A 44,870-nucleotide genomic window follows, 5' to 3' on the forward strand; every position below is an offset into this window, starting at 1 on the left:
GGCTCGGAGATGTGTATAAGAGACAGCCCCCCAGCCACAAACAACCCGAAGCCACGCCTCCGGCCGGGAGGAACGGCCCCGGATACACACGCCCCGCACCCCCCACCCGCGGGAACAGCCCCAACCACCCCCACCTCGCACTCACGCCCACAGACCGCAGGGGAACCCCCGACCAAGGAAGCTCACCCCCGGCATCCCTCGACCACAGACACAACCCGAGACACAGACGCCCGGCACCCACGCCGCCACACCGCAGACCCAACCCCAGCCACCCACAACCCGCAGACGCACCCCGGGACCTCCGGCGTGACCCCAGACACCCACAACCCGCAGACGCACCCCCCAACCGAGGAGATTGCCCCTGCCACACCCAACCCGCAGACGCACCCCGGGGCCTCCGGTGCGGCCCCAGCCACCCACAACCCGCAGCCACACCCCCCAACCGAGGGGACAGCCCCAGCCACAGACAACCCGCAGACGCACCCCGGGGCCGCCGGTGCGACCCCAGCCACACACAACCCCCAGCCGGGCCCCGGGGCCTCCGGTGCGGCCCCAGACACCCACAACCCGCAGCCGCGCCCCCGGGCCGAGGGGACGTGGGGGTATCTGCGAGCGGAGCACAGTGGAACCAACTGGCCGAGCCCAACAACCGACGGGCGCCGGCGCCAAGATGGCGAGCACGCAGATACCCCCGCGGCCCCGCCCCCACGACGCACGGAAGCGCCCCCCACCAACCCGTCACCACGCCCACGACGCCCACGCCCACAAGCACGCCCACGCCCAAGCCGCCCCCGGCGAGCCCCGCACACCGAAGCCACCCCCCTGACAGCCCACCACCTCACCCTCACCTACAACGGCTTCACCGCCCTCGACGACGTCACCCTCACCGTGCCCCCCGGCCACATCACCGCGGTCATCGGCCCCAACGGCGCCGGCAAAAGCACCCTCTTCCACTGCCTCGCCGGCACCCTCCGCCCCGACTCGGGACGGATCACCCTGGGCGCCCGCGACATCACGGCGCTCCCCGCCCACGCCCGCACCCGCACCGGCGTGGCCCGCACCTTCCAGCAACTGGCGGTCTTCCCGTCGCTGACGATCGCGGAGAACGTCCAGGTCGGCGCGGACCGGGCACCGGCCCCCACCCCCCGTGCGGCCGACCAGGCCCTCCGCCTCCTGGACCTGACGGCACTGCGCGCCCACCCCGCCGGGGGCCTCCCCACCGGCGCCCTGCGCCGCACGGAACTGGCGAGGGCCCTCGCGAGCGCCCCCCACACCCTCCTCCTGGACGAACCCGCCGCCGGCCTGGACACGGCCGAAGTGACCGCCCTGGCCACCCTGCTGTACGCCCTCGCGGCCGACGGCATGGCGCTCCTCGTGGTCGAACACGACCTCGACCTGGTCGCGGGCCTCGCCGACACCGTGCACTCCATGAAGGCCGGCCGCATCATCGCCTCGGGCCCGGCCGACCAGATACTGCACAAGGGCACCGGAAGACGACACATGGGCATCGGAAGATGAAAGGCATCGAACTGCGCGACGCCCGCGCCCGCTACGGCCCTCTCGAAGCCCTGCACGGCATCACCCTCGCCGCCCCCGCCGCCACCCTCACCGTCCTCCTCGGCCGCAACGGCTCCGGCCGCACCACGGTCCTGCGCGCCCTCGCAGGGACGATCCCCCTCTCCGAAGGAGCCGTGCTCCGCGACGGGCGGGACATCACCCGGCACGCGGCCCACGAACGAGCGGCCCAAGGCCTGTGCTTCGTACCGGACCGCCAGGCGGTGTTCTCCTCCCTCACCGTCGCCGAGAACCTGGAACTCTGCGACGTCAAGGGCGACTTCGGCCACGCCCTGGCCGTCTACCCCGAGCTGCGCCCGCTGCTGCCCCGCCGCGCGGGCACCCTGTCGGGCGGCGAACAACGCATGCTCGCCCTCTCCCGGGCCCTGCTCTCCCAGGCCCTGCTCACCCGCGCCCCGCTCACCCCGGCCCCGCACTCCCCCACCCCGCACTCCCCCACGGCGGTGATCCTCGTGGACGAGCCGACACAGGGCATGTCCCCCACCGTCGCGGCCCGCACCTACACGCACCTGACCGACCTGGCCACGGACCAGGGCGCCTGCGTCGTCGTCGCCGACCAACAACTGCCGCCCGCCTTGCGCGAACGCGCGAGCCGGACGGCAGTGGTGGTGCACGAACTGCGGCGGGGCACCGTGGCCTTCAGCGGAGAGGCCGCGGAGTTCAGCCCCGCCCCCACGCCCCCGAGCCGCCGCGTCCCGGAATGAGGAGCCTCACCCCGACGGCGAGCCGGTCGGGGCTGCTCCCGACGACAGCGCGGTTGGCCTGATAGAGGGCCTGCCAGCCCCCGGCGACCTGGTACCGCCGAGCGATCGAACTCAGCGTCTCCCCGGGCTTGACCACATGCACGCGCCGGTCGAATCGATCAGGGCGTTCGAACCGTTCGATCCGCACCTTCTTGGAGCAGGCGGGCCAGGCCTTCCAGCCCTGGGTCTTCAGCACCTTCTCGGCGACCTTGATCTGCTCCGCCTTGGTGGCGAGGTCGGCGCGCGGCGCGTACGCGAGCCCGCCGTGCTCCTCCCAGGTCGGCTGCCAGAACTGGAGGCCTCCGTAGAAGCCGTTGCCGGTGTTCGTGTCCCAGCGCCCGTTGCTCTCGCACTGGGCGAGGCAGTGCCAGGGCCCCTTGTCGAGAGGACAGTCGTACTCCTCGGAGGGGGCGCCGAGCCGCGGCGGCGCGGACGCGGACGCGGCGGCCGGTGGCAGCGCCACCGCGGCCAGAACCGCGCCCACGACCACCGCCAAGGCCCTCGTCGATCGCCTGGGCGGACGGGTGAGCGGATACCTCGACTGCGTGGGATGCCTCGGATGCGTGAGCGGATGCCTCGACTGCGTCAGCTGCATCGGGTCACGCTAGGCAGCCGCGCCCCGGGCCCGGCGCGTGCCGCGCCCGCCGCGGCCGCGACCCCACCCGGACGGAGGCTCAGACGTTCAGCCGCTGCCCCGGCACGATCACGTGCGGATCGCCGCCGATGACCGCCCGGTTGGCCGCGTACACCCGCTGCCAGCTGCTGCCGTGCCGGGCCGCGATGCCGCTGAGGGTGTCACCCGACTGGACGGTGTAGTTCCCAAAAGCGCCCCGGGAGGTCCCCCGGTCGGCACGCTCCGTCCCACCGCCCGGCCGTCGCTGGCCGGCCTCGGGCGCGGGCTTCGCCGCCTTCGGCGCGGACTTGGGCGCGGGCTTCGCTGGTTTGGGCGTCGGCGCCGCGGCGGACGGCGTGCTGCCGTACGCCCCCGCCCGGGCCGCGCAGGTGGGCCACGCGCCCCATCCCTGGGCGCGCTGGACCTTGGTGGCGACAGCGATCTGCTGCGCCTTCGACGCCTTGTCGGCGGTGGCCGCGTAGGCCCCTCCGCCGTACGCGCGCCAGGTACTCGCGGAGAACTGCAACCCGCCGTAGTAGCCGTTGCCCGTGTTGATCCGCCAGTTGCCGCCGCTCTCGCACCGTGCGATGCGGTCCCACACCCCGCCGTCGGCCGCGCCGGCCTGGCCGGTCGCGGCGAGCAGCCCCAGGGGCGCGCAGAGCGCGGCCCCCGCGATCACTGCCGTCGTGCGAATGCGCTGGGGACGTGCGGTCATGAATTTCCCTCTCGAAGGACCCGGGCTCCCCCTGGCCGTACGGCCCCCTCACGCATCCGGCGCCCGGGGCCCGTCCGGCCCGCCCGCCGGGGTCGGTGCCGTGCTTGATCGAAGCCGTACTTGGTCGGAGCTGGCTGTGCGACCGGCGGACGTGCCCGAGCGGTGCTCGCTGCACACGGCGGTGGAATCTAGGAGCCCGCTCGCCCCGGTATCAACCGACTCCTTGTCATTCCAGGCCAGTTGCGCGTTACCGAGGGTAGCGGCTAAATCCGGCCACCCACTTCATTCGCTGATATCAGCATTTGTCGACCGCCCGGACCGGTGATCTGTGACTCACCTCACCGGCCCAACTTCCCTTCACAGCCCACCTGTTGGCGCTCAGTGACGGATTCCGGGGCCCGACTCACCCTCCGCGTCGGATGGTTCGATTCCGTTCGTCTTCATCCGTGACTTGCGCCACTGATCCACCGTTGTCTTCTTATGAGCCGGGCACCGACCGGCTCGCCACACCCTCCCCAAGCACCCCACGTGACGATCCCGAGGAGCCACCCGTGCCGCGCATGCTCGACGTCAGCGACGACGTACGCGCCGAGATCGGCGACGAAGAAGCCGACCGGCTGCTCGCCGGAGAGAACACCCCGGGCAGCTACGACTGCACGTCCTGCCGGACCCCGGGCGACTCCGAGCAGGAGCGCACCAGCACGGTCCTGTTCGTCGGCGACGAGACCGCCGTGCTCGCCTTCGCGCACGCCACCTGCCTGCCCTCCCAGATCGTGACGGTCTCCGAGGAGCAGTTGCAGGGTGCCGTGCGGTCCATCACCGGCGAGGAGGCCGAGGGCGACGCCGCGCCCAGTCAGGCCGTCCTCGGCGTGACCAGCGGCCTGGTCCTGATCGAGGGCGAGCTGCGCCCCGCACTCGTCGTCGAGCCCACCGGACCCATCGCCCGCCCGGGCGCGGCTCCCGGCGGCGGCGACGAGTTCCTGCCGCTCCTGATCGAGCAGGGCTTCCTGCCGACGACCTCCCTCGACGGCGTGCCGCCCGTGCTGCACGGCTGGTCGGTGCTGCTCGCCATGGGCCAGCTGCACGCCGTCCTCCAGCCCGGCACGGGCGGCGGCTCCCCCGTCGCCTGGTGGCAGGCCCACCAGCCGCTCCAGGTCACCGACGCCTGGCGGGCCGCGGCGAACAAGACGCAGAGCGTGCTGCTCTTCGCCGCGCCCGCGGGCTCCATCGGCCGCCAGCCGCGCGAGGACCTGCTGCGGGACGCCCTGGACAGGACGGCGGCCCGCGGAAACCTGGTCGCGTGCACGATGCCGCTGGCCGGTACCTGACCGACCGGGTGCCCCGGGGCCGCGTCCCGACCGCGAACGCGCCGGTCACGCTCCTGCCGGAGCCGGAAAGCCGCGCGGCCCCCGCATCCGTCGGGCGGCGGTTTCGTTGGCACAGACGTGCACACATACGACCCCTCCCGCCCCCGGCCGACGTACCAGAACCCGATCCCGTCCATGCGCACGGCGCAGGACACCACGGGCGAGCGCTCGGCCACACCGATCTACGACACGCTGTACTCGGAGTACCGCAGGGCCTTCCGGTCCCTGCCGGGCGACCGCACCGGCGAGGAGAATCTCGGGTTCACCGCCTTCGGCACCGGGCCGTACGGCACGCAGCACCGCGGCGACGGACGCTACGACTCGCGTCACGACCCGCGGCAGAACTCCTTCGGCCAGTTCCACGTGGGCCGCTACGGCCAGTACGACCAGCACTACGCGGGAGCGGGCCAGCACCTCACCGGACACCACTACTTCCCCGCGGCCCTGCCACCGGCTCCCCGCCGCGAGCACTGAGCACGGCCCACGCCGAGCAGTGAAAAAAATGCCCGGCCCCCGAGAGCGGGGGCCGGGCATTCACGTACGTACGTACCGTCTGGCGTACGTCTCGCCGGGGACTACTTCTTGCGGCCGCGCTTCTCGCGCACCCGCACCGAGATATGGATCGGCGTCCCCTCGAAGCCGAACTCCTCGCGCAGGCGGCGCTCCAGGAAGCGGCGGTAGCCCGCCTCGATGAAGCCCGACGCGAAGAAGACGAAGCGCGGCGGCTTCGTGCCCGCCTGGGTGCCGAAGAGGATGCGGGGCTGCTTGCCGCCGCGGACCGGGTGCGGGTGGGAGGCGACGATCTCGCCGAGGAACGCGTTCAGACGGCCGGTCGGCACGCGCGTCTCCCAGCCCGCGAGGGCCGTCTCGATCGCCGGGACGAGCTTCTCCATGTGCCGGCCGGTGGCCGCCGAGACGTTGACCCGCGGCGCCCACGCGACCTGGGCCAGCTCGGTCTCGATCTCCCGCTCCAGGTAGTAGCGGCGCTCCTCGTCGAGGGTGTCCCACTTGTTGTACGCCACGACGATCGCGCGGCCCGCCTCGACGGCCATCGTCACGATGCGCTGGTCCTGGATCGAGATGTTTTCGGAGGCGTCGATGAGGATCACCGCGACCTCCGCCTTCTCGACGGCGGCGGCGGTGCGCAGCGAGGCGTAGTAGTCGGCGCCCTGCTGGAGGTGGACGCGCTTGCGGATGCCCGCCGTGTCGACGAACTTCCAGGTGACGCCGCCCAGCTCGATCAGCTCGTCGACCGGGTCGCGGGTGGTGCCCGCCAGTTCGTTGACGACCACGCGGTCCTCGTTCGCCACCTTGTTGAGCAGCGAGGACTTGCCGACGTTCGGGCGGCCGATGAGCGCGATGCGGCGGGGGCCGCCGATGGCCGTGCCGAAGGTCTGCTCGGGCGCCTCGGGCAGCGCCTCCAGGACGGCGTCCAGCATGTCGCCGGTACCGCGGCCGTGCAGCGCGGAGACGGGGTGCGGCTCGCCGAGGCCGAGGGCCCACAGGGCGGTGGCGTCGGCCTCGCCGGAAGGGCCGTCGACCTTGTTGGCGCACAGGACGACGGGCTTGCCGGCCTTGCGCAGGAGGCGCACGACGGCCTCGTCGGTGTCGGTGGCGCCGACCGTGGCGTCGACGACGAAGACCACGGCGTCCGCGGCCTCGATGGCGTACTCCGCCTGGGCGGCGACGGACGCGTCGATGCCGAGCACGTCCTGCTCCCAGCCGCCGGTGTCGACGAGCTTGAAGCGGCGGCCGGCCCACTCGGCCTCGTACGTGACGCGGTCGCGGGTCACGCCGGGGCGGTCCTCCACGACGGCCTCGCGGCGGCCGATGATGCGGTTCACCAAGGTCGACTTACCGACGTTCGGGCGGCCGATGACGGCGAGGACGGGCAGCGGGCCGTGGCCCACCTCCTCGATGGCACCCTCGACATCCTCGATGTCGAAGCCCTCTTCGGCGGCGAGCTCCATGAACTGCGCGTACTCGGCGTCGCCGAGCGCCCCGTGGTCGTGCTCGGCGAAGCCGTCGCCCTCGGGCTGGATCTGGTCGCTCATGAAGTCCGTACCTCGTCGTTCATCGTGGTGATCGGTGCGCCGGCCTTTCGACGGCCGGGGCACTACTTGATAAGTCTCGCTCAGCGCCCGGTCAGGCGCCTGGCGTTTTCCAGGTGGGCGGCGAGCCGCCCCTGGATGCGCACGGTCGCCTCGTCCAGCGCCTTGCGCGTACGCCGGCCGGTTCCGTCGCCCGCTTCGAACGGGTCTCCGAAGACGACGTCGACCCGGCTGCGCAGCGGGGGCAGCTGCTTTATCAACCGTCCGCGCTCCTCGGTGCTTCCCAGCACCGCGACCGGGACGATCGGGGCGCCCGAGCGCACCGCGAAGTACGCGAGCCCGGCGCGCAGCGACGCGAAGTCGCCCTCGCCCCGGGTGCCCTCCGGGAAGATCCCGAGGACGCCGCCCTGGTCCAGGACGCCGAGGGCCCGGGTGATGGCCGTCCGGTCGGCGACCGAGCGGTCCACCTTGACCTGGCCGATGGCGCTCAGGAAGGGGCCGAGCGGGCCGATGAACGCTTCCTTCTTGATCAGGAAGTGCGTCGGCCGGGGCGCGACGCCCATGACCATCGGGCCGTCCACGTTGTGCGAGTGGTTGACGGCCAGGATGGCGGGGCCGCTCGCGGGCACCCGCCAGGAGCCGAGGACCCGCGGCTTGAACAGGCCGTACATGAGGCCGACGCCGATGCGCCGGCCCACCTCGGCACCGCGCTCGGAGGCGCCCCGCTCAGCAGCACCTTGGGTCACTTGGCGGCCCGCTTCTCCCCGACGAGGGTGACGACGCACTCGATGACCTGCTGGAGCGTGAGCTGGGTGGTGTCGACCTCGACGGCGTCGTCGGCCTTGGCCAGCGGGGACGTCTTGCGGCTCGAGTCGGCCGCGTCCCGCTTGATCAGGGCTTCCTGGGTCGCCTTGACGTCGGCACCCTTCAGCTCGCCCGAGCGGCGGGCGGCGCGCGCCTCGGGAGAGGCGGTGAGGAAGATCTTCAGGTCGGCGTCGGGCAGCACGGTCGTGCCGATGTCACGGCCCTCGACGACGATGCCCTTCTCGGCCGACCGGGCGATGGCGCGCTGTAGCTCGGTGATGCGGGTGCGCACCTCGGGGACGGCGCTGACCGCGCTGACCTTGGAGGTGACGTCGGTGGTGCGGATCGGGCCCGCCACGTCCGTGCCGTCGACCGTGATGGTCGGGGCGGCCGGGTCGGTGCCGGAGACGATCTCGGGCTTGCCCGCGACGGCGGCGATCGCGCTCGGGTCGGTGAGGTCGATGCCGTTGTGCACCATCCACCAGGTGATCGCCCGGTACTGGGCGCCGGTGTCCAGGTAGCTGAGGCCGAGCTGGGCGGCGACGGCCTTGGAGGTGCTCGACTTGCCCGTGCCGGAGGGCCCGTCGATGGCGACGATCACTGCTGCCGGGGCGGCGGTTGCTGCGGTTTCCACGGGGGGCGGGCACCTTTCGCGGTACGCGGGGCGGGGAGGCGGGGCGCGAACACGCCCCGCACAAGGTTACTGGCTCGCGCACGCTGCCCCGACAGCCCCTTCGGCGGCCCCTCGCCGCGGGCCTTCCGGTCCCTGCCGCCGGATCGACTGCGGTCAAATCGACTGCGGTCAAATCGACTACTGCCGGATCGACCAGCCCCGCTCCCGCAGCGCCGCGCTCAGCGCGGACGCGGCCCTCGGCTCGACCATGAGCTGCACCAGACCCGCCTGCTGGCCGGTCGCGTGCTCGATGCGCACGTCCTCGACGTTGACGCCCGCGCGGTCCGCGTCGGCGAAGATGCGGGCCAGCTGGCCCGGCTGGTCGTCGATGAGGACCGCGACGATCTCGTACGCGGCCGGGGCCGTGCCGTGCTTGCCGGGCACCCGGGTCTGGCCGGCGTTCCCGCGCCGCAGCATGCTCTCGACGCCCGCCGCGCCCTCGGCCCGCTTCTCCTCGTCGGCGGACTGGAGGGCCCGCAGCGCCGTCACGGTCTCGTCGAGGTCACCGGCGACCTGGGCCAGCAGGTCGGCGACCGGGCCGGGGTTGGCGGAGAGGATGTCGATCCACATCCGGGGGTCGGACGCGGCGATCCGCGTGACATCGCGGATGCCCTGGCCGCACAGGCGTACCGCGGTCTCCTCGGCGTTCTCCAGGCGGGCCGCGACCATGCTGGAGACCAGGTGCGGCATGTGGGAGACGAGGGCGACCGCGCGGTCGTGGGCGTCGGCGTCCATGACCACGGGAACGGCGCGGCAGAGCGCGACCAGCTCCAGGGCGAGGTTGAGCACCTCGGTGTCGGTGTCGCGGGTCGGGGTGAGCACCCAGGGCCGCCCCTCGAAGAGGTCGGCGGTGGCGGCGAGCGGGCCGCTGCGCTCGCGTCCGGACATGGGGTGCGTGCCGATGTACGGGGTGAGGTCGAGGCCCAGCGCCTCCAGCTCGCGGCGCGGGCCGCCCTTGACGCTCGCCACGTCGAGGTAGGCGCGGGCGGTGCCGCGCCGCATGACGTCGGCCAGCGTGGCGGCGACGTGCGCTGGCGGTACGGCGACGACGCACAGGTCGACAAGTCCCTCAGGGGACTCGTCGCTGCCGGCGCCGAGCGCGGCGGCGGTGCGGGCCTGCGCCGGGTCGTGGTCGGCGAGGTGGACGGTCACGCCGCGGGAGGCGAGGGCCAGGGCGGCGGAGGTGCCGATCAGGCCGGTGCCGATGACGAGGGCGGTTCTCACTGGGCGATGTCCTTGCGGAGTGCGGCGGCGGTACCGAGGTAGACGTGCGCGATCTCGGAGCGGGGGCGGTCGGTCTCGATGTGCGCGAGGACGCGGACGACACGGGGCATGGCGCCCGCGATGTCCAGTTCCTGCGCGCAGAGCAGCGGTACGTCGGCGAGGCCGATGCCGAGCCCGCGCGCGGCGGCCGCGGGGAAGTCGGAGTGCAGATCGGGGGTGGCCGTGAACCAGATGCTGATCAGGTCCTCGCCGGTCAGTCCGTTCCGCTCCAGGACGGCGGTGAGCAGCGCGCTGACCTGCTCGCCCATGTGCGCGGCGTCGTCCCTCTCCAGCTGGACGGCGCCCCGGACCGCTCGTACCGCCACAGTGCTGCTCCTCGCTCGCGTACGTATGACTGTTGTACGGCAAGGGTAGTCAGCGCCCGTCGCGGGAGCGCGCGGCGCCCGTCTGCCGAGACGGGCCGGGCCAGGCCGGGCCCGGATATTCGAACGCGCGGGGGCCGGCCTGCCCCGTACGCTCCCGGCATGCCCGCCGACGACCTCGTACGCGATCACACGATCTACGCCTGCGTGATGGGCTCGCGCGCCTTCGGTCTGGCCACGGAGGGCAGCGACACCGACCGCAGGGGCGTCTTCGTGGCCCCCACCCCACTGTTCTGGCGCTTCGAGAAGCCGCCGACGCACGTGGACGGGCCGGCCGATGAGCAGTTCTCCTGGGAGCTGGAGCGCTTCTGCGCGCTCGCGCTGCGCGCCAATCCGAACATCCTGGAGTGCCTGCACTCCCCGCACGTCGAGCACGTCACGGAGACCGGCCGGGAACTGCTCGCGCTGCGCGAGGCGTTCCTCTCCCGCCGGGTCCACGAGACCTTCACCGGCTACGCGCTCGGCCAGCGCAAGAAGCTGGAGGCGGACCTGCGCGTCCATGGCGCGCCCCGCTGGAAGCACGCCATGCACCTGCTGCGCCTGCTCATGTCCTGCCGTGACCTGCTGCGCACCGGCAAGCTGACGATCGATGTCGGCGGCCAGCGGGAGCCGCTCCTCGCGGTCAAGCGCGGTGAGGTGCCGTGGCCGGAGGTGGCGGCGTGGATGGACCGTCTCACGGCCGAGGCGCGGGAGGCGGCCCCCGACAGTCCCCTGCCCGCCGAACCGGACCGGGAGCGGATCACGGACTTCCTCTTCCGGGTACGGCGGGCCTCGGCCCTGGCCGCCTGAGCCGGTCGCTTCAGGCGTCCCAGAGCGCCCCGAACCCCAGCAGCTCGTCCCGGTGCTCGATCCGCTCGACCCAGTCGCCCGGCCACGCGTCGGCGCCGAGGTGCGCGCCCGCGAAGGCGCCCGCCAGGCAGGCGATCGAGTCCGAGTCGCCCGAGGTGCAGGCGGCCCGGCGCAGCGCCGTGACGGGCTCGTCGACGAACATCAGAAAGCAGAGGAGGCCGGTCGCGAGGGCCTCCTCGGCGATCCAGCCCGCGCCCGTGGCCAGGCAGGGGTCGGTCTCCGGGTTGGCCTTCCTCAGCTCGGCCTCCAGGCGCTCCAGGGCGGCCAGGCACTCGTCCCAGCCGTGGGAGATGAACCGCTCCGGTGACGAGGCCCGGGAGCGGGACCACAGGTCGCCGAGCCACGCCTGACGGTAGCGGGTGCGGTTCTCCAGCGCGTACGAGCGCAGGAGGCCCACCAGGCCCATCGGTTCCGCGCCCCGGGCCAGCAACCGCACCGCGTGTGCCGTGAGGTCGCTCGCGGCGAGCGCGGTGGGGTGGCCGTGGGTGAGCGCGGACTGCGTCTGGGCGGCGCCCGCCCGCACCTCGTCATCGATGCCGGGCACGAGACCGAGCGGCGCAACCCTCATATTGGCCCCGCACCCCTTGGAGTGCAGCTGGCTGGCGTCCCGCCAGGCGCGTTCCTCGTCGGCGAGCAGTTCGCAGGCCTGGATGCAGGTGTTGCCCGGGGCGCGGTCGTTGTCCGGCGACACGTTCCAGGTGACGAACTCGCGGCGGGCGAGCAGCGCGAAGCGCTCCGGATCGCACAGGCCGCGCGCGGTGGCGGCCTGGAGGGCGCGGCTGAGCGCGAGGGTCATCTGCGTGTCGTCGGTAATGAGGGCGGGGTCCGGCAGCCCCATGCCCCGCCAGGGGCCGGACTTCGCGAGGATCGACGGCACGTCGTCGAACTCGGTGGGGAAGCCGAGCGCGTCGCCGAGGGCGAGCCCGAGCAGGGATCCGGAGGCGGCGCGCTTCATGAGGTCGGTCCTTCCGAGGTGGGGCGCAGCAGGGGCGGGTGCAGGGCACGGGCGGTGCCGGCCCGGAAGAGCGCCGCGGGTTTGCCGCGCCCGCCGGTCAGCCGCGCGGCGCCGGGGATCGCCTCGACGAGTCCCGCGGTGCCGACGACCTTGCGCCGGAAGTTCGCGGGGTCCAGCTCGGCGCCCCACACCGCCTCGTAGACCTGCCGCAGCTCGCCGAGCGTGAACTCGGGCGCGCAGAAGGCGGTGGCGAGCCCCGTGTACTCCAGCTTGGCGCCGATCCGGTCGTGGGCGTCGGCGAGGATCCGGTCGTGGTCGAAGGCGAGCGGCCGGTACGCCGCGGGGCCGTAGGGCAGCCAGGCCGCGCGGGCCGCGTCGCCTCCCCCGCGCGCTTCCGGCGGGTCGGCGACGAGTGCCGCGAACGCGATGGAGACGACCCGCATGCGCGGATCACGGTCCGGTTCGCTGTAGGTGCGCACCTGCTCCAGGTGGAGCCCGCTGACGTCGGCGAGCCCGGTCTCCTCGGCCAGCTCGCGCCGCGCCGCGCTCTCGGCGGACTCGTCGGGCAGCACGAATCCGCCGGGCAGCGCCCAGCGCCCCTCGTACGGCTCCTGGCCGCGCTCGACGAGCAGCACGTGCAGCGCGCCCCCGCGGATGGTGAACACCGCCAGATCGACGGTGACGGCGAACGGCTCGAAGGCGTGCTTGTCGTAGCCCCGCATGCACGACCACCCCCCTCTCTTTAGAGTCTCATTGACTATAAAGAGAGGGGGGTGGCCCTGACAAGCGATTCCGCGGGGGTGCCTACAGTTCGACTTCCTTCATGAGCATGCCGACCTCCGTGTTCGAGAGGCGCCGCAGCCACCCGGACTTCTGGTCGCCCAGGGTGATCGGCCCGAAGGCCACCCGCACCAGCTTGTCGACGGGGAAGCCGGCCTCGGCGAGCATGCGCCGCACGATGTGCTTGCGGCCCTCGTGGAGGGTGACCTCGACGAGGTAGTTCTTGCCGGTCTGCTCGACGACGCGGAAGTGGTCCGCGCGGGCGTACCCGTCCTCCAGCTGGATGCCGTCCTTGAGCTGCTTGCCCAGGTCACGCGGGATCGGGCCCACGATGTGCGCGAGGTAGACCTTCTTCACGCCGTACTTGGGGTGGGTCAGGCGGTGCGCCAGCTCGCCGTGGTTGGTGAGCAGGATGACGCCCTCGGTCTCGGTGTCGAGCCGCCCCACGTGGAAGAGCCGCGTCTCGCGGTTGGTCACGTAGTCGCCGAGGCACTGGCGGCCCTCGGTGTCCTCCATGGTGGAGACGACACCGGCGGGCTTGTTGAGCGCGAAGAACTGGTACGACTGCGTGGCCACCGTCAGGCCGTCGACCTTGATCTCGTCCTTCTCGGGGTCGACCCGCAGCCCCTGCTCCAGGACGATCTCGCCGTTGACCTCGACGCGCGCCTCGTCGACCAGCTCCTCACAGGCACGGCGCGAGCCGTAGCCCGCGCGGGCGAGGATCTTCTGAAGGCGCTCACCCTCCTGCTCGGCGCCCGGGAAGGTCTTGGGGAGGTTCACCTTGGGCTTGCCGGCGTACCGCTCGCGGTTGCGCTCCTCCTGGCGGGTGTCGAACTCGCGGGAGGTCGCGGGGGCGGGACGACGGCTGCCGCGGGCGCCTGCGCCCTGGGAGGTCCGGGGACCGCCCTTGGCGCCGCCGCGCGCGGCCGCGCCGCGGCCCTTCCTCGCCGCGGACCCGAAGACCGCGTCGGAGCCGCCCACGTCATAGCGACGCTCCTCGGGGCGCGGCTTGCTCGGCCTGCTGGGCTTGTCGTCGCGCCTGTCGTCGCGCCTGTCGCCCGGCCTGCCGCCGCCCTGCCGGTCGCCCGGCTTACCGCCCTGCCGGTCGCCCGGCTTACCGCCCTGCCGGTCGTCGCGGCCGTTACCGGCACCCCGGTAGTTGCCGCGGCCACCGCTGCTGCCACGGCCGCCGCTGTTGCCACCACGGCTCCCGCCGTTGTTTCCGCTGCTGTTCTTGCCGTTGCTGCTTCGCATCAAAAGTTCCGTTTAGTCGGCTGTGCTCTGGGTGTACTCGTACCCCGGCGCATCGGGTGCGTCCGGGTCGAACGACAACGCGCCCTCCTGGCTCTCGGCCTCGATCGCGTCCGCCTCGGGGAGGAAGGGCGCGAGTTCCGGCAGCTCGTCCAGGCCGCGCAGGCCCATCCGCTCCAGAAAGTAGTTCGTCGTCCTGTACAGGATCGCACCTGTTTCGGGTTCCGCGCCCGCCTCCTCCACCAGACCCCTCTGGAGGAGGGTGCGCATCACGCCGTCGCAGTTCACCCCGCGCACCGCGGAGACCCTCGAACGGCTGACCGGCTGGCGGTACGCGACGACCGCGAGGGTCTCCAGAGCCGCCTGGGTGAGCCGCGCCTGCTGCCCGTCGAGCACGAAGCCCTCCACGGCGGCGGCGTACTCGGGGCGCGTGTAGAACCGCCAGCCGCCCGCGACGAGCCGCAGCTCGAAGCCCCGCCGCTGGACGGTGTACTCGTCGGCGAGCGCGCGCAGCGCGTCGGCGACCTCGCGCCGGGGCCGCTGGAGGATCTTCGCCAGGTGCTCCTCGGTGGCCGGCTCGTCGACGACCATCAGGACGGCCTCCAGCGCGGGCCGCAACTCCAGGTCCGCGACGGCGCCCGCACCGGCTGCGGCCGGGGCCGGGGCTCCCGTGGGGTGCTCGCTCACGCCTTCTCCTCCATCGGCTCGGGGGCCCGGTCGAACTCGTCGGTCACGGTCGGCTCCCCGCCGCCGTCCCCGCCGGTCCACCGCACCATCAGCTCCCCCAGGGGATCCTCCTGGTCCAGGGCGACGGCCTTCTCGCGGTACAGCTCCAGCAGGGCGAGGAAGCGCGCGACCACGGTCAGGGTGTCCCCCGCGTCCTCCACCAGCACCTGGAAGCTGACCTCCCCCCGCTCCCGCAGCCGGGCGACGACAAGACCGGCCTGCTCCCGCACGGACACCAGCGGGGCGTGGATGTGATCGACGTACACCTGCGGCTTCGCGCGCGGCCGCATCGCCTTCACGGCGAGCTTGGCGAACCCCTCGGCGCCGATGCTGATGACGACTTCCGGCAGCAGTTCGGCGTGGTGCGGCTCAAGGCCCACGGTCCGCGGATAGCGCCGCGCCTCCTCGTCGAGCCGCCCGCTGAAGATGTCCGCGATCCGTTTGTACGCGCGGTACTGGAGCAGCCGCGCGAACAACAGGTCCCGCGCTTCGAGCAGCGCCAGGTCCGCCTCGTCCTCGACCTCGGCGGCGGGCAGCAGCCGCGCCGCCTTCAGGTCCAGCAGCGTGGCGGCGACCACCAGGAACTCGGTCGTCTGATCGAGGTCCCAGTCGGGCCCCATGGCCCGGATGTGCGCCATGAATTCGTCGGTCACCTGGGACAGCGCGACCTCGGTGACGTCCAGCTTGTGCTTGGCGATCAGCTGGAGCAGCAGATCGAAGGGCCCTTCGAAGTTCGCGAGCCGAACCTTGAACCGCCCGTCGTCGGGCTCGGCCGACGGTTCCCCCGCCTCGCCGTCGGCGCTGTGGGCAGACACCCCGCTGGAGGTCCCTCCGGGGACCCCTTCGGGGATCCCCCCAGGGCCTCGCCCAAGGGCGCGCCTACGGGCGGGCGGTGCGGGGTCGTCGTTCGTGGCCATCAGGCGGGAAGGCTACCCCTCAGCGCCCGCGCAACCGTCGTACGAGAATGCTCGCGTCCCCGCGCGACTCCAGATCGGCGAGGACGACGGCGACCGCCTCCCGCACGATCCGCCCGCGGTCGACCGCGAGCCCGTGCTCACCGCGCAGCACGAGCCGCGCGTGTTCGAGGTCCATCAGCTCCTCGGCGGAGACGTACACGGTGATCTTCTCGTCGTGCCGCTCGCGTCCGCTGGGCCGCCGGTTGGCCGCCCGCGCCCGCCGCCGCGCCTGCGCGGTGGAGGAGCCGGACTTGCCGCCGCCCTGCGCGGCGGAACCGGCAGAACCTTCCTGCGCCGGGGCCGCACGGCCTGCCGCGCCCTTCTCGCCCTCCGCGGCGGCCGCCCGGCTGCGGGACTCGGCGCCCGACTCCGCGTCCGTGGCCGCGTGTTCGGCGGGCTCACCGCCCTCGCCGTGCGCCGCGTCCTCGGCCGATGCCGCCGCCTCGTCGCTCTCGCCCGCCGGGGCGGGCACCCTCGCCTCGCCGTTGGCCGGGCGCCGCGGGGAGGACGACTGGAGGGCCATCCCCCCGGTCGTACGGAACAGTTCGTCGGCCCCGGGCAGACTCACTCGGCGTGACACCGGGCGAGCACCTCCCTGGCGAGCTGACGATAGGCGGCCGCGCCGACCGAGTTCGAGGCGTACGTGGTGATCGGCTCACCGGCGACCGTGGTCTCCGGGAAGCGGACCGTGCGCCCGATGACCGTGTGGTACACGTGGTCGTCGAAGGCCTCGACCACGCGCGCGAGCACCTCACGGCTGTGGACCGTGCGGGAGTCGTACATGGTCGCGAGGATGCCGTCCAGCTCCAGCTCGGGGTTGAGCCGCTCCTGGACCTTCTCGATGGTCTCCGTCAGCAGGGCCACACCGCGCAGCGCGAAGAACTCGCACTCCAGCGGCACGATCACCTTGTGAGCCGCCGTCAGGGCGTTCACGGTGAGCAGGCCGAGCGAGGGCTGACAGTCGATCACGATGTAGTCGTAGTCCTGCATCAGCGGCTTGAGCGCCCGCTGGAGCGTGGACTCGCGCGCGACCTCGCTCACCAGCTGCACCTCGGCGGCCGACAAGTCGATGTTGCTGGGCAGCAGGTCCATGTTCGGGACCGCCGTCTTCAGGAGCACCTCGTCCGCGGACATGCCGCGCTCCATGAGGAGGTTGTAGACCGTCAGGTCCAGCTCCATCGGGTTCACCCCGAGGCCCACCGAGAGGGCGCCCTGCGGGTCGAAGTCGACGAGCAGGACCCGTCGCCCGTACTCCGCGAGGGCGGCGCCCAGGTTGATGGTCGACGTCGTCTTGCCGACGCCGCCCTTCTGGTTGCACATCGCGATGATCTTGGCCGGACCGTGATCGGTCAGCGGACCCGGGATCGGGAAGTACGGCAGCGGGCGGCCGGTGGGGCCGATGCGCTCGCGGCGCTGACGGGCGGCGTCCGGGGCGAGCGTGGCCGCGTACTCCGGATCGGGTTCGTACTCGGCGTCTGGGTCGTAGAAGTGCCCTTGGGGCAGTTCCTCGTAGTCGGCGAGGGGGGTGTGGGTGTTATCGCCACTCCGGTCGCCGGCCATGGCGTTCACGTGATGGCCATCCATGCTCTGGGGTGCTGACTGTGTCGGCTGGGGGCTCTGCCGGGCTTCGAAGGTGCGGACAGCGACGGAGCCGACAGCCTCGAGCCCGACGGGTCCTTGGTCCCGCACAGACATTCCTGGTTGACCACCCCCGGGAGCAAATGTCGACTCATTCACAAGTCGTCTTACCTCCTTGGTGACCAGGAAATTTCTCGATAGGTCAGCGTGGCACCATGCCGACGGTTGGCGACTCTATGGCGTGTCACCGCTCCGCAGCAACACAATCCGCCGGACCGGACCCGATGTGTCGGCAAAGGAACACCTCGATGTCAAGGGCATACGGCTTGCCAACGGCACGTTTCCGGGGTGGGCGAAACGGCTAAAGGGTTACGTTCAAGGCGAGTTGAGCGTGTCCACACGGATACGCATACGGCCGGACCCCTCTCAAGGTCCGGCCGCGGGCGTGAGATTGACGACTTTCGTTGACGAAAGTGTCCGAGACCGACCGGAGTCGGTCACCTGGGTCAGCCGAGGAGCGACTCCAGCTCAAGGTGTTCGAGACCGTGGGCCTCGGCGACCTGCCGGTAAACGACCTTGCCGTCATGGGTGTTGAGACCCAGGGCCAGCGCGGGGTCGCGGCGCAGCGCCTCGACCCAGCCGTTGTTCGCGAGCGACACGATGTAGGGCATCGTCGCGTTGGTGAGCGCGTAGGTGGAGGTGTTGGGCACCGCGCCGGGCATGTTGGCGACGCAGTAGAAGACCGAGTTGTGGACCGGGAAGGTCGGCTCGGCGTGCGTGGTCGGGCGCGAGTCCTCGAAGCAGCCGCCCTGGTCGATCGCGATGTCGACAAGGACACTTCCCGGCTTCATGCGGGAGACCAGCTCGTTGGTGACCAGCTTCGGGGCCTTGGCGCCCGGGATGAGGACGGCGCCGATGACGAGGTCGGCGTCCAGGCAGGCCTTCTCCAGCTCGAAGGCGTTGGAGATCACCGTCTGGATCTTCGTGCCGAAGATCTTGTCGGCTTCCTTGAGCTTGTTGATGTCCTTGTCGAGCAGGGTCACGTGGAAGCCCATGCCGATGGCGATCTGCGCGGCGTTCCAGCCGGAGACGCCGCCGCCGATGACGACGGCCTTGCCCGCGGCCACGCCCGGGACGCCGCCCGGCAGGACGCCGCGGCCGCCGTTGGCGGCCATCAGGTGATAGGCGCCGACCTGCGGGGCGAGGCGGCCCGCGACCTCGGACATCGGGGCGAGCAGCGGCAGCGCGCGGTTCGCGGTCTCGACGGTCTCGTACGCGATGGCGGTGGTGCCCGACTCCAGGAGCGCGTCCGTGCACTCCTTGGACGCGGCCAGGTGCAGGTAGGTGAAGAGGGTCTGGTCCTTGCGGAGGCGGTGGTACTCCTCCGCGATGGGCTCCTTGACCTTCAGGAGCAGGTCCGCGGTGGCCCAGACCTCGTCGGCGGTGTCCAGGATCCGGGCACCGGCCGAGACGTACTCGGCGTCCGTGATCGAGGAGCCGACGCCGGCGTTCCGCTCGATGACGACCTGGTGGCCGTGGCGCACCAGCTCGTGCACACCGGCGGGGGTGATGGCCACCCGGAACTCGTTGTTCTTGACCTCGCGGGGGATGCCGACCTTCATCGTCGATCACGGTCCTTGGCTCAGGGGATATCTCGGGCAATGCGACACAGACCGGTGCACACGAGGGCGCAACGGAGGACACCACGAATGTACGCGGCGGAGCCAGTCTAATGAAGGATTTCTCGCTGTCTAGCCTTTCAATACTTCAATCCGCTGCGGATGCACTACGGATTTCGCAGGCGGAAGGTGCTGCTCCACCGTTCGTTTCAAGCCTGGCGGCTTCCAGGTACTCCCCTCCCAGCATGCGCTCGGCCGCGCTCCTGTGCAGCCGGGCGGCCGCCGGGTCGCCGAGCCGCTCCAGGGTGTCCGCGAGGCGCAGCTGCAACGCCGCTTGCAGACGTACGTCGTTGGCGTGTCGCGCCCACTCGACGGCTTCCTGACAGGTACGCAGCGATTCCTCGGGGCGGCCCGCGTACTCCTGCACGCGGGCCATCTCGCTCAACGCCCGTGCCTGGGCGGCCACATCGCCGTTCTTGCGGTGCCCGGTGAGCGCCGAACTCCAGTTGCGCAGCGCCTCGCCGTAGCGTCCCGCGTAGGTGTGCACGGCCGCGATCCGGCCGTAGAGACGGGCGGCGTCGGCGCGCTCGCCGCGGGCCAGGCGCTGGGCCAGGGCCCTGCCGAACCAGTCGGAGGCCCGGGACCAGTCCCCCAGCTCCTGGTAGGCGCCCCCTACGGATTCCATCGCGCGTCCGGTGGCGTACGGATCGCCGGCCGCGCGGCCCGCGTCCAACGCCGCCCGGTAGCGGGCGAGCGCGTCGTGCGTACGTCCGGTCTGCGCGTCGAGGTCCGCGAGGTTCAGGAGCGCGGCGGCCTTCTCGCGCGGCAGGTCCCGCCGCTCGGCCACGTCCAGGACCAGCCGGTGGATGCCGTAGAGGTCCGGGGCGGCGGCCTGGGTGCCGTAGTGCGCGACCAGGGCCCGGGTCAGGGCCGCCATCAGGCGCCGGGCGAGGGTGTCCAGCTCCCCGTCGGCCACGGCGAGGCGGGCCGCGGCGAGCAGGGCGGGCCGCCGGGTGGAGAGCCACTCGGCCGCGGCGCCGGGGCTGTCGAAGCGCAGGGCGCGCGGCAGCCCCGCGATCTTCTTGCGGGCGGCGGAGGCGTCCGGCTCGGTGACCGCCCGGCAGGACTGGAGCAGGCGTACGGTCCGCTCCAGCATCCGGGCGCGGGCCAGCTGGAGCTCGGCCGGGCGGTCCTGGCTCTCGGTGAGGGACCGCAGGAGCGGCACGAGGCAGCCGGGCACCTCGTACTGCGGCAGCGAGGACGCCACGCGCCGGACGAGTCCGAGGGCGGCGAAGTCGTCGAGGGCGGCCTTGGCCCCGGAGACCGAGCAACCCGCGAGCGCGGAGGCGGTGTGCGGGTCGACGTGGCCGGCCGGGGCGAGGGAGAGCAGGCGCAGGACCCGCGCGGAGGGCCCGGACAGCGAGGCGTAGGTGTGCCGGAAGACCCGGGCGAGGGGTGAGCCCTCCGCGGGCAGGTCGTGCACCCGCTTGGCCAGGTCGGCGACGGCCGCCTTGGGGCGTACGGAGAGCCAGCCCCCGGCGAGCACCAGGGCCGCCGGATGGGCGGCGCACGCCTCGACCAGGGACTCCGCGGAGCGCGGGTCCACCGTGATGCGCACGGGTCCCGCGGCGCGGGAGAGCAGTTCCACCGCGGCCGCCTTGTCGAGACCGCCGAGCGTGCACGGCCGCACGTCGGGGATGCCGGTGAGCGGGCCCTGGGAGACGGCGACGACCAGGCAGCCGGGGGTGTCGGGGAGCAGCGCGTCGACCTGCTCGGCGTCCGCCGCGTCGTCGAGGAGCAGCAGGGCCCTGCGCTCCTTCAGGGCGTCCCTGAGCAGTGCGCAGAGGTCGTCCGCGCAGGCGCCGGGCGGCGCGGGCACGGCCAGGGCGTCGAGGAGTTCGCGGGCGGTGCGCTCGGTCGGCACGGGTTCGCCGTCGGGCTCCGAGAGGCGGGCCCGCAGTACTCCGTCGGGGTAGTCGCCCGCGAGCCGCCGTACGAGTTCCTCGGCGAGCGCGGTGCGGCCCGAGCCGGGGCGGCCCGCGACGAGCAGGACGCGGGCGCGGGGCGCCTTGCGGCCGGACAGGGTGTCGAGCCCCGCCCGGTCGACGTCCGCCCGCAGCTCCTTCAACTCCCGGAGCCGGCCGACGAACTGATCGTTTGCCGGCTCCCCAGCGGTACCGGCCGGGGACGGCACCGCGCCGCCCGCCGCCGTACCGTCCGTGTCGACCGCCTGATCCGTCACGGGCCACGCTCCCGTCCGCCTGCGCACGAACCCGCCGGGACTTCTGGCGGGACGCTTTCAGAGCCTAGTTCAGGCCCCGCGGGGCTTCGGGACACGCGGCGCGCACAAGTCCCCCGATCGGATCAGCAGATCGTCATACCGGTAGGGCTGTTCGGGGAGCGCCCCTCGCCGCCTACGCCTCGAAGGGGCGCGCGGGCCAGGGAGCCTCGGCCGGGCGCAGCGCGTCGAGGCCCTCGCCGTTCAGGGCCGCGTACAGCGAAAGGACGCCCACGACGAGGCAGTTGTTGTGCAGCTCGCCGGCGAGCACCCCGCGGATGAGTTCGTCGAGCGGGACCCGGGTCAGCTCCATGTCGGCCTCCTCCTCGAAGACCTCGAAGCGCTCCCCCTCGGCCTCGGCGAGATCGCGGGCGAGGAAGACGCGCACGGCCTCGTCGCAGCCGCCGGGGCTGGTGTAGACGTCGGTGAGGACCCGCCAGTCGCCCGCCTTGACGTGCGCCTCTTCATACAGCTCGCGCTGCGCGGCGTGCAGGGGGTTCTCGCCGGGGACGTCGAGCAGTCCGGCGGGGATCTCCCAGAGCTTGTGGCGGACCGGGTGGCGGTACTGGCGGATGACCAGGACGCGGCCCTCGCCGTCGAGCGCGAGGACGGCCACCGAGCCGGGGTGGGCCTGGTAGTCACGGCGGGCCACGGATCCGTCGGGCATCACCACGTCGTCGGTGCGCACCGAGGTCTTGTTGCCCACGAAGGGCGTCTTCGTGGCCGTGACCTGCCACTCCTCGGCGGTGTCCTTGATCGTCATGTCGCCCTGTCCTCCCACACGTGCAAATGAAACCGGGGCACGCGCCTCGAAAGGCACGCACCCCGGCAACCGTAACGCCCCGGTGTCACTTACCGGACTTCGCGCCCGCCTTGCGCTCGCCCTGCTGCCGCTCGACGGCGGCCTTGACCAGGCCCGCGAAGAGCGGGTGCGGACGCGTCGGGCGGGAGCGCAGCTCCGGGTGCGCCTGCGTGGCGACCAGGTAGGGGTGCACCTCGCGGGGGTACTCGACGTACTCGACGAGCTTGCCGTCCGGGGAGGTGCCGGAGAACAGGATCCCGGCCTTCTTCTCCAGGTCGGCGCGGTAGGAGTTGTTCACCTCGTAGCGGTGGCGGTGGCGCTCCTCGACGTACTCCTTGCCGTCGTACACCTCGCGCGCGATGGAGCCCTCGGCCAGCTTGGCCGGGTACATGCCAAGGCGCATCGTGCCGCCCATGTCGCCCTCGCCCGCGACGATGTCGAGCTGCTCGGCCATGGTGGAGATCACCGGGTGGGCCGTGGCGGCGTCGAACTCCGTGGAGTTCGCGTCGGGGATGTCCGCGAGGTTGCGGGCGGCCTCGATGACGATGCACTGGAGGCCGAGGCAGATGCCGAGCAGCGGCACCTTGTTCTCGCGGGCGTACTGGATGGCGCTGACCTTGCCGTCGACGCCGCGCTCGCCGAAGCCGCCGGGGATCAGGATCGCGTCGACGTCGCCGAGCTGCTTCTTGGCGCCCGCCGGGGTCTTGCAGTCGTCGGAGGTGACCCACTTGACCTTGACGCGGGCCTTGTTCGCGAAGCCGCCGGCGCGCATCGCCTCGGTGATCGAGAGGTAGGCGTCGGGCAGGTCGATGTACTTGCCCACCAGCGCGACGGTGACCTCGTGCTTCGGGTTGTGCACGCGGTCGAGCAGGTCGTCCCACTGCGTCCAGTCGACGTCGCGGAACGGCAGGTCGAGCTTGCGTACGACGTAGGCGTCGAGGCCCTCGGTGTGCAGCACCTTCGGGATGTCGTAGATCGACTTGGCGTCGATGGCGGCGACCACGGCGGCCTCGTCGACGTCGCACATCAGCGAGATCTTGCGCTTGATGGCGGTCGGGACCTCGCGGTCGGCGCGCAGCACGATGGCGTCGGGCTGGATACCGATGTTGCGCAGGGCGGCGACCGAGTGCTGGGTCGGCTTGGTCTTCAGCTCGCCGGAGGGGCCGATGTAGGGCAGCAGCGAGATGTGCACGACGAAGACGTTGTCCCGGCCGACCTCGTGGCGGACCTGGCGGACGGTCTCCAGGAACGGCAGCGACTCGATGTCGCCGACCGTGCCGCCGACCTCCGTGATCACGACGTCGACGTCGTCGGTGGCCATGCGGCGGATGCGGTGCTTGATCTCGTTGGTGATGTGCGGGATGACCTGGACGGTGTCGCCGAGGTACTCGCCGCGCCGCTCCTTGGCGATCACCTGGGAGTAGACCTGGCCGGTCGTCACGTTCGCCGAGCCGTCGAGGTCGACGTCGAGGAAACGCTCGTAGTGGCCGATGTCCAGGTCGGTCTCGGCGCCGTCGTTGGTGACGAACACCTCACCGTGCTGGAAGGGGTTCATCGTGCCCGGGTCGACGTTCAGGTACGGGTCGAGCTTCTGCATCGTGACACGCAGGCCACGCGCCTTGAGGAGCGCACCCAGGCTGGAGGCAGTCAGACCCTTGCCGAGGGAGGAGGCGACACCCCCGGTGACGAAGATGTGCTTGGTCGTCGTGGATTTGGGCTGCATGGCCAAGGGGGGCTCCCGTGTCGCGGTCTGAAAGGGGCGTACCGGCGGCCTCACCAGGGATTCGGGGGAGGCGCCGTCGCTGCGGTTCGGGGGTTCTATGACCACCGGCTCACGGGCTACCAGGGTATCAGCGACGGAAGGAGCATGCTTCCGGCCACGCTCCGCCATCAGACGCACACGGTGGCGTCACAGGACCCGCACCTGCACAATTGCGGGAGACACCGCCTCTCACCTGCCGCTCACCCGTTCGGCCGCGCCTCGTTGCCGGGAGGGGCGCGCGGATCACCAACGTGCGTCGTATCCTGCTCGGACACTCGCTGCCGAGCCCCCTCCGGCACACGGCACCACCCCGCCTTGCACCCGGAACAAGCGCTCGGCAACGATCACTTGACCGCAGACCCGTAAGTAAGCGCCCCGCGGGGCGAACGTGGCCGTTCGACTGGAGATGCACGTGGCCGGGCGCATCGAGGACTACGCACTCATCGGAGACATGCAGACCGCAGCCCTGGTCTGCCGGGACGGCACAGTCGACTGGCTGTGCCTTCCCCGCTTCGACTCCCACGCCGTTTTCGCCGGCCTGTTGGGCACCGAGGAGCACGGCTTCTGGCGCCTCGGGCCCGCGTATGCGCCAGAGGCGCAGCCACCCACGGCTGCCCGCCGCACCTATCGCGGCGACTCCCTGGTGCTCGAATCGGAGTGGGACACCCCGCGCGGCACTGTCCGCGTGATCGATTTCATGCCGCCGCGCGACACCGACGCACCCCAGCTGGTGCGGATCGTCGAGGGCGTCACCGGCCGGGTGCCGATGCGCTCGGCACTGCGGATGCGTTTCAGCTACGGGCGTGTGGTGCCCTGGGTGCACAAGGTCGACGGCCGCACGGTGGCCGTCGCGGGCCCCGACTCCGTGTGGCTCGATTCCGACGCCGAGACCTACGGCAAGGACCTCACCACGTACTCGGACTTCACGGTCTCGCCGGGCGAGCGGATCGCGTTCACCATCTCGTGGCAGCCCTCGCACAGGCAGCAGCCCGCCCTGCCGGAGCCCGAGACGGCGCTCGCCGCCACGGAGGACTTCTGGCGCGAGTGGGTCGACCACTGCACGTACCACGGGCCCTACCGGGAGGCCGTGGTCCGCTCGCTGATCACCCTGAAGGCGCTCACGTACGCGCCGACGGGCGGCATCGTCGCGGCGCCCACCACCTCGCTGCCCGAGGACATCGGGGGCTCGCGGAACTGGGACTACCGCTTCACCTGGCTGCGCGACGCGGCGATCACCCTGTCGTCGCTGCTGCGCACCGGCTACCGCGAGGAGGCCCGCGCCTGGCGCGAGTGGCTGCTGCGCGCGGTGGCGGGCGACCCGGAGAACCTCCAGATCATGTACGGCATCGCGGGCGAGCGCGAGCTGGGCGAGACGGAACTGGACTGGCTGCCCGGTTACGAGGGCTCCCAGCCGGTCCGGGCGGGCAACGGCGCCGCCCACCAGCTCCAGCTCGACGTCTACGGCGAGGTCACCGAGGCGCTGCACCTGGCGCACATGACCGGCCTGGCCCGCAACGACTACGCCTCGCTGCTCCAGCTCAAGCTGATCCGCTACCTCGAGGACCACTGGGACGAGCCGGACGAGGGCATCTGGGAGGTGCGAGGGCCGCGCCGCCACTTCGTGCACTCCAAGGTGATGGCCTGGGTCGCCGTGGACCGCACCATCAAGCTCCTGGAGTCCGGCGAGGCCGACGGCCCGCTGGAGAAGTGGCGCGAGCTGCGCGACGACATCCACCGGGACGTGTGCGAGAAGGGCTACGACCCGGAGCGCAACACCTTCACGCAGTCGTACGGCTCCAAGGAGCTGGATGCCTCGCTGCTGCTGATCCCGCAGATGGGCTTCCTGCCGCCCGACGACAAGCGCGTCATCGGCACGATCGAGGCGATCCAGCGGGAGCTGTCGACGTCGGACGGGTTCATCCTGCGCTACCCCACGGCCGGCGACGACGAGGGCGTGGACGGCCTGGAGGGCGACGAGGGCGCGTTCCTCGCCTGCTCGTTCTGGATGGCCGACGACCTCGCGATGATCGGCCGGGTCGACGAGGCCCGCAAGCTCTTCGAGAAGCTGCTGGCGCTCCGCAACGACCTGGGGCTGCTCGCGGAGGAGTGGGACCCGCGGCTCCAGCGCCAGGTGGGCAACTTCCCGCAGGCGTTCAGCCACGTGCCCTTGATCGACACGGCCCTGCGGCTGACGGCTTCGGGGGCGTACGGGGGTTAGGGCGCGGTGAGGCACCCTGCCGTGACGTGTGCGATGCGCCCCGGTAGCGTCCGCGCCATGGACAATCAGGGCACTCGGGGCGGCATCACCGTGCAGCGCGCGCTGGAACTTCCGGGACTGCGCGGCGGGCTCCCCGAGGTCGTCGCGGGCGCGGACCGGCTCCAGCGGACGGTGCGGTGGGTGCACGCGGGCGAGGTGCCCAATATCGCCTCGCTGCTCAAGGGCGGCGAACTGCTGCTCACCACCGGGCTCGGGCTCGGGGCGCGCCCGGCCGAGCAGCGCGCGTTCGTGCGCGAGCTGGCGGAGCGGGGCATCGCGGCGCTGGTCGTCGAGCTGGGTCCGCGCTTCGCCCGGCTGCCCGCGGCGATCGTCGAGACGGCGCGTACCGCGGGGCTGCCACTGGTGCAGCTGCACCGGGAGGTGCCGTTCGTGACGGTCACCGAAGAGGTGCACACCGAGATCGTCAACGGCCACTACGCGCTGCTCCAGCAGGCCGAGGAGGTGCACAGGCGGTGCACGGAGGCGCTGCTCGGCGGGGGCGGCATCCCCCAAGTCCTCGGCATCCTCGCGGAGTTCAGCGGCAACCCGATCTTCCTGGAGACGGCGGACGGGCAGCTGCTGTACGCCGCGGGGGCGGGCACGGAGTGCGCGGATCCGCTCCAGGTGTGGGAGGGGCTGCGCGGCCGGACCGTCGAGAGGGGCGGTCCGCCCGCGGGCGCGGTCCTCGTCGACGTGCCGGGCGGCGGGCCCGGCGCGGGCTCGGTGCGGGCCCGTCTCGTACTGCTGGCCGTGGATGCGGCGCCGCTGCCGGTGCACCGCATCGCCGCGGAGCGGGCTGCGAGCAGTCTCGCGGTGGTGCTGATGCAGGCCCGCCAGGAGGAGGAGCTGGCGGCGCGCGGCCGCGGTGACTTCCTCACCGATCTCGCGGAGGGGCGGATCGCGGCCGACGACGCCCCGGCGCAGGCCCGCGTCCTCGGCTTCAAGCCGGTCCCCGCGGACAGCCCTCTGCTGCCGGTGGTGATGCGGCTCGCGGACGGCCTGCCGACGGGCGGCGCCTGGGCGGTGCTCGCGCGGGCGGTGGCGGAGGAGCTGGCGTCCGTGGGCGTGCCGGTACTGCTCGGCGTACGTCCTGTCGAGGGCCGGGTGCCCCTGCTCCTCGGTCTGCGGTCGGAATCCGAGAGGACCGCGGTGGCCGACCGGGTCGCTGCGGCGCTGCGGGCCGGGGTCGAGCGGGCCGGGATGCGGCGGCCGGGGGCCCAGCCGCCGGTCGTCGTGGTCGGGGTCGCGGGTGGCTGGGCGGCGGCGTCGGCGGGGCTGCGGCACGCGGCGGAGACGGCGGCGGCCGCGCAGGGTCTGACCGACCGCCCCTGGTACGACGCGCGGCGCCTGGACATCGACCTGCTGTTGTGGCGGCTGCGCGACCATCCCGACCTGGCGGCGTTCGTGGACCGCGCGATCGGACCCCTGCGCACCCATGACGAGCGGTCGAAGCCGCCGCTCCTGCCTACGCTCCAGACGTATCTGGCGCATGCGGGACGCAAGGCGGAGACGGCACGCGAGCTGCATCTGAACCGGCAGACGTTGTACAACCGCCTGGCCCGGATCAGCGAACTCCTGGGCACCGACCTCGACGATCCGCAGACGGTTCTCGCACTGAGCCTGGCGCTGCGGGCGCGCAGGCTTGTGACGTGAACACCCGCCCCGGACGTCAGCTGTACGGCACCGGCTGCGTCAACTCGTCGTAGACGCTGAGGACTTGGGTGACCGTCTCGTCCTCGGTCGGCCACGTGGCCGCCTGGGCCGTGCCCCTGTTCTTCAGCTCGGCCCTGCGGGCCGGGTCGGCGAGCAGGCGCAGAACGGCGGTGGCGAGGGCCGGGGCGTCCTCGTGGGGGACGAGTTCGGCGGCGTCGCCGACCAGGTCGGACACCCCGCCGCTCGCCGCGGCGACGAGCGGCACGCGCGCGTGCAGGGCCTCCTGGGCGAGGACGGGGCGGGGCTCCGAGCCGCCGGGCAGCACCGCGAGGTCGGCGGCCGCGAGGAGGTCGGGGACGTCGTCGCGCCGCCCGACCAGCCGGACCGGGAGCCGCTCGGCCTCGATGCGGCGCTGGAGGGCGGCCCGCTCCGGGCCCTCCCCCGCGATGACGAGCAGTGGCAGCGGGTCCAGGTGCCGCCACGCGCGCGTGGCGTCCAGGAGGACGTCGTAGCCGCGGCCCGGCTCCAGGGCGCCGACGGCGAGGACCAACGGGCGGTCCACGGCGCCCAGTTCGGCGCGGGCCTTGTGGAGGAGGCGGTCCGGTTCCTCGTCCGGGGCATCGGGCAGGCCGGCGCGACGGGGCACGGGCAGTGCGACCGCGGCGAGCCGGGCGTCCCTGGCGCCTCTCCTGCGGGCCCGGTCGACGAGGTCGGACGAGGCGCCGAGCACCACGGCGGCGGCCTTGGCGACGCGCCGTTCCAGGACGCGCAGGACGCGGGCGCGGGCGCCTGCCGCGTGGGTGTGGTTGTGCCAGGTGACGACGAGCGGAGTGGGGCGCCCGGTCAGCGCGAGGACCGCGCGGAAGGCGGCGTGCAGCCCGTGCGCGTGCACGAGGTCGGCGTCGGCGCAGGCCACCCGGAGGGCGGCCACGGAGGCGGGGTCGCCGCTGCGGGGCACGTGGACGTGGCGGGCGCCCGTGCCGGCGAAGTCGTAGGCGCGGGCGGCCTCCTCGGGGGCGCAGACGGTGACCCGTACCCCCCGGGCGGCGAGTCCCGCGGCCAGCGATCTGACGTGCGCGCAGCTGCCCGCGCTGGCACCGCCGACGACTTGAACGGTGTGCAGCGGCGTCTGTCCGTGCGGTGTCTGTCCGTGCGGCGAGTGGCTGCTCACGTGGCTCACGCGGCCGGGGCTCCTGGGTCTGCGGCGGGCGGTCCCGCCAAGGATGCCAGCCGGGGTGCCGTTCCGGCACCGGCGAAAGGTCACTTCCGTGTGGGGTCAGCCAACTCTCTGGGCGCAATCACCCACACGGGTGAGGTGTAGCGCCCCGCCAGGGGCGCGGGGAACTGCGCGCTCAGCCCACGAAAAGCCGCAGACGCGTCTGCCGAGTCACTGAGCAGACGCGTCTGCGGGTTTTTCGTGGTTGCTCGCGCAGTTCCCCGCGCCCCTTACGGGGCTTCACACGAGGGAGCCTTAACCGTCCGACCTAGCGGTAGCGAGAAGCTCCTCCGCGTGGGCCCGCGCGGTCTCCGAGTCCTCTTGGCCCGCCAGCATCCGCGAGAGTTCCCGTACGCGGTCCTCGCCCTCCAGGACCTGGACCCCGGAGCGCGTCACCATGCCGTCGTTGGTCTTCTCGACGAGCAGCTGGCGGTCGGCGAAGGCCGCGACCTGCGGGAGGTGTGTGACGACCACGACCTGCGCCGATTTGGCCAGCCGCGCGAGGCGGCGGCCGATCTCCACCGCCGCCTTGCCGCCGACGCCCGCGTCGACCTCGTCGAAGAGGTACGTCGGAACGGGGTCCGTCCCCGCGAAGACCACCTCGACGGCGAGCATCACGCGCGACAGCTCACCGCCCGACGCGCCCTTGGCGATGGGCCGGGCCGGGGCGCCCGGGTGCGGGGCGAGGAGGAGTTCCACCTCGTCGACGCCCGCGGGGCCGTAGGCGACCGTACGGCCGTCGACGACCACGCCGTCGGCCCCCTCGGGAACCTCCGTGCTGCTGATGGCGATCGACACGCGCGCGTGGGGCATCGCCAGTGAGGCTAGCTCTTCGGTGACGGCCGCCGCGAACCGCGAGGCCGCCTCCTGACGTGCCTCGGTCAGCGTCTGCGCGAGCCCCGCCAGTTCGGTCCGCAGCGCGTCCCGCTCGGCGACCAGCTCGTCCAACCGGTCGTCGTCGCCCTCCAGTTCGGCCAGGCGGGCGGCGCCCTCCTCGGCCCAGGCGAGCACGGCGTCGATGTCGGCGCCGTACTTCCGGGTGAGCTGGGTCAGCGCGGCCCGCCGTTCCTCGACCGCGGCGAGCCGCAGCGGGTCGGCGTCCAGGTCGTCCGCGTACCCGGCGAGTTCGCCCGCGACATCGCTCAGCAGGATCCCGATCTCGCCGAGGCGGTCGGCGAGCGCGGACAGGGCGGGGTCGTGCGCGCGCACGGCCTCCAGGGCCCTTGAGGCGCCCGCGACGAGCGTGGAGGCGTCGACGACCTCCGGGTCCTCGGGGTTGCCCGCGAGCGCGGCGTGCGCGGACGTGGCGGCGGAGGCGAGGCCCTCCGCGTGGCCGAGCCGCTCGGCCTCGGCGGCGAGTTCGGTGTCCTCGCCCTCGCGCGGCTCGACGCCTGCGATCTCCTCGAGGCCGAAGCGCAGCAGATCCGCCTCCTGGGCCCGCTCCCGCGCGCGCGTGGTGATCTCGTCGACCTCGGCGGTGACGGCCCGCAGCCTGCGGTAGGCGGCCGTGTACTTGGCGAGCGGCACGGCGACCGCGTCGCCCGCGTACCGGTCGAGGGCGCCGCGCTGCCGGGCCGGTTTCAGCAGGCCCTGCTGGTCGGTCTGGCCGTGCACGGCGACCAGGTCATCGGCGAGTTCGGAAAGCAAACCCACCGGTACCGAGCGTCCGCCGAGGTGCGCCCGGGAGCGCCCTTCCGCCGAGACGGTACGGCTGACCAGCAGTGCCCCGTCGTCCAGCTCGGCCCCGGCCTCCTCCGCGCGGACGGCCGCCGAGGAGTTGGGGGGTACGGCGATGCGCCCCTCCACCACCGCCGACTTCGCGCCGATCCGCACCAGGGCGGGGTCCGCGCGCCCGCCGAGCAGCAGGCCAAGGCTCGTGACCACCATCGTCTTGCCCGCGCCGGTCTCACCCGTCACGGCGGTGAACCCCGGCGACAGCTCGACGACCGCGTCGTCGATGACTCCGAGCGACCGTATCCGCATCTCCTCCAACACGGACACGACCTTACGAGGTCGCGGGGCCGGTGTGCGACGGCCCCTCGGCTCCGTCCGCTAAGGCGCAGGTAGTAGCGGCGTACCGGCGGCCACTGTCACTCGCGGGAGTGGGTCGCGCGCAGGGGCCGCACCGAGTCCGCGGGGGGCGGCGCCGAGGGGGGTGGGGTTATCCCCAGCAAGATCCACCGGCTCGCCGCATGGCCCCCGCCCCACCGCCGCCGCGACCATGATCCACATGGCAACAGGACTGGCACGGGCGGCGCTGCGCGCGCACCGCCCGGCATTCATAGGCACCTCGGTGGCCGCGCTCTTCGCGGCGACCGTGGTGAGCGCGTCGACGATGATGCTCGGCACGACGAGTACCGAAAGCACCGAGGGTCTTTCCGCGTCGGCGCGTCGGCAGATCACGGAGAACGGCGTGGGCGACATGGCGATCGTCCTCCTGATCGGCTCTATCTACATGTCGATTTTCGTGGTCGTCTCGACCATGGGCACCGCCGTGGCACAGCAGCACCGCGAGCTGGCGATGGTGCGCTCCATCGGCGCGAAGCCCCGCCAGATCCGCCGCGCGGTGGTTCTCCAGGCCCTCGCCGCCTCCGTCCCCGCCGCGCTCGCCGGCTTCGCCCTCGGCGGTCTCGGCGCTCGCTGGTGGCACGCGGGCATGGTCTCCCACGGGCTGCTGCCCGCCGAGGCGACCTTCCGCTTCAGCTGGCTCGCACTGCCGGTCTGCGTGGGCGTCGCCGTGGTGACGACGACGCTCGCCGCCTTCTTCTCGGCGCTGCGCTTCTCCCTGCTGCGCCCGGCCCGCGCGCTCTCCGAAGCGGCGACCGGACGGCAGGGGCTCGGCATGCTGCGGGCGCCGCTCGGTGTGATCGCGGTCGCCGGGGCGTGCTTCGTGTCGGTGCTCCTGTCGAAGAAGCCCGCGGCCGAGGCGAGCGAGGGCGCCTTCCTCGTGCTCATCATGTTCTGCGTCGGCGCGGGGCTGCTGGGCCCGCGCATCATCGGCCCGGCGGCCTGGCTGGTCTCGGCGCTGATCGGCCGCGTCGGCCCGAGCGCCCGCCTCGCGATGCTCAACGTCCGCTCGCAGCCCCGCCGCTTCTCCGCCGCGGTCGTACCCCTCGTACTCGTCGTGGGCTTCGGCCTCACCAAGATCGGCATGCACACGACGGCTCAGCACCACACCGGCTCGGCGGGCAGCACCGGCGAGGTCTGGCTCGATTACGTGGGCACGGGGCTCTACGCGGGCTTCGCCGCCATCGCCGCGGCCAACACCCTCGCCATGATCTCCTTCGAGCGCCGCCGTGACGTGGCCCTGCTGCGGGTGGTGGGCAGCCAGCGCGCCCAGGTGCGGGCGATGGCGGCCTGGGAGGCCGTGGTCGTCGCGGGGACCGCGCTGCTGCTCGGCGGCGCGATCGCGCTAGGCACGCTCGCCCCGATCCTCAGCACGGCCTTCGGCTCCGCCCTGCCCTACCTGCCGTGGGCCGTCCCGACCGGCGTCGCCGCGGGCACGCTGCTCCTGACCCTGCTCGCCACCGGCCTGCCGGTCCGCGCGGTCATGCGCAGGCGCGCGATCTCGGTGGTCGGCGCAACGTAAACGGCCGGACGCCCCGTCAGGGGCGCGGGGAACTGCGCGCCCAGCCACGACGCTCCCGCAGGTACGCACCTGCGGCGAGGGGCCCGCACCCTTCGGGAGACGGCACGAGACGCCCCCCCCCAGGGGGCCGCACGACCGGTGACGCGCCCCGCCCGAACCGCCCCTCGGCGCGCGGCGGCGCTAGGGCGTGTCCGCAAAGTCCCGTCGTTCGCCCGCAGGGCGGGCGTCGCGGCGTCCGGTGCGTGCTCTCGGCGTGCCGACCGGAAGCCCTCGTACTGGGCGTACTTCGGCTTTCGGCCGACGCGGCGAGAGTGCGTGCCGGGCGTCGCGACGCAGACGGGACTTTACGGACACGCCCTAGTGCGGCGCCCCCCGCCACCCGGCGACCGGCAGCGCGAACTTGGCGACCAGTCGGTCGGTGAACGAGGCGTGGTGCAGTCGCGCGAGTCGCACCGGCACCTCGCCCCGGCGCACCTCCACCCGCGCGCCCGAGGGCAGTTCGACGGTCCGCCGGCCGTCGCACCACAGCACCCCGTGCGGGGTGTGCGGCTGGACCTCGACGGCGAGCACCGAGTCCGGCGAGGTCACCAGCGGCTTGGCGAACAGGGCGTGCGCGCTGATCGGCACCATGAGCAGCGCCTCCACCTCGGGCCACACCACGGGGCCGCCCGCCGAGAACGCGTACGCCGTCGAGCCGGTCGGTGTCGCGCAGACGATGCCGTCGCAGCCGAAGCCGGTGACCGGCCGCCCGTCGATCTCCAGGACGACCTCGAGCATCCGCTCGGGCGACACCTTCTGCACGGCGGCCTCGTTCAGCGCCCAGTCGCGGTGCACGACGTCGCCGTTGCGGTGCACGATGACGTCGATCGTCATGCGCTCCTCGACCTCGTACTCCTTGGTGACCACCCGGTCGACGACCTTGTCGAGGTCGTCCCGCTCGGCCTCGGCGAGGAAGCCCACGCGCCCGAGGTTCACCCCGAGCATCGGCACCCCGGAGGCCCGCGCGAAGTCGGCGCCGCGCAGCAGCGTCCCGTCACCGCCGAGGACGACGATCAGCTCGCAGTCGTCGATGCAGTCGGCGGTGGCCTCCCTGACCGTCTCGACGGCGGAGGGCAGCGGAAGGTCCGCGGCCTCCGCCTCCAGGACTCGTACGCCGATGCCGCTGCGCAGCAGCCCCTGGACGACGAGTTCGGCGCTGCGGATGGCCGCGGGCCGTCCGGTGTGCGCGAGCAGGAATACGGTTCGCGCTCTGGTCTGGGTCACTCGGCACTGAGTCAACGGGGCCCCTCCGCCACGGCACGGTCTACGTCCGCCGGGTCCAGCTCATCGGCCCCGGCGCGCAGCCACAGAAAGTACTCGACATTCCCCGAGGGTCCCGGCAGCGGGCTCGCGGTCACCCCGCGCACCCCGAGGCCGAGCCCCCACGCCTGACGTGCGACGCCGCGTACGGCATCGGCCCGCAGTTCGGCGCTGCGCACCACGCCGCCGCTGCCGAGCCGCTCCTTGCCCACCTCGAACTGCGGCTTGACCATCAGCACCAGGTCCGCGTCGGGGGCCGCGCACCGCACGAGGGCGGGCAGCACCAGGCCGAGCGGGATGAAGGAGAGGTCGCCGACGACGATGTCGACGGGCACGCCGTCGATCGCCTCCAGCGTCAACTCCCGTACGTTCGTGCGGTCCTTCACGGTGACCCGGTCATCGCTCTGCAACGACCAGGCGAGCTGGCCGTAGCCGACGTCCACGGCGACGACGTGCGCGGCGCCGGACCGCAGCAGCACGTCCGTGAAGCCGCCGGTGGAGGCGCCCGCGTCGAGCGCGCGCCGCCCCTCGACGACAAGACCCCGCGGCACGAAGGCGGCGAGGGCGCCCGCGAGCTTGTGACCGCCGCGCGAGACGTAGTCGGGGTCGCTGTCGTCCTGCGAGACCACGATCGGGGCGGCCGTCTCCACCTGTGTCGCCGCCTTGGTCGCGACGGTCTTGCCGACCGAGACACGGCCGGCGGAGATCAGCTGGCTCGCGTGCTCGCGCGAGCGCGCGAGCTTCCGCCGGACGAGTTCGGCGTCGAGGCGGCGTCGTGCCACTCCTGCCACGTTCGGTTCAGCTCCTGTCGTACGAGGATGACGGCGCACCGGTGGGTGCCGGTGGGCCGGGGCGTTCGTCGAGCGCGGTCAGCGCGTCGCGCAGGCCCCGGTGTACATCCTCGTACACCTCGATGTGGCCGTCGGTGGCGAGGTGGTCGGCGTCGCCGAGCCGGGCGAGGCAGGCGTCCACCTCGGTGCTGCCGGTGGCCGTGCGTCCGACGCCGAGGGGCGCGGGGGCGGCGGGGTCGTACGACGGTCCGTCCGGCTCTGCCTCCGCCTCTGGTGGTCCCGCGTGAGAGTCGCTCATGGCACGACGCTACCCCGAAGCGCTGCGGTACCGTCGATCACGATGGCGACCATGGCGGAGTGCCGCACGGCACTCGACGAACTCTCGGACAATCTCGCGTCCGCCGACGGCGACGTGCGCGGCGCCGCCGCGCTGAACCGCTCGCTGAGCTGCCACATCACCGACCTCGACGCCACCTTCACCGGCCGTCTCGAGAACGGCCGGATCACGCTGCTCGACACCCATGAGGGACCGCCCCGCGACAAGGCCGAGATCCGCCTGGCGATGACGGGGGACGACCTCGTCGCGTTGGTGGACGGCGAGTTGGGGTTCGCGAAGGCGTGGGCCTCCGGCCGGGTCGGGCTGGAGGCCGGCTTCCGGGACCTGCTGAAGCTCAGATCGCTGCTTTAGCCGGTGCCCGGCGCCCCGCGCGTGCGGCCGGGATCACCAGCGGCGTCCCGCTCTCCGGGTCGTCGATGATCCGGCACTGAATCCCGAACGTCTGCTCGACCAGCTCTGCCGTGACGATCTCGGAGGGCGCGCCCTCGGCGACCACCGCGCCGTCGCGCAGGGCGATGAGGTGCGTGGCGTAGCGCGCGGCGTGGTTCAGGTCGTGCAGGACGGCGACGAGGGTGCGGCCCTGCTCCTCATGGAGTTCGGCGCACAGGTCGAGGACGTCGAGCTGGTGCTGGATGTCGAGGAACGTGGTCGGCTCGTCGAGCAGCAGCAGCGGGGTCTGCTGGGCGAGGGCCATCGCGATCCATACGCGCTGGCGCTGACCGCCGGAGAGTTCGTCGACGTAGCGGTCGGCGAGTTCGCGTACGCCCGTCGACTCCATCGACTCGTCGACGATCCGCTCGTCCTCCTCGGACCACTGCCGCAGGAGGCCCTGGTGGGGGTAGCGGCCGCGCGCGACCAGGTCGGCGACCGTGATGCCGTCGGGCGCGATGGACGACTGGGGCAGCAGGCCGAGCGTCTTGGCGACCTTCTTCGCGGGCATCGACTGGATGACGTTCCCGTCGAGCAGCACCCGCCCCGCGGACGGCTTGAGCATCCGGGACAGGGCGCGCAGCAGCGTGGACTTGCCGCAGGCGTTGGGCCCCACGATCACGGTGAAGGAGTTGTCGGGGATCTCGACGGACAGCTTCTCGGCGATGACGCGCTGGTCGTAGCCGAGGGTGACGTCGTCGGCGATGAGCCGGTTCACAGCAGCACGCTCCTGGTCATGGGGTGGTACGCGTTCGTGGCGGGACTTCTCGGCGGGCACGGGCGTCATATCCGGCCCGCCTTGCGCTGGGTGACGAGCAGCCCCAGCAGGTAGACGCCACCGAGCACACCGGTGACGACGCCGACGGGCAGCTGGTCCGCGCCGAAGGCCCGCTGCGAGGCGAGGTCCGCGACGATCAGCAGGGCGGCGCCCATGAACATCGCCGGCATGAGGTTGGGCCCCGGCGAGCGCGTGAGGCGCCGGGCGAGCTGCGGCGCGGTGAGCGCGACGAAGCTGACCGGCCCCGCGGCGGCGGTGGCGGCCGCCGTGAGCAGCACGGACGCGGTGAGCAGCACGGCCCGGGTGCGTTCGACGCGTACGCCGAGCGCGTTCGCGACGTCGTCGCCCATCTCCAGCATCCGCAGCGGACGCCCGTACACGAGCACGAGCGGGACGAGGACGGCGCAGAGCGCGAGCAGCGGCCAGACCTGCTCCCAGTCGCGGCCGTTGAGCGAGCCGGTCAGCCAGACCACGGCACGGGCGGCGTCGACGAAGTCCGCCTTGGTGAGCAGATAGCCGTTGACGGCCGTGCTGAAGGCGGCGACGCCGATGCCGACGAGGACGAGCCGATAGCCGTGGACGCCGCGCTTCCAGGCGAGCAGATAGATGACGGCACCGGTCACGAGCCCGCCGACGAGCGCGCCGCCCGCGACCTCGACCGCGCTGCCCTGGAACAGGACGATCATGGTGAGCGCCCCGGCGGTCGAACCCTGGCCGAGGCCGAGGACGTCCGGACTGCCCAGCGGATTGCGGGAGACGGACTGGAAGAGGGCGCCGCCGAGCCCGAGGGCCGCGCCCACCAGGAGCCCGACGAGGACCCGCGGCAGCCGCAGTTCGTTGATGATGAAGTCCTGCCCGGCGTCGCCGTCGCCGAGCAGCGTGCGGATGACATCGGCGGCCGGGATGTCGAAGTCGCCGGTGCCGATCAGGACGACGCTCGCGGCGAGCGCGGCGACGAGGAGCAGGGTGACGACCGCGGTCGTGCGGACGTCGAGCCGGATGGACAGGCCCCGGGTACGTATCGCCTTCACAGCTGGGCCAACTTCCGCCGTCGTACGAGAAAGATGAAGACGGGCGCGCCGATGACCGCGGTCACGATGCCCACTTGGAGTTCCGAGGGACGCGCCACGATCCGTCCGACCACGTCCGCGCCGAGCAGCAGGACCGGCGAGAGGACGGCCGAGTACGGCAGGATCCAGCGCATGTCGGGGCCGGTGAAGGAGCGCACGATGTGCGGCACCATCAGGCCGATGAACACGATCGGCCCGCAGGCGGCCGTCGCAGCCCCGCACAGCAGGGTCGCCGCCGCCATCGACAGCGCGCGCGTGCGCGTGAGGTGGGCGCCGAGCGCGCGGGCGGTGTCGTCGCCCATGGCCATGGCGTTCAGCGGCCGGGCGAGGCCGAGCGCGAGCACGGTGCCGACCGCGAGGAAGGGCAGGACCTGCTGGATGGTGGTCATGTTGGCGGAGGCGAGTGAACCGACCGTCCAGAACCGCATCTTGTTGAGCGCGGCCCCGTCCATGATCATGACGGCCTGGAGATAGCCGTAGAGCGCCGCGCTGATCGCGGTACCGGCGAGGGCCAGCCGCACCGGCGTCGCGCCGCGCGCCCCGCCCAGGATGTAGAGCAGGACGCCGACGAGCGCCGCCCCCACGAAGGCGAACCACACATAGCCGCTCAGGGAGGTGACGCCGAAGAAGCTGATCGCGGTGACGACCGCGGCCGACGCGCCCAGGTTGATGCCGAGCAGACCGGGGTCGGCCAGCGGGTTGCGGGTGAGCGCCTGCAACACGGCACCGGAGAGTCCGAGCGCGACACCGGCGAGCAGCCCGAGCAGGGTGCGCGAGAGCCGCTCTCCGACGACGACATCGCCGTACGTGCCCGTGTCCTGAAACAGTCCGTGCCAGACCTGGTCCATGGACATCGGTTTGGCGCCGACCGCGATGCTCACGACGAAGACGAGCAGGAGGACGGCCACCGAGACGAGCAGCCCGATGCTGCGTATCGCGCGGCGTTTGGGAGGCGCGGGAGCGGTCTCCGCGCGGGGTTCTGGGGGACTGTCGACCAACACCAGGTTAGGTTAGCCTACCCTCGCAGCGTCCTGAGCCCTGGCCTGGCAGCTCACCGAACCTGCCCTCACACCGCCCTTCGACGAGAGAAGCGCCACCATGCCCGCACCGCGTCGGTCCCCCACGCGTGCCCCCCACCGCCGCGAGATACTCCTCGCGGGCGGCGCCCTCGGTCTCGGCGCCCTGCTCACCGCGTGCGGCGGCGACAGCGACACCTCCACCACCGGCAAGGACGGCAAGGGGCAAAAGGGCGGCAAGGCCTGGAGTTTCAAGGACGACCGGGGCAAGACCGTCACGACCGATGAGCACCCGAGGAACATCGTCGCCTTCGTGAGCACGGCGGCTGCCCTGCACGACTACGGCATCGAGTGCAAGGGCATCTTCGGCCCCTCCAAGCCCGTGGACGGCAAGCCCAGCCCACAGGCGGGCGACCTCGATCTCGACAAGCTGACCGACCTCGGCCACGCGTGGGGCCAGTTCAGCATCGAGAAGTACGCGGCCCTCCAACCCGACCTGCTCATCAGCAACATGTTCCCGCCGCCGAACCTCTGGTTCATCCCCGAGGAGAGCCGCAAGAAGATCGCCTCACTCGCCCCCACCGTCGGCATCAACGGCGCCCGCGTCTCCCTGCGCGAGCCCCTGAAGCGGTACACCGAACTGGCCGCCTCCCTCGGCGCGGACCTGGAGTCCGAGAAGGTACGGGCGGCCAAGGCCCGCTTCCAGAAGGCCGAACGGACCCTGCGCAAGGCCGCCGAGGCCAACCGCGGCCTCAAGGTCATGGCGACGACCGGCGACGCCGAGAACATGTACGTCGCCGTCCCCGACAGCTACTGCGACCTCCACTACTTCAAGGACCTCGGCATCGAGTTCGTCGAGGGCAAGAAGAGCGACGAGTGGGGCTTCTGGGAGTTCCTCAGCTGGGAGAACGCCGACAAGTACCACGCCGACCTCATCATGATCGACAACCGTACGACCGCGCTGCCCCCCGAAGAGCTGGCGAAGAAGCCCACCTGGGCCCAGCTCCCCGCCGTCAAGGCCGGCCAGACCGTCCCGTGGTCGATGGAGGAGCGCTACAGCTACGCCGGATACGCCCCTGTCATTGAGCGGCTCGCCGCCGCCGTCGAGAAGTCGAAGAGGCTCAAGCGATGACCGACTCCCCCTACCAGTACTTCGACGTCGAGGTCCTGCGCACCGAGCGCCTCACCCCCGCCATGATCCGCGTGACCTTCGGCGGAGCCGATCTGTCGCGGATGGCGTCGGCCGGCCGCGACCAGCGCGTCAAGATCTTCCTGCCGCACCCGGGGCAGGACGCCCCGGTCATGCCGGACACCGGCAGCGGCGACGCCGCCGACTGGTACGCCGCCTGGTGCGCCCTCGACCCGGCGGTACGGGGCATCATGCGCACGTACACGACCCGTGAGCTGCGCCGCGACCCCGACGAGCTGGTCGTCGACTTCGCCGTCCACTGCGCGGACCCCTCGCCGGCCGACGGCCCCGCCACCAGCTGGGCGCGGACCGCCCGTCCCGGCGCCCGCATCGGCGTGCTCGCCCCGGTCGAGGCGGAGAACGCCGCGTACGACTTCCGGCCGCCGCAGGACACCGACTGGCTGCTCCTGACCGCCGACGAGTCGGCGCTCCCGGCCGTCGCGGGCATCCTCGAAACGCTGCCGTCCGGCCTGCCGACGCGCGTGTGGATCGAGGTCCACGACCTGGCCGACCGCCAGCCCCTGCCCACCAAGGCCGACGCCGAGATCCACTGGCTCACCCGGGAGGGCGCCACCACGGACGCGGTCCGCGGGGCGGACCTCCCCGAGGGAACGCCGTACGCCTGGATCGCGGGAGAGTCCGCGACCGTCAAGGCCGTACGCCGCCACCTCGTGGGCGAGCGCGGCTTCGACCGCAAGCGGGTGTCGTTCTCCGGCTACTGGCGCAAGAACACGACCACGGACGAGCTGATCGACCGCGGCGAGAACCCCTGAGCGGGCCCGAGCGTCCCTGACGGGGTCTCCCGCACCGGCCGCCCCTGAGCGACCTCGGGCTGTAGGCGTACCTACGGCCCAAGGCCCGCCCACAACCCAAGGCGCCCGACAGCCCGAGGCCCGCCCACAACCCGAAGCCCGCCTACAACCCGAGACGTGAGAGCGCCTTGCCCGCGTCCAGCGCGCAGCTGCCGTCCCCCGCCTCGGTCCACGCCGCCGCGCACAGCGCCCGCAGGCCGTCCATGGCCTCGCCCTCGCCGTCCAGCGCCAGTTCGTCACCGCGTACCGACGCCGTCCACCCGCCGCACCCGAAGCCGCCGTCCATCGGCGCCACTTCGGGCTGCCCGGCGAGCATGCCGCGCAGGTCCGCGTCCACATACGTCGGCCGGTGCTCGGGCCGCGCGGCGAGCAGCCGCGCGCCGTCCGTGACGCCCGTCAGCACCAGCAGCGAGTCCACCTCACCGTGGAACGCGCCCTCGATGTCCGTGTCGAGACGGTCGCCCACGACCAGCGGCCGCTCCGACCCCGTCCGCAGGATCGTCTCCCGGTGCATGGGGGGCAGCGGCTTGCCCGCCACCCGCGGCTCGGCGCCCGTCGCGATGCGTACGACCTCGACCGCCGCGCCGTTGCCCGGCGCGATGCCCCGCGCGCTCGGGATCGTCAGATCGGTGTTCGACGCGAACCACGGCACGCCGCGTGCGATCGCGTAACAGGCCTCGGCGAAACGCCCCCACGCCAGGTCCGGTCCCCCGTACCCCTGTACGACGGCCGCCGGATCGTCGTCGGCCGACTCGACCGGCTCAAGCCCCCGCTCCCGCAGCGCGACCCGCAGCCCCTCGCCCCCGATCACCAACACCCGCGCACCGGCGGGCACTTGCTCGCTCACCAGGCGGGCGACGGCCTGCGCCGAGGTGATGACGTCCGACGCGCCGGTCGCGATCCCCAGCTCCGTCAGGTGCTCCGCCACCGCGTCCGGCGTCCGCAGCGCGTTGTTCGTGACGTACGCGAGGTGCATCCCGCCCTCGCGCGCGGTCCCCAGCGACTCGACGGCGTGCGCGATGGCGTGCCCACCCGTGTACACCACTCCGTCCAGGTCGAGCAGAGCCGTGTCATAGGCCTCGCTCAGCGCCCGGCTGCTGCCATCGGGCCGCGTCCTGACGCGCCCGCCCGTGCCGTGGCCTGCGGTCTGGCTCATTACACATCGCTCCTCGCTCGATCCCACTCCCCCGATCATCGCTTATGCCACTGACACACATACGATGCCCTAATGAACACAGCGGGTCACACGGACACAGCCGGCCTCGACCTGATCCCGTTCCGGGGCGTGCGCTACGTCCCCGAACAGATCGGCAGTCTGGCCGCGGTGACCTCACCGCCCTACGACGTGGTCGTACGGCCCGACGGGTTGCTCCACCTGGAGTCCGCCGACCCGCACAACATCGTGCGTCTGATCCTCCCGCAGGCCACCACCCCGGCCGCCCGCAACCAACAGGCCGCGGACACCCTGCGCACCTGGCTCGGTGAGGGCATCCTCGCGCCCGACGACGAGCCGAGCCTGTATGTCTACGAACAACAGGACAGCGAGATCCTCCAGCGAGGCCTCATCGGCGCACTCCGGCTCTCCGAGGCCGACGACGGTATCGTCCTCCCCCACGAGGGCGTCATGCCGCACGTCGTCGAGGACCGCGCGGCCCTGATGCGGGCGACCTCCGCGAACCTCGAACCGCTCCTGCTGACCTACCGCAGCGACAGCGAGGCCGAACCCACCGGGGCGACGGCCGTCATAGAGCGCACGGCCAAACGAGAGCCGCTCCTGTCGACGACCACCGAGGACGGCTTCCACCACCGCCTGTGGGCCGTCACCGATCCGGCGGAGATCGCCGAGATCCAGTCAGATCTCGCCACCCACCAGGCCCTGATCGCGGACGGCCACCACCGCTGGGCGACCAACCTGCGGCTGCGCGCCGAGCACCCCTCGCCGAGCCCGTGGGACTACGGCCTGGTCCTCCTGGTGGATACCGCCCGCTACCCCCTGCGTGTCCGCGCGATCCACCGCTACCTCCATCGGCTGCCGGTGTCCGAGGCGCTCGCCGCCCTCGGCGACTCCTTCCGCGTACGCACCGTCGAGGGTCCCCTGGACCACGTGCTCGACGCCCTCGCCGGGGCCGCCTCCAAGGGCAACGCCTTCGTCCTCGCGGGCGACGGCGCCTTCCACCTCATAGATCACCCTTCGAGCGACCTCCTCGCCCGTACGATCCCGGACGACCGCCCCGAGGCCTGGCGCACCCTGGACGCGACGGTCCTGCACACCACGCTGCTCGACCACGTCTGGAAGATCCCGGACGCCCCGGAGCACATCGCGTACATCCACGACACCGCGGCGACCGTCGAGAAGGCCGAGCGCGACGGCGGTACGGCCGTCCTGATGCACCCGGTGCACGAGGAGGTCGTGCGCGACCTGGCCCGCCAGGGCGTCACGATGCCCCGCAAGTCGACATCGTTCGGCCCGAAGCCGGCCACGGGCCTGGTCCTGCGCGCCCTGGCCTTCTGACGGCATACGACAATCTGACGGGCATACGACAACGGGCGGGACCCCCTCAGGGAGTCCCGCCCGTTCTCAGTGATCTGTTTGGTCTGTCCGGCTATCCGGAAGCTCAGTCCTCGTCGTCGTCCGACGTGTCCTGGGCCGCCGCGGGAGCCTCGTCGGCGCCGTCGGTCTCGTCCTCACCGAGGGCGTCGACGAACTCGACGCCATCCAGCTCGGCGAGGCGGTCCGACGCGTCGGTGCTGCCGTCCTTGTCGGACTCGATGACCTTCGCGAACCACTCACGCGCCTCGTCCTCGCGACCGGCCGCCAGCAGCGCGTCGGCGTACGCGTAGCGCAGCCGTGCGGTCCAGGGCTGCACGGAGTTCGAGGCCAGCTCGGGGCTCTGGAGGGTGACGATGGCCGCGTCGATCTGGTCCATGTCACGGCGGGCGCCCGCGGCGACGAGCCGCATCTCGACCTGGCTCGCCTTGTCGAGCTTGTGCACCTCGGGCGCACCGGCCATGTCCAGCGCCTTCTCGGGCCGGCCGAGACCACGCTCGCAGTCCGCCATGACGGGCCACAGCTCGACGCTGCCGGTCATCCGCCGGGCAGCCCGGAACTCGGCGAGCGCCTCGCTGTACTTCTGGTTGGCGTACGCGGCGAAGCCGGCCGCCTCGCGCACGGCGGCGACCCTGGAGGCCAGCCGCAGGGCGATCTTCGAGTAGGCGTAGGCCTGCTCGGGGTCCTCGTCGATGAGGTTGGCGACCATCACCAGGTTCTTGGCGACGTCCTCGGCGAGGCCCTTCGGCAGGCTCTGTAGCTCCTGCTGTACGTCCTTGTCGATCTCGTGCCCGGTGACGTCCTCCGGGATCGGCAGCCGCCTGATGGGCTCGCGGTCACGGTCACCGCGGTCGTCACGCCCGCCGCGGTACCCACCGCGGTCACCGTCACGCCGGTCGTCACGGCCGCGGAACCCGCCGCCGCCCCGGTTGTCGTCACGCCGCGGCCCACGGGGGCCACGGTCGTCGCGACCCCGGTCGTCACGCCCGCCGCGGTAGCCACCGCCACCGCGGTTGTCGTCACGGCGGAAGCCACCGCGGTCGTCCCTGCGCTCACTGTCCCGACGGTCGTCACGACGGGGCGCGCTGGACCGGTCGTCGCGACGGAACCCGCCACGATCGCCCCCACGGTCGTTGTCCCGACGATCATCGCGGCGGTCGTCCCGACGATCGTCACGGCGGTCGTCGCGCCGGAAGGCCGGCCGGTCACCGTCGCGGCGGAAGCCACCACGCTCACGGTCGTCACGGCGGGGCCCGCTCGGCCGGTCGTCATTGTCCCGACGGTCATCACGCCGGAAGGCGGGCCGGTCACCATCACGGCGGTCGTTGTCACGGCGGTCGTCCCGGCGGTCGTCGCGACGGAAACCACCACGGTCGCCATCACGCCGGTCATCACGCCGGTCGTCGCGGCCACGGAACCCGCTGCCACCACGGTTGTCGTCACGCCGGAAGCCACCACGGTCGGGGCGGTCGCCGTCGCGACGGTCGTCACGGCGGTCGTCGCGCCGGAAGGCCGGCCGGTCACCGTCGCGGCGGAAGCCACCACGCTCACGGTCGTCACGGCGGGGCCCGCTCGGCCGGTCGGTCGCCACCGCGGTCGTTGTCCCGCCGTGGAGCCCCGCGGTATCCGCCCCGGTCGCCACCGTCCCGGCCGCGCTGGTCGCGCCCCGGTCGCTCGTCGGGAGAGTTGGTGGACATGGGTGACTCCTAGTCTTCGGTACCGCAGTCATTCTCGCGCAGCCGGGTTGCCGGCGCGCTTCGACAAAAACAAAAGGACCCCTGGTCCCAGCGTGAACGCTGGGACCAGGGGTCCTCCAAAGATTGTTCGGCGGCGTCCTACTCTCCCACAGGGTCCCCCCTGCAGTACCATCGGCGCTTTGAGGCTTAGCTTCCGGGTTCGGAATGTAACCGGGCGTTTCCCTCACGCTATGACCACCGAAACCCTATGAAATATCCCGCTGAAGAGCAGGATCTCAAACAGGGCAGCGAACAAGCACACTTTTCAATTAAATAGTGACGCTGTTCAGCCGACACAACTGTTCGTTGTTTCAGAACCAACACAGTGGACGCGAGCAACTGAGGACAAGCCCTCGGCCTATTAGTACCAGTCACCTCCACCCGTTACCGGGCTTCCAGATCTGGCC

At 72.4% G+C, this 44,870-nt stretch carries 41 protein-coding genes and 1 rRNA gene; 12 read left to right on the forward strand and 30 right to left on the reverse strand.

What is annotated here, in order from left to right:
• The first annotated feature begins 888 nt into the window (after positions 1-888).
• Both IG54_RS43150 and IG54_RS0128650 read left to right on the forward strand, forming a co-directional pair.
• Positions 889-1,518 carry an ATP-binding cassette domain-containing protein gene (locus IG54_RS43150; protein WP_063756276.1) on the forward strand — a complete coding sequence of 210 codons (630 nt, stop codon included), beginning with the start codon at positions 889-891 and terminating at the stop codon, positions 1,516-1,518.
• On the forward strand, positions 1,515-2,279 hold the full coding sequence (locus IG54_RS0128650) for an ATP-binding cassette domain-containing protein (protein ID WP_030790767.1): 765 nt from the start codon (positions 1,515-1,517) through the stop codon (positions 2,277-2,279). The genes IG54_RS43150 and IG54_RS0128650 overlap by 4 nt, the downstream gene beginning before the upstream one ends.
• On the opposite strand, the gene IG54_RS0128655 is transcribed toward IG54_RS0128650, so the two are convergent.
• Together IG54_RS0128655 and IG54_RS0128660 are read right to left on the reverse strand one after the other, a co-directional pair.
• On the reverse strand, positions 2,236-2,808 hold the full coding sequence (locus tag IG54_RS0128655) for a transglycosylase family protein (protein ID WP_420712293.1): 573 nt from the start codon (positions 2,806-2,808) through the stop codon (positions 2,236-2,238). The genes IG54_RS0128650 and IG54_RS0128655 overlap by 44 nt on opposite strands.
• A 184-nt stretch (positions 2,809-2,992) precedes the next feature.
• Positions 2,993-3,646 (reverse strand): transglycosylase family protein, encoded by a 654-nt coding sequence (locus IG54_RS0128660; RefSeq protein WP_030790773.1) that lies wholly within the window; start codon positions 3,644-3,646, stop codon positions 2,993-2,995.
• 551 nt (positions 3,647-4,197) lie between these two features.
• On the opposite strand from IG54_RS0128660, the gene IG54_RS0128665 reads away from it, so the two are divergent.
• A complete protein-coding gene (locus IG54_RS0128665) occupies positions 4,198-4,974 on the forward strand; it encodes a hypothetical protein (protein ID WP_030790776.1) in 777 nt (258 codons plus the stop codon).
• A gap of 174 nt (positions 4,975-5,148) precedes the next feature.
• The gene (locus IG54_RS0128670; RefSeq protein ID WP_037897915.1) at positions 5,149-5,487 is read left to right on the forward strand and encodes a hypothetical protein; all 339 of its coding nucleotides are present in this window, start codon (positions 5,149-5,151) and stop codon (positions 5,485-5,487) included.
• Positions 5,488-5,588: 101 nt separating this feature from the next.
• Here the strand turns inward: IG54_RS0128670 and der are convergent, their stop codons facing one another.
• From der to aroH, 5 genes are all read right to left on the reverse strand, one after another.
• On the reverse strand, positions 5,589-7,067 hold the full coding sequence (gene der, locus IG54_RS0128675; protein ID WP_030790781.1) for a ribosome biogenesis GTPase Der: 1,479 nt from the start codon (positions 7,065-7,067) through the stop codon (positions 5,589-5,591).
• 80 nt (positions 7,068-7,147) lie between these two features.
• Entirely contained in the window at positions 7,148-7,849 is a 702-nt protein-coding gene (locus tag IG54_RS0128680) for a lysophospholipid acyltransferase family protein (RefSeq protein WP_199809607.1), read from the reverse strand.
• The gene (gene cmk, locus IG54_RS0128685; RefSeq protein ID WP_078594622.1) at positions 7,807-8,502 is read right to left on the reverse strand and encodes a (d)CMP kinase; all 696 of its coding nucleotides are present in this window, start codon (positions 8,500-8,502) and stop codon (positions 7,807-7,809) included. The genes IG54_RS0128680 and cmk overlap by 43 nt, the downstream gene beginning before the upstream one ends.
• Before the next feature lie 177 nt (positions 8,503-8,679).
• Positions 8,680-9,765 (reverse strand): prephenate dehydrogenase, encoded by a 1,086-nt coding sequence (locus tag IG54_RS0128690; RefSeq protein ID WP_030790788.1) that lies wholly within the window; start codon positions 9,763-9,765, stop codon positions 8,680-8,682.
• A complete protein-coding gene (aroH, locus tag IG54_RS0128695) occupies positions 9,762-10,130 on the reverse strand; it encodes a chorismate mutase (RefSeq protein ID WP_030790789.1) in 369 nt (122 codons plus the stop codon). Before aroH ends, IG54_RS0128690 begins: the two co-directional genes overlap by 4 nt.
• 159 nt (positions 10,131-10,289) lie before the next feature.
• Between aroH and IG54_RS0128700 the strand changes: the two genes are divergently transcribed.
• Entirely contained in the window at positions 10,290-10,976 is a 687-nt protein-coding gene (locus IG54_RS0128700; RefSeq protein ID WP_030790792.1) for a DNA polymerase beta superfamily protein, read from the forward strand.
• Positions 10,977-10,986: 10 nt separating this feature from the next.
• Here the strand turns inward: IG54_RS0128700 and IG54_RS0128705 are convergent, their stop codons facing one another.
• The 11 genes from IG54_RS0128705 to IG54_RS0128755 form a co-directional block, all read right to left on the reverse strand.
• Complete coding sequence (locus IG54_RS0128705) at positions 10,987-11,991, reverse strand: ADP-ribosylglycohydrolase family protein (RefSeq protein ID WP_030790795.1); 1,005 nt, start codon at positions 11,989-11,991, stop codon at positions 10,987-10,989.
• Positions 11,988-12,713, reverse strand: a complete 726-nt coding sequence (locus tag IG54_RS0128710; protein WP_030790798.1) for an NUDIX hydrolase — start codon at positions 12,711-12,713, stop codon at positions 11,988-11,990. Before IG54_RS0128710 ends, IG54_RS0128705 begins: the two co-directional genes overlap by 4 nt.
• Positions 12,714-12,795: 82 nt before the next feature.
• Positions 12,796-14,025 carry a pseudouridine synthase gene (locus tag IG54_RS0128715; RefSeq protein ID WP_030790801.1) on the reverse strand — a complete coding sequence of 410 codons (1,230 nt, stop codon included), beginning with the start codon at positions 14,023-14,025 and terminating at the stop codon, positions 12,796-12,798.
• A 12-nt stretch (positions 14,026-14,037) separates the two neighbouring features.
• Entirely contained in the window at positions 14,038-14,709 is a 672-nt protein-coding gene (scpB, locus tag IG54_RS0128720; protein ID WP_051820099.1) for an SMC-Scp complex subunit ScpB, read from the reverse strand.
• A complete protein-coding gene (locus IG54_RS0128725) occupies positions 14,706-15,665 on the reverse strand; it encodes a segregation and condensation protein A (protein ID WP_078594624.1) in 960 nt (319 codons plus the stop codon). The genes scpB and IG54_RS0128725 overlap by 4 nt, the downstream gene beginning before the upstream one ends.
• Positions 15,666-15,684: 19 nt before the next feature.
• A complete protein-coding gene (locus IG54_RS0128730) occupies positions 15,685-16,284 on the reverse strand; it encodes a hypothetical protein (protein WP_078594626.1) in 600 nt (199 codons plus the stop codon).
• Positions 16,269-17,399, reverse strand: coding sequence for a ParA family protein (locus tag IG54_RS0128735; protein ID WP_078594628.1), 1,131 nt, complete (start codon positions 17,397-17,399; stop codon positions 16,269-16,271). Before IG54_RS0128735 ends, IG54_RS0128730 begins: the two co-directional genes overlap by 16 nt.
• Positions 17,400-17,788: 389 nt before the next feature.
• Entirely contained in the window at positions 17,789-18,904 is a 1,116-nt protein-coding gene (gene ald, locus IG54_RS0128740) for an alanine dehydrogenase (protein ID WP_030790815.1), read from the reverse strand.
• Positions 18,905-19,049: 145 nt separating this feature from the next.
• A complete protein-coding gene (locus IG54_RS0128745) occupies positions 19,050-21,143 on the reverse strand; it encodes a tetratricopeptide repeat protein (protein WP_030790818.1) in 2,094 nt (697 codons plus the stop codon).
• Between the two features lie 172 nt (positions 21,144-21,315).
• The gene (locus IG54_RS0128750) at positions 21,316-21,942 is read right to left on the reverse strand and encodes an NUDIX domain-containing protein (protein ID WP_030790821.1); all 627 of its coding nucleotides are present in this window, start codon (positions 21,940-21,942) and stop codon (positions 21,316-21,318) included.
• Between the two features lie 85 nt (positions 21,943-22,027).
• Positions 22,028-23,704, reverse strand: a complete 1,677-nt coding sequence (locus IG54_RS0128755; RefSeq protein WP_030790824.1) for a CTP synthase — start codon at positions 23,702-23,704, stop codon at positions 22,028-22,030.
• A 451-nt stretch (positions 23,705-24,155) separates the two neighbouring features.
• Between IG54_RS0128755 and IG54_RS0128760 the strand changes: the two genes are divergently transcribed.
• Together IG54_RS0128760 and IG54_RS0128765 are read left to right on the forward strand one after the other, a co-directional pair.
• Positions 24,156-25,961, forward strand: coding sequence for a glycoside hydrolase family 15 protein (locus IG54_RS0128760; RefSeq protein ID WP_030790828.1), 1,806 nt, complete (start codon positions 24,156-24,158; stop codon positions 25,959-25,961).
• Between the two features lie 57 nt (positions 25,962-26,018).
• Positions 26,019-27,653 carry a PucR family transcriptional regulator gene (locus IG54_RS0128765; protein ID WP_106977115.1) on the forward strand — a complete coding sequence of 545 codons (1,635 nt, stop codon included), beginning with the start codon at positions 26,019-26,021 and terminating at the stop codon, positions 27,651-27,653.
• 16 nt (positions 27,654-27,669) lie between these two features.
• Here IG54_RS0128765 and IG54_RS0128770 read toward each other — a convergent pair whose 3' ends face one another.
• Both IG54_RS0128770 and recN read right to left on the reverse strand, forming a co-directional pair.
• The gene (locus IG54_RS0128770; protein WP_030790834.1) at positions 27,670-28,833 is read right to left on the reverse strand and encodes a glycosyltransferase family 4 protein; all 1,164 of its coding nucleotides are present in this window, start codon (positions 28,831-28,833) and stop codon (positions 27,670-27,672) included.
• Positions 28,834-29,124: 291 nt separating this feature from the next.
• Positions 29,125-30,852, reverse strand: coding sequence for a DNA repair protein RecN (recN, locus tag IG54_RS0128775; protein ID WP_030790837.1), 1,728 nt, complete (start codon positions 30,850-30,852; stop codon positions 29,125-29,127).
• Positions 30,853-31,099: 247 nt separating this feature from the next.
• On the opposite strand from recN, the gene IG54_RS0128780 reads away from it, so the two are divergent.
• The gene (locus tag IG54_RS0128780; RefSeq protein WP_234336379.1) at positions 31,100-32,458 is read left to right on the forward strand and encodes an FtsX-like permease family protein; all 1,359 of its coding nucleotides are present in this window, start codon (positions 31,100-31,102) and stop codon (positions 32,456-32,458) included.
• Between the two features lie 357 nt (positions 32,459-32,815).
• On the opposite strand, the gene IG54_RS0128785 is transcribed toward IG54_RS0128780, so the two are convergent.
• The 3 genes from IG54_RS0128785 to IG54_RS0128795 are packed head-to-tail and all read right to left on the reverse strand — an operon-like array spanning position 32,816 to position 34,846.
• The gene (locus tag IG54_RS0128785) at positions 32,816-33,721 is read right to left on the reverse strand and encodes an NAD kinase (RefSeq protein ID WP_030790842.1); all 906 of its coding nucleotides are present in this window, start codon (positions 33,719-33,721) and stop codon (positions 32,816-32,818) included.
• A gap of 11 nt (positions 33,722-33,732) precedes the next feature.
• Complete coding sequence (locus tag IG54_RS0128790) at positions 33,733-34,548, reverse strand: TlyA family RNA methyltransferase (RefSeq protein ID WP_030790845.1); 816 nt, start codon at positions 34,546-34,548, stop codon at positions 33,733-33,735.
• A gap of 7 nt (positions 34,549-34,555) precedes the next feature.
• The gene (locus tag IG54_RS0128795) at positions 34,556-34,846 is read right to left on the reverse strand and encodes a hypothetical protein (protein ID WP_030790848.1); all 291 of its coding nucleotides are present in this window, start codon (positions 34,844-34,846) and stop codon (positions 34,556-34,558) included.
• A gap of 42 nt (positions 34,847-34,888) precedes the next feature.
• Here IG54_RS0128795 and IG54_RS0128800 point away from each other — a divergent pair, with 42 nt between their 5' ends.
• The gene (locus tag IG54_RS0128800; protein WP_030790851.1) at positions 34,889-35,236 is read left to right on the forward strand and encodes an alkyl sulfatase C-terminal domain-containing protein; all 348 of its coding nucleotides are present in this window, start codon (positions 34,889-34,891) and stop codon (positions 35,234-35,236) included.
• Here IG54_RS0128800 and IG54_RS0128805 read toward each other — a convergent pair.
• From IG54_RS0128805 to IG54_RS0128815, 3 genes are read right to left on the reverse strand one after another with little or no spacing between them, the layout of a single operon-like run.
• Entirely contained in the window at positions 35,220-36,101 is an 882-nt protein-coding gene (locus tag IG54_RS0128805; RefSeq protein WP_051820100.1) for an ABC transporter ATP-binding protein, read from the reverse strand. The two genes, IG54_RS0128800 and IG54_RS0128805, sit on opposite strands and share 17 nt — an antisense overlap.
• Entirely contained in the window at positions 36,098-37,123 is a 1,026-nt protein-coding gene (locus tag IG54_RS0128810; protein ID WP_030790856.1) for a FecCD family ABC transporter permease, read from the reverse strand. Before IG54_RS0128810 ends, IG54_RS0128805 begins: the two co-directional genes overlap by 4 nt.
• A complete protein-coding gene (locus IG54_RS0128815) occupies positions 37,120-38,163 on the reverse strand; it encodes a FecCD family ABC transporter permease (RefSeq protein ID WP_030790859.1) in 1,044 nt (347 codons plus the stop codon). Before IG54_RS0128815 ends, IG54_RS0128810 begins: the two co-directional genes overlap by 4 nt.
• Positions 38,164-38,260: 97 nt before the next feature.
• Here IG54_RS0128815 and IG54_RS0128820 point away from each other — a divergent pair, with 97 nt between their 5' ends.
• Both IG54_RS0128820 and IG54_RS0128825 read left to right on the forward strand, forming a co-directional pair.
• Positions 38,261-39,310 (forward strand): ABC transporter substrate-binding protein, encoded by a 1,050-nt coding sequence (locus IG54_RS0128820; protein WP_030790862.1) that lies wholly within the window; start codon positions 38,261-38,263, stop codon positions 39,308-39,310.
• Positions 39,307-40,140 carry a siderophore-interacting protein gene (locus tag IG54_RS0128825; RefSeq protein ID WP_030790865.1) on the forward strand — a complete coding sequence of 278 codons (834 nt, stop codon included), beginning with the start codon at positions 39,307-39,309 and terminating at the stop codon, positions 40,138-40,140. The genes IG54_RS0128820 and IG54_RS0128825 overlap by 4 nt, the downstream gene beginning before the upstream one ends.
• Positions 40,141-40,282: 142 nt before the next feature.
• Here IG54_RS0128825 and IG54_RS0128830 read toward each other — a convergent pair whose 3' ends face one another.
• On the reverse strand, positions 40,283-41,335 hold the full coding sequence (locus tag IG54_RS0128830) for an HAD hydrolase-like protein (protein WP_030790867.1): 1,053 nt from the start codon (positions 41,333-41,335) through the stop codon (positions 40,283-40,285).
• 72 nt (positions 41,336-41,407) lie between these two features.
• Between IG54_RS0128830 and IG54_RS0128835 the strand changes: the two genes are divergently transcribed.
• Positions 41,408-42,691 (forward strand): DUF1015 domain-containing protein, encoded by a 1,284-nt coding sequence (locus IG54_RS0128835; RefSeq protein ID WP_030790870.1) that lies wholly within the window; start codon positions 41,408-41,410, stop codon positions 42,689-42,691.
• Positions 42,692-42,794: 103 nt separating this feature from the next.
• On the opposite strand, the gene IG54_RS41525 is transcribed toward IG54_RS0128835, so the two are convergent.
• The 3 genes from IG54_RS41525 to rrf form a co-directional block, all read right to left on the reverse strand.
• Positions 42,795-43,544, reverse strand: coding sequence for a tetratricopeptide repeat protein (locus IG54_RS41525; RefSeq protein ID WP_030790873.1), 750 nt, complete (start codon positions 43,542-43,544; stop codon positions 42,795-42,797).
• 739 nt (positions 43,545-44,283) lie between these two features.
• Entirely contained in the window at positions 44,284-44,424 is a 141-nt protein-coding gene (locus tag IG54_RS42210) for a hypothetical protein (RefSeq protein ID WP_158708939.1), read from the reverse strand.
• 125 nt (positions 44,425-44,549) lie between these two features.
• Positions 44,550-44,666 (reverse strand): 5S ribosomal RNA (rrf, locus tag IG54_RS0128845).
• Positions 44,667-44,870 lie beyond the last annotated feature (204 nt).

Source organism: Streptomyces sp. NRRL S-920, from assembly GCF_000717945.1.
Classification (GTDB): domain Bacteria; phylum Actinomycetota; class Actinomycetes; order Streptomycetales; family Streptomycetaceae; genus Streptomyces; species Streptomyces alboniger.

Excerpts from the sequence above, each read along its gene's own strand:
- IG54_RS0128765 (WP_106977115.1), top strand. The coding sequence starts at position 26,019 with ATGGACAATCAGGGCACTCGGGGCGGCATCACCGTGCAGCGCGCGCTG.
- IG54_RS0128705 (WP_030790795.1), bottom strand. The coding sequence starts at position 11,991 with ATGAAGCGCGCCGCCTCCGGATCCCTGCTCGGGCTCGCCCTCGGCGAC.
- IG54_RS0128755 (WP_030790824.1), bottom strand. The coding sequence starts at position 23,704 with ATGCAGCCCAAATCCACGACGACCAAGCACATCTTCGTCACCGGGGGT.
- IG54_RS0128735 (WP_078594628.1), bottom strand. The coding sequence starts at position 17,399 with ATGTCTGTGCGGGACCAAGGACCCGTCGGGCTCGAGGCTGTCGGCTCC.
- IG54_RS0128660 (WP_030790773.1), bottom strand. The coding sequence starts at position 3,646 with ATGACCGCACGTCCCCAGCGCATTCGCACGACGGCAGTGATCGCGGGG.
- IG54_RS0128650 (WP_030790767.1), top strand. The coding sequence starts at position 1,515 with ATGAAAGGCATCGAACTGCGCGACGCCCGCGCCCGCTACGGCCCTCTC.
- IG54_RS0128820 (WP_030790862.1), top strand. The coding sequence starts at position 38,261 with ATGCCCGCACCGCGTCGGTCCCCCACGCGTGCCCCCCACCGCCGCGAG.
- IG54_RS0128750 (WP_030790821.1), bottom strand. The coding sequence starts at position 21,942 with ATGACGATCAAGGACACCGCCGAGGAGTGGCAGGTCACGGCCACGAAG.
- IG54_RS0128805 (WP_051820100.1), bottom strand. The coding sequence starts at position 36,101 with ATGACGCCCGTGCCCGCCGAGAAGTCCCGCCACGAACGCGTACCACCC.
- IG54_RS0128715 (WP_030790801.1), bottom strand. The coding sequence starts at position 14,025 with ATGCGAAGCAGCAACGGCAAGAACAGCAGCGGAAACAACGGCGGGAGC.
- IG54_RS0128830 (WP_030790867.1), bottom strand. The coding sequence starts at position 41,335 with ATGAGCCAGACCGCAGGCCACGGCACGGGCGGGCGCGTCAGGACGCGG.
- IG54_RS0128780 (WP_234336379.1), top strand. The coding sequence starts at position 31,100 with ATGGCAACAGGACTGGCACGGGCGGCGCTGCGCGCGCACCGCCCGGCA.
- IG54_RS0128800 (WP_030790851.1), top strand. The coding sequence starts at position 34,889 with ATGGCGACCATGGCGGAGTGCCGCACGGCACTCGACGAACTCTCGGAC.
- IG54_RS0128710 (WP_030790798.1), bottom strand. The coding sequence starts at position 12,713 with ATGCGGGGCTACGACAAGCACGCCTTCGAGCCGTTCGCCGTCACCGTC.
- der (WP_030790781.1), bottom strand. The coding sequence starts at position 7,067 with ATGAGCGACCAGATCCAGCCCGAGGGCGACGGCTTCGCCGAGCACGAC.
- IG54_RS0128835 (WP_030790870.1), top strand. The coding sequence starts at position 41,408 with ATGAACACAGCGGGTCACACGGACACAGCCGGCCTCGACCTGATCCCG.
- ald (WP_030790815.1), bottom strand. The coding sequence starts at position 18,904 with ATGAAGGTCGGCATCCCCCGCGAGGTCAAGAACAACGAGTTCCGGGTG.
- IG54_RS0128700 (WP_030790792.1), top strand. The coding sequence starts at position 10,290 with ATGCCCGCCGACGACCTCGTACGCGATCACACGATCTACGCCTGCGTG.
- IG54_RS0128725 (WP_078594624.1), bottom strand. The coding sequence starts at position 15,665 with ATGGCCACGAACGACGACCCCGCACCGCCCGCCCGTAGGCGCGCCCTT.
- recN (WP_030790837.1), bottom strand. The coding sequence starts at position 30,852 with ATGCGGATACGGTCGCTCGGAGTCATCGACGACGCGGTCGTCGAGCTG.
- IG54_RS42210 (WP_158708939.1), bottom strand. The coding sequence starts at position 44,424 with ATGTCCACCAACTCTCCCGACGAGCGACCGGGGCGCGACCAGCGCGGC.
- IG54_RS0128825 (WP_030790865.1), top strand. The coding sequence starts at position 39,307 with ATGACCGACTCCCCCTACCAGTACTTCGACGTCGAGGTCCTGCGCACC.
- IG54_RS0128795 (WP_030790848.1), bottom strand. The coding sequence starts at position 34,846 with ATGAGCGACTCTCACGCGGGACCACCAGAGGCGGAGGCAGAGCCGGAC.
- IG54_RS0128670 (WP_037897915.1), top strand. The coding sequence starts at position 5,149 with ATGCGCACGGCGCAGGACACCACGGGCGAGCGCTCGGCCACACCGATC.